Source organism: Parafrigoribacterium humi (assembly GCF_040227205.1).
GTDB classification, from domain to species: domain Bacteria; phylum Actinomycetota; class Actinomycetes; order Actinomycetales; family Microbacteriaceae; genus Parafrigoribacterium_A; species Parafrigoribacterium_A humi.
In genome coordinates this window covers 56389-113188 of record NZ_JBELOA010000004.1, presented here as the reverse complement: position 1 = coordinate 113188, position 56800 = coordinate 56389, and the positions used below count along the sequence as shown (strand labels likewise).

55 protein-coding genes and 1 tRNA gene (2 of these 56 running past the window's edge) are annotated in these 56800 nt (G+C 64.9%); 41 read left to right on the top strand and 15 right to left on the bottom strand.

Annotated features, from left to right (window positions below; all coding sequences use genetic code 11):
• Together ABUA28_RS08845 and ABUA28_RS08840 are read left to right on the top strand one after the other, a co-directional pair.
• Positions 1–130, top strand: partial view of a hypothetical protein gene (locus ABUA28_RS08845; RefSeq protein ID WP_349903679.1) — the 3' portion only. It extends 446 nt beyond the left edge of the window; only the last 130 of its 576 coding nucleotides appear in the window; its start codon lies beyond the left edge, outside the window; its stop codon occupies positions 128–130.
• An 85-nt stretch (positions 131–215) separates the two neighbouring features.
• A complete protein-coding gene (locus tag ABUA28_RS08840) occupies positions 216–1424 on the top strand; it encodes a DNA cytosine methyltransferase (RefSeq protein ID WP_349903678.1) in 1209 nt (402 codons plus the stop codon).
• A 10-nt stretch (positions 1425–1434) separates the two neighbouring features.
• Here the strand turns inward: ABUA28_RS08840 and ABUA28_RS08835 are convergent, their stop codons facing one another.
• The gene (locus ABUA28_RS08835) at positions 1435–2322 is read right to left on the bottom strand and encodes a NotI family restriction endonuclease (RefSeq protein ID WP_349903677.1); all 888 of its coding nucleotides are present in this window, start codon (positions 2320–2322) and stop codon (positions 1435–1437) included.
• Between the two features lie 360 nt (positions 2323–2682).
• A tRNA-Gly gene (locus tag ABUA28_RS08830) sits at positions 2683–2753 on the bottom strand.
• A 91-nt stretch (positions 2754–2844) separates the two neighbouring features.
• On the opposite strand from ABUA28_RS08830, the gene dcd reads away from it, so the two are divergent.
• A complete protein-coding gene (gene dcd / locus ABUA28_RS08825) occupies positions 2845–3444 on the top strand; it encodes a dCTP deaminase (RefSeq protein WP_349903676.1) in 600 nt (199 codons plus the stop codon).
• Positions 3445–3576: 132 nt separating this feature from the next.
• Here the strand turns inward: dcd and idi are convergent, their stop codons facing one another.
• Together idi and ABUA28_RS08815 are read right to left on the bottom strand one after the other, a co-directional pair.
• Entirely contained in the window at positions 3577–4104 is a 528-nt protein-coding gene (gene idi / locus ABUA28_RS08820) for an isopentenyl-diphosphate Delta-isomerase (protein WP_349903675.1), read from the bottom strand.
• A gap of 117 nt (positions 4105–4221) precedes the next feature.
• Positions 4222–5043, bottom strand: coding sequence for an isocitrate lyase/PEP mutase family protein (locus ABUA28_RS08815; RefSeq protein ID WP_349903674.1), 822 nt, complete (start codon positions 5041–5043; stop codon positions 4222–4224).
• A gap of 147 nt (positions 5044–5190) precedes the next feature.
• On the opposite strand from ABUA28_RS08815, the gene ABUA28_RS08810 reads away from it, so the two are divergent.
• Complete coding sequence (locus ABUA28_RS08810; protein WP_349903673.1) at positions 5191–5739, top strand: acyl-CoA thioesterase; 549 nt, start codon at positions 5191–5193, stop codon at positions 5737–5739.
• Positions 5740–5751: 12 nt separating this feature from the next.
• Here ABUA28_RS08810 and ABUA28_RS08805 read toward each other — a convergent pair whose 3' ends face one another.
• The gene (locus tag ABUA28_RS08805) at positions 5752–7113 is read right to left on the bottom strand and encodes an MFS transporter (protein WP_349903672.1); all 1362 of its coding nucleotides are present in this window, start codon (positions 7111–7113) and stop codon (positions 5752–5754) included.
• A 105-nt stretch (positions 7114–7218) separates the two neighbouring features.
• The gene (locus ABUA28_RS08800) at positions 7219–7797 is read right to left on the bottom strand and encodes a hypothetical protein (protein ID WP_349903671.1); all 579 of its coding nucleotides are present in this window, start codon (positions 7795–7797) and stop codon (positions 7219–7221) included.
• A gap of 248 nt (positions 7798–8045) precedes the next feature.
• Between ABUA28_RS08800 and dnaK the strand changes: the two genes are divergently transcribed.
• The 18 genes from dnaK to ABUA28_RS08710 all read left to right on the top strand — a co-directional run bounded on the left by dnaK (position 8046) and on the right by ABUA28_RS08710 (position 27414).
• The gene (dnaK, locus tag ABUA28_RS08795; RefSeq protein ID WP_349903670.1) at positions 8046–9914 is read left to right on the top strand and encodes a molecular chaperone DnaK; all 1869 of its coding nucleotides are present in this window, start codon (positions 8046–8048) and stop codon (positions 9912–9914) included.
• 5 nt (positions 9915–9919) lie between these two features.
• Positions 9920–10507, top strand: a complete 588-nt coding sequence (locus tag ABUA28_RS08790) for a nucleotide exchange factor GrpE (RefSeq protein ID WP_349903669.1) — start codon at positions 9920–9922, stop codon at positions 10505–10507.
• A 6-nt stretch (positions 10508–10513) separates the two neighbouring features.
• A complete protein-coding gene (locus ABUA28_RS08785) occupies positions 10514–11500 on the top strand; it encodes a DnaJ C-terminal domain-containing protein (protein ID WP_349903668.1) in 987 nt (328 codons plus the stop codon).
• Between the two features lie 10 nt (positions 11501–11510).
• Positions 11511–11951, top strand: coding sequence for a heat shock protein transcriptional repressor HspR (locus tag ABUA28_RS08780; RefSeq protein WP_349903667.1), 441 nt, complete (start codon positions 11511–11513; stop codon positions 11949–11951).
• 87 nt (positions 11952–12038) lie between these two features.
• Positions 12039–13418, top strand: a complete 1380-nt coding sequence (locus ABUA28_RS08775) for an LLM class flavin-dependent oxidoreductase (RefSeq protein WP_349903666.1) — start codon at positions 12039–12041, stop codon at positions 13416–13418.
• Positions 13419–13505: 87 nt separating this feature from the next.
• Positions 13506–14717 carry a class I SAM-dependent methyltransferase gene (locus ABUA28_RS08770; protein WP_349903665.1) on the top strand — a complete coding sequence of 404 codons (1212 nt, stop codon included), beginning with the start codon at positions 13506–13508 and terminating at the stop codon, positions 14715–14717.
• 54 nt (positions 14718–14771) lie between these two features.
• Complete coding sequence (locus ABUA28_RS08765) at positions 14772–15800, top strand: LacI family DNA-binding transcriptional regulator (RefSeq protein WP_349903664.1); 1029 nt, start codon at positions 14772–14774, stop codon at positions 15798–15800.
• A gap of 87 nt (positions 15801–15887) precedes the next feature.
• On the top strand, positions 15888–16808 hold the full coding sequence (locus ABUA28_RS08760) for a cupin domain-containing protein (RefSeq protein ID WP_349903663.1): 921 nt from the start codon (positions 15888–15890) through the stop codon (positions 16806–16808).
• Positions 16809–16813: 5 nt separating this feature from the next.
• Positions 16814–17989 (top strand): MFS transporter, encoded by a 1176-nt coding sequence (locus ABUA28_RS08755; protein WP_349903662.1) that lies wholly within the window; start codon positions 16814–16816, stop codon positions 17987–17989.
• A gap of 122 nt (positions 17990–18111) precedes the next feature.
• Positions 18112–18978 carry a branched-chain amino acid ABC transporter permease gene (locus ABUA28_RS08750; RefSeq protein ID WP_349903661.1) on the top strand — a complete coding sequence of 289 codons (867 nt, stop codon included), beginning with the start codon at positions 18112–18114 and terminating at the stop codon, positions 18976–18978.
• Positions 18975–20066 carry a branched-chain amino acid ABC transporter permease gene (locus ABUA28_RS08745; protein ID WP_349903660.1) on the top strand — a complete coding sequence of 364 codons (1092 nt, stop codon included), beginning with the start codon at positions 18975–18977 and terminating at the stop codon, positions 20064–20066. The genes ABUA28_RS08750 and ABUA28_RS08745 overlap by 4 nt, the downstream gene beginning before the upstream one ends.
• 14 nt (positions 20067–20080) lie before the next feature.
• Positions 20081–21394, top strand: coding sequence for an ABC transporter substrate-binding protein (locus ABUA28_RS08740; RefSeq protein WP_349903659.1), 1314 nt, complete (start codon positions 20081–20083; stop codon positions 21392–21394).
• Entirely contained in the window at positions 21394–22200 is an 807-nt protein-coding gene (locus ABUA28_RS08735) for an ABC transporter ATP-binding protein (RefSeq protein WP_349903658.1), read from the top strand. The genes ABUA28_RS08740 and ABUA28_RS08735 overlap by 1 nt, the downstream gene beginning before the upstream one ends.
• Positions 22197–22907: an ABC transporter ATP-binding protein gene (locus ABUA28_RS08730; RefSeq protein ID WP_349903657.1), complete on the top strand. Its 711-nt coding sequence runs from the start codon at positions 22197–22199 to the stop codon at positions 22905–22907. The genes ABUA28_RS08735 and ABUA28_RS08730 overlap by 4 nt, the downstream gene beginning before the upstream one ends.
• 53 nt (positions 22908–22960) lie before the next feature.
• Complete coding sequence (locus ABUA28_RS08725) at positions 22961–24613, top strand: amidohydrolase (protein WP_349903656.1); 1653 nt, start codon at positions 22961–22963, stop codon at positions 24611–24613.
• Entirely contained in the window at positions 24614–25087 is a 474-nt protein-coding gene (locus tag ABUA28_RS08720) for a RidA family protein (protein WP_349903655.1), read from the top strand.
• Positions 25088–25162: 75 nt separating this feature from the next.
• Positions 25163–26104: an NAD(P)-dependent oxidoreductase gene (locus ABUA28_RS08715; protein ID WP_349903654.1), complete on the top strand. Its 942-nt coding sequence runs from the start codon at positions 25163–25165 to the stop codon at positions 26102–26104.
• Positions 26104–27414, top strand: coding sequence for a M24 family metallopeptidase (locus tag ABUA28_RS08710; RefSeq protein WP_349903653.1), 1311 nt, complete (start codon positions 26104–26106; stop codon positions 27412–27414). Before ABUA28_RS08715 ends, ABUA28_RS08710 begins: the two co-directional genes overlap by 1 nt.
• 3 nt (positions 27415–27417) lie before the next feature.
• Here the strand turns inward: ABUA28_RS08710 and ABUA28_RS08705 are convergent, their stop codons facing one another.
• Positions 27418–27936, bottom strand: coding sequence for a hypothetical protein (locus ABUA28_RS08705; RefSeq protein ID WP_349903652.1), 519 nt, complete (start codon positions 27934–27936; stop codon positions 27418–27420).
• A gap of 194 nt (positions 27937–28130) precedes the next feature.
• Between ABUA28_RS08705 and ABUA28_RS08700 the strand changes: the two genes are divergently transcribed.
• A complete protein-coding gene (locus ABUA28_RS08700; protein WP_349903651.1) occupies positions 28131–30284 on the top strand; it encodes an ATP-dependent Clp protease ATP-binding subunit in 2154 nt (717 codons plus the stop codon).
• Between the two features lie 7 nt (positions 30285–30291).
• Here ABUA28_RS08700 and ABUA28_RS08695 read toward each other — a convergent pair whose 3' ends face one another.
• Positions 30292–30714 carry an Lrp/AsnC family transcriptional regulator gene (locus tag ABUA28_RS08695; RefSeq protein WP_349903813.1) on the bottom strand — a complete coding sequence of 141 codons (423 nt, stop codon included), beginning with the start codon at positions 30712–30714 and terminating at the stop codon, positions 30292–30294.
• 135 nt (positions 30715–30849) lie between these two features.
• On the opposite strand from ABUA28_RS08695, the gene ABUA28_RS08690 reads away from it, so the two are divergent.
• The gene (locus tag ABUA28_RS08690) at positions 30850–31884 is read left to right on the top strand and encodes an ornithine cyclodeaminase (RefSeq protein ID WP_349903650.1); all 1035 of its coding nucleotides are present in this window, start codon (positions 30850–30852) and stop codon (positions 31882–31884) included.
• Positions 31885–31906: 22 nt separating this feature from the next.
• Positions 31907–32842, top strand: coding sequence for a citrulline utilization hydrolase CtlX (gene ctlX / locus ABUA28_RS08685; protein WP_349903649.1), 936 nt, complete (start codon positions 31907–31909; stop codon positions 32840–32842).
• 80 nt (positions 32843–32922) lie between these two features.
• Here the strand turns inward: ctlX and ABUA28_RS08680 are convergent, their stop codons facing one another.
• Complete coding sequence (locus tag ABUA28_RS08680; protein ID WP_349903648.1) at positions 32923–33915, bottom strand: LLM class F420-dependent oxidoreductase; 993 nt, start codon at positions 33913–33915, stop codon at positions 32923–32925.
• A 68-nt stretch (positions 33916–33983) separates the two neighbouring features.
• On the opposite strand from ABUA28_RS08680, the gene ABUA28_RS08675 reads away from it, so the two are divergent.
• Entirely contained in the window at positions 33984–36029 is a 2046-nt protein-coding gene (locus ABUA28_RS08675) for an acyltransferase family protein (protein WP_349903647.1), read from the top strand.
• 25 nt (positions 36030–36054) lie between these two features.
• Here ABUA28_RS08675 and ABUA28_RS08670 read toward each other — a convergent pair whose 3' ends face one another.
• From ABUA28_RS08670 to ABUA28_RS08660, 3 genes are all read right to left on the bottom strand, one after another.
• Positions 36055–37131 (bottom strand): threonine aldolase family protein, encoded by a 1077-nt coding sequence (locus ABUA28_RS08670; RefSeq protein ID WP_349903646.1) that lies wholly within the window; start codon positions 37129–37131, stop codon positions 36055–36057.
• A 34-nt stretch (positions 37132–37165) separates the two neighbouring features.
• Positions 37166–37600, bottom strand: coding sequence for an iron chaperone (locus ABUA28_RS08665; RefSeq protein ID WP_349903812.1), 435 nt, complete (start codon positions 37598–37600; stop codon positions 37166–37168).
• A gap of 112 nt (positions 37601–37712) precedes the next feature.
• The gene (locus tag ABUA28_RS08660) at positions 37713–38006 is read right to left on the bottom strand and encodes an antibiotic biosynthesis monooxygenase family protein (RefSeq protein ID WP_349903645.1); all 294 of its coding nucleotides are present in this window, start codon (positions 38004–38006) and stop codon (positions 37713–37715) included.
• A 92-nt stretch (positions 38007–38098) separates the two neighbouring features.
• Here ABUA28_RS08660 and ABUA28_RS08655 point away from each other — a divergent pair, with 92 nt between their 5' ends.
• Genes ABUA28_RS08655 through ABUA28_RS08640 form a run of 4 tightly spaced genes read left to right on the top strand, consistent with a single transcriptional unit; the run spans position 38099 to position 40385 of the window.
• Positions 38099–38524 (top strand): GNAT family N-acetyltransferase, encoded by a 426-nt coding sequence (locus ABUA28_RS08655; RefSeq protein ID WP_349903644.1) that lies wholly within the window; start codon positions 38099–38101, stop codon positions 38522–38524.
• A 49-nt stretch (positions 38525–38573) separates the two neighbouring features.
• Entirely contained in the window at positions 38574–38972 is a 399-nt protein-coding gene (locus ABUA28_RS08650; RefSeq protein ID WP_349903643.1) for a MerR family DNA-binding transcriptional regulator, read from the top strand.
• Positions 38972–39319, top strand: a complete 348-nt coding sequence (locus tag ABUA28_RS08645; protein WP_349903642.1) for a thioredoxin family protein — start codon at positions 38972–38974, stop codon at positions 39317–39319. The genes ABUA28_RS08650 and ABUA28_RS08645 overlap by 1 nt, the downstream gene beginning before the upstream one ends.
• Positions 39320–39335: 16 nt before the next feature.
• Positions 39336–40385: a zinc-dependent alcohol dehydrogenase family protein gene (locus tag ABUA28_RS08640; protein WP_349903641.1), complete on the top strand. Its 1050-nt coding sequence runs from the start codon at positions 39336–39338 to the stop codon at positions 40383–40385.
• Positions 40386–40501: 116 nt separating this feature from the next.
• Here the strand turns inward: ABUA28_RS08640 and ABUA28_RS08635 are convergent, their stop codons facing one another.
• Together ABUA28_RS08635 and ABUA28_RS08630 are read right to left on the bottom strand one after the other, a co-directional pair.
• Positions 40502–41938, bottom strand: coding sequence for a DUF6421 family protein (locus tag ABUA28_RS08635; protein WP_349903640.1), 1437 nt, complete (start codon positions 41936–41938; stop codon positions 40502–40504).
• Positions 41939–42093: 155 nt separating this feature from the next.
• Complete coding sequence (locus ABUA28_RS08630; RefSeq protein WP_349903639.1) at positions 42094–42933, bottom strand: exodeoxyribonuclease III; 840 nt, start codon at positions 42931–42933, stop codon at positions 42094–42096.
• 187 nt (positions 42934–43120) lie between these two features.
• Between ABUA28_RS08630 and pyrE the strand changes: the two genes are divergently transcribed.
• Together pyrE and ABUA28_RS08620 are read left to right on the top strand one after the other, a co-directional pair.
• On the top strand, positions 43121–43678 hold the full coding sequence (gene pyrE, locus ABUA28_RS08625) for an orotate phosphoribosyltransferase (protein ID WP_349903638.1): 558 nt from the start codon (positions 43121–43123) through the stop codon (positions 43676–43678).
• Complete coding sequence (locus ABUA28_RS08620; RefSeq protein ID WP_349903637.1) at positions 43668–45065, top strand: hypothetical protein; 1398 nt, start codon at positions 43668–43670, stop codon at positions 45063–45065. The genes pyrE and ABUA28_RS08620 overlap by 11 nt, the downstream gene beginning before the upstream one ends.
• Positions 45066–45079: 14 nt before the next feature.
• On the opposite strand, the gene ABUA28_RS08615 is transcribed toward ABUA28_RS08620, so the two are convergent.
• Complete coding sequence (locus ABUA28_RS08615) at positions 45080–45853, bottom strand: HAD-IIA family hydrolase (protein ID WP_349903636.1); 774 nt, start codon at positions 45851–45853, stop codon at positions 45080–45082.
• Positions 45854–45918: 65 nt separating this feature from the next.
• Here ABUA28_RS08615 and ABUA28_RS08610 point away from each other — a divergent pair, with 65 nt between their 5' ends.
• The 9 genes from ABUA28_RS08610 to ABUA28_RS08570 all read left to right on the top strand — a co-directional run.
• Positions 45919–46560 carry a TrmH family RNA methyltransferase gene (locus ABUA28_RS08610; protein ID WP_349903635.1) on the top strand — a complete coding sequence of 214 codons (642 nt, stop codon included), beginning with the start codon at positions 45919–45921 and terminating at the stop codon, positions 46558–46560.
• Between the two features lie 196 nt (positions 46561–46756).
• Positions 46757–47425, top strand: coding sequence for an acetate uptake transporter (locus tag ABUA28_RS08605; protein WP_349903634.1), 669 nt, complete (start codon positions 46757–46759; stop codon positions 47423–47425).
• Positions 47426–47431: 6 nt separating this feature from the next.
• Positions 47432–49414: an acetate--CoA ligase gene (gene acs / locus ABUA28_RS08600; RefSeq protein WP_349903633.1), complete on the top strand. Its 1983-nt coding sequence runs from the start codon at positions 47432–47434 to the stop codon at positions 49412–49414.
• Positions 49415–49691: 277 nt separating this feature from the next.
• A complete protein-coding gene (locus ABUA28_RS08595; RefSeq protein WP_349903632.1) occupies positions 49692–51011 on the top strand; it encodes an ABC transporter substrate-binding protein in 1320 nt (439 codons plus the stop codon).
• 9 nt (positions 51012–51020) lie between these two features.
• Entirely contained in the window at positions 51021–51989 is a 969-nt protein-coding gene (locus ABUA28_RS08590; protein ID WP_349903631.1) for a carbohydrate ABC transporter permease, read from the top strand.
• Positions 51989–52918, top strand: coding sequence for a carbohydrate ABC transporter permease (locus ABUA28_RS08585; protein WP_349903630.1), 930 nt, complete (start codon positions 51989–51991; stop codon positions 52916–52918). Before ABUA28_RS08590 ends, ABUA28_RS08585 begins: the two co-directional genes overlap by 1 nt.
• A 3-nt stretch (positions 52919–52921) precedes the next feature.
• Positions 52922–54946 carry a beta-galactosidase gene (locus tag ABUA28_RS08580; protein WP_349903629.1) on the top strand — a complete coding sequence of 675 codons (2025 nt, stop codon included), beginning with the start codon at positions 52922–52924 and terminating at the stop codon, positions 54944–54946.
• 33 nt (positions 54947–54979) lie between these two features.
• The gene (locus ABUA28_RS08575; RefSeq protein ID WP_349903628.1) at positions 54980–55774 is read left to right on the top strand and encodes a DeoR/GlpR family DNA-binding transcription regulator; all 795 of its coding nucleotides are present in this window, start codon (positions 54980–54982) and stop codon (positions 55772–55774) included.
• 18 nt (positions 55775–55792) lie between these two features.
• A protein-coding gene (locus ABUA28_RS08570; protein ID WP_349903627.1) for an alpha-galactosidase crosses the window boundary here: on the top strand, positions 55793–56800 show its 5' portion. Its footprint extends 1095 nt past the window's final position; 1008 of the gene's 2103 nt are visible here — the first part of the coding sequence; the start codon lies at positions 55793–55795; its stop codon lies off the right edge, out of view.

Sequence of the window (56800 nt, the reverse complement as noted above, 5' to 3'; positions counted from 1 at the left end):
GTCGCTTACGATCAACACGATTGGCGTCGGGGCGTTTGGGTTCTTGCTAACCGTGCTCCTGGATCTTGCGACGCCCAAAAGTCGCGCCATAAAGAAAACGAAAATGCCGGTGGCCCGGTCTAAAGTTTGACTGGCCTTGCGACGCGCATGTGGCCGTGTGCTAGTCAAGTTTCTAGTGACAACGTCCTTAAGGTTGAAGGTATGAGGAGGGGTTTATGAAGTCTGAATTGACCGCCATCGATCTTTTTGCCGGTGCGGGAGGGCTATCTGAAGGGCTTCGCCAGGCGGGATTCTCGAGCCTTTACGCGAATGAAATCGTTCCGACTTATGCGCGGACATACGAGGTTAATCACGGGAACACTGTCGTTGACAGCGAGGACATCCGCACAGTGAATGCAGCGGATGTTCGTAAGCGACTTGGGCTGAAGCGGGGTGAGCTGGATCTAGTCGCGGGGGGGCCTCCGTGCCAGGGGTTCTCTATAAATGCGCCGGTGCGTTCAAATGAAGATCACCGTAATCATCTATTTCGTGAATATCTACGCTTCGTTGAAGAGTTCAATCCACGAGCAGTTCTAATCGAAAATGTCCCGGGGCTTGTGTCGTTCGCAAATGGTGGCACGTTAGAGGCAATTATTGCGTCACTCAAGGCGTTGGGCTACTCCGCTGATGTGCAGATCCTTTATGCGCCGCATTATGGCGTACCACAAACACGTTGGCGAACGATCATCATAGGAATGAAGGACGGGTCCGACCCGCTTCGAGCGTTCCCTGTGGCAGAACGCATGGCCCCTATGCGGATCAACTTCACTTCCAAGTTTGGAGGTCGCGCGATCGTTGCAATGCCACGATCCGTTGAACTCCCGCCACACACAACCGTCGCGGACGCGATAGGAGATCTCCCACCGCTTCTGAACGGGCAAGCGGGCCTCGAGGTAAAGGAGTATTTGACTAGCCCACAAAACTCATATCAGCAGGTGTTGCGGGCCGGATCGGACGGGGTTCGGAATCACGAGGCACCGAAACTAAGTAGCATCAATATGGAACGTCTCAAATACATAAGACCAGGGGGAAATTGGACGGATATCCCGTACGAATTGCTCCCCAAGGGCATGCAGGCCGCTCGCCGCTCTGATCACACGAAACGCTACGGGCGGGTCGCAGCGAACGGACTAGCATCAACAATCCTCACGAAATGTGATCCGCACTGGGGCGCCTATTTCCACTACTCCCAAGATCGCGCCTTCACGATTCGCGAAGCCGCACGTATTCAATCATTCCCCGATTCATTTGTGTTTACAGGCTCGAAAGTAGATCAATACGAGCAGGTGGGGAACGCGGTTCCACCGCTACTTGCCGCAGCAGTTGGGCAATCAATTTCGGCTGCTTTGGGCGTAAGGCGCGCGGCGCTAAAGCGAGTGGTTTGACCGCCGAATATCAGGCATCAAATACCTTTTTAGATCGGGTATCTCGGATAGCGTTCTGAAGGCTGGCTTCGAACGTAGCCTTATTGACCGGCTTCGCAGCTTGTAGGGCGCTGATTGACGGAACCAACTCTGCGAAATATGTGGAATTGACCCGGAGCGTCATGTTTTCGTCAAAGCTAACGACTACCCAGACGATCTCGGCGTTGTCGAAGTCTGTCGTCTGGGTGAGGTTGCCCATCTCGGCGAAGAAAGCGGAGTCGACAACCACGACAACTTTGCGTCCCCAGCGATTCATTACGGGGGCTTTTGCATCCAATTGTGGAGCCAGACGCTTCGCCCCCGAGGACCTAAAATCCGGCCGCCGTCGACCCACGGGAAAGCGAAGCGTTTCTGGGTGATCCTTGTAGGCCTGGATATCAGGCCATATTGCGTCTCCAGAGAAATAGACGCCCTGGGTTTCGATTGCAATCCAGGTCATGTCTTTTGCGGTCAGGTCGCTGTCAGGGGTCGGCACAACGATCCAGTCGATTCGTCCCGCTTTCGCTCCACGTTCTTCGCCGTCAAGAGTTTCTTTCTGGAGGAAGGGAATTTCCTTGATGACTTTTGCTCCTTCAGAAACCCCAAAGAACTCGCGGGCGATGTAGCTGAAGAGTGTCTCGTCGTTCCGGAACTCCAGAAAGCGGTTGGGGCACAAAACTGTCGGTTGAGAATCCACAATGGTTGGCGGGGTCCCGCCGTCATACTGACGGATCGAACACACTCCACCCTTCTTTGTGCAGAGCGAACCCGGGCGCAATTCACTTAAAAATGGGCACTCAGGCTGAGGTGCCACCTTCAAACCGAGTTCATGAGCCGCTAGTGCATGAGTTGCTGAGGCAAGCCGCTCTGCCTCAGTCATGAGAGCAACATCCTTGCCAAACCATTCAGCAATGCCCCAACCAGTCACCGAACACCCCTCGCTTCTACCGCGGTCCACACAACAATGGCAACGATAGATCCATATTGGTCGATTTCTCGCAATTCATGAGCATTGCGCCAAAATCCACTCAAGTGAGGATGCCATCTGCGGCGGGCTCATTACACAGGGCTCAGTCATGCTGACCTGCGTTAGATGCACTGAGTCATGACCGTCAGGCAATGGTCTTGGGTCAAGATGGCAGGCTCCCCGGCAGAACGTGGCCACTAGCCCGAAAAGGAAAAGGCCCAACCCGAGAAACCGCGGGTTCAACCGTTCACAATGTCCCGAGACATCACACGGAGCGAGTGACGGGAATCGAACCCGCACTACCAGCTTGGGAAGCTGGAGTTCTGCCATTGAACTACACTCGCGTGGCCGACATCCGCTCGCTTCGACAAGCTCAGCGCACGTGATGACCAGCAATCGCCAATACTAGCAAGCACGCTCGGCTAGTCTCTTGTCATGCTGCTATCGGATCGGGATATCAAGGCTCAGCTCGACTCTGGACGCATCGGGCTCGACCCGTATGAGCCATCCATGATCCAGCCGTCGAGTATCGACGTGCGGCTCGACCGCTTCTTCCGCCTGTTCGACAATCACAAGTATCCGTTCATCGACCCGGCCGAGGATCAGCCAGAACTCACCAGGCTCGTCGAGGTCGAACCCGAGCAGTCGTTCATCCTTCACCCCGGAGAGTTCGTGCTCGGCTCGACCTACGAGGGCGTGACGCTTCCGGATGACGTGGCCGCCCGCCTCGAAGGCAAGAGTTCCCTGGGGCGGCTGGGCCTGCTCACCCACTCCACCGCCGGATTCGTCGACCCGGGTTTCTCGGGCCACGTCACGCTCGAGCTCAGCAACGTCGCGACCCTGCCGATCAAGCTCTGGCCCGGCATGAAGATCGGGCAGCTCTGCTTCTTCCAACTCTCGTCGCCCGCCGAGAAGCCCTACGGCTCTGCCGAGTACAAGTCGCGCTACCAGAACCAGCGCGGGCCGACGGCGTCGCGCTCGTTCATGAACTTCTCCCGCACCGTGCTCAGCCGCGACGAGAGCCAGCTCGACTGAGACACATTCCCCGGTCTCGATACGGCCGCTCCTTCGTCGCGTAAAACCGACTTCGCAGGCTCAGTCGGCGCTGGCGTGGTGGGCCTCTATGGGCGGAGCCTTTGGCGCGATGCCCGACGACCCGCCAAGCCGCTAGTTGCCGAAGACGCCCGAGGCGAGTTGCAGCACGAGCCACGGGCTGAAGGCGTAGGGCGCGGCTGCTGCAGCGGCTCGCAGTGACTCGGGGGCGACCCACCTCCACTCGGCGACCTCCGCGGGGTTCGCGTCCACGGCATCCGTCGTCACCGCACGGTACACCGGGCACACCTCGTTCTCGACGATTCCTGAGGCGTCCACGGCCCGGTAGCGGAAGTCCGGCAGCACGGGCTCTAGCGCGCCGAGCCCGATGCCGAGCTCGAACCGCGCGCGCCTGGCCACGGCATCCGCCATCGCCTCGCCCGGAGCCGGATGTCCGCAGAAGGAGTTCGTCCACACGCCGGGCCAGGTCAGCTTGCCGAGTGCGCGACGCGTCACGAGCACCTGCCCCGCTTCGTTGTAGACGTGGCAGGAGAACGCCAGGTGCAGGGCAGTGTCGGTGTTGTGCACGGCGATCTTGTCTGCCGTGCCGATCTCGTTGCCCCGTTGGTCGACGAGGACGACGAGCTCTGCGCTGCTGGTCATGGCCGTCCGTTGTTCAGGGAGAAGATTTCCGGCGGTCAGGCCGACGCCTCGTGCTGTGGGTGACCGCTCCACCAGCCTAACTTGCGCGGGAGTCTCGCCGCTCGACAGCTCACAACCTCAATAGTCGAAGCCGAGCTCCTGCGGGTAGTCGCCGAGTGCGGTGAGCTGTGCGGCCGTGCGCTGCAGGTGCGCGAGGGTGAGTCCGAGCGGCCTCCCGCCGAAGCTCACCCGTGAGACGCCGAGTTCCGCGAGGCGCTTCAGGGGCACGGATGTCGCCCCGGAGATTACAGACACCTTGCCGTCGATCTCCTCCAGCGCCCGCGTCACCTTCTCCTCCGTGTCGAGCCCGAGCACGAAGATCACGTCCGCGCCGGCACCGAGGTAGGAATTGGCGCGCTGCACCATGTCGTTCCACTCGCCCCCGCGCACGAGGGTGTCCACGCGCGCGTTGATCACGAGCGGAACCCCGACGGTGCGTGCGGTCTCGCGCACGGCGGCGACTCTCGCCGTCGCGATCTCGAGCGGGAACAACTGCCCAGCCGCTGCATCCACCGTGTCCTCGATGTTCAGTCCCGCGGCCCCCGTCGCGATGAGTCTCGCGATGTTGTGTTCGAGGGCCGCGACATCCCTCGCGTAGCCGCGCTCGAAGTCGACGGACACCGGGATGTCCACGGCGTGGGTGATGAGAGAGGCTGCGGCGAGCGCCTGGTCGAGACTGAGTCCCTCGCCGTCGGGCACGTCATGCGCGAACGAGATGGCATGGCTCGCGGTCGCGAGGGCCTTCACTCCGGGGACGGCGGCGACGGTGCGGGCCGTGATGGCATCCCACACGTTCGTCACGATGAGCGGCGTGCCCGGCACGTGAAGCGAGCGAAGCAGCTCGGCCCTGGCGGCGGTCTGCACGAGCTCGGAGGTCGATGAGATGGCTGAAGAGGACATACCTCAAGCATGCGCCGCCGACGTCGTTCGCGCGAGTGCGGGATGCCGTGGCCGACTCGCACAGTCGGCGCCCGCATTCGAGGCAACACCTTGTGCACTCCCCACAGCCGTATCGCTCGCGCGGGAGAGCGAGGTTAGCCTGTGCCGGTGAACATGTTCCTGCGCACCCTGTGGACACTGCTGCGCGCGCGGCGCCGGCCGAGGCTCGCAATGAGCGACGTGGGGCGACTGCCCATGCGCGTGCTCCCCAACGATCTCGACGTGCAGCGGCACGTCAACAACGGCGTGTACCTCTCCCTCATGGATCTCGGCCGGCTCGACCTCCTGGTCCGCACGAGTGCATGGCGGCGGATGCGCGCCCGCGGTGTCTACCCGGTGATCGCGAGCGAGACCATCAGCTTTCGCAAGTCATTGACGCTCTGGCAGCGCTACACGCTTGAAACCCGCATAGTCGGTTACGACGACCGTGCCGTGTACGTCGAGCAGCGCTTCGTCGTCGGTGGGGAGATCTACGCTCGTGCACATCTCCGCGGCCGCTTTCTCAAGGCAGGCGGCGGAGTGGTGAGCATCGCAGAACTCGCCGAGGTGCTCGGGATGCCCGTGACCGAGCTCGCGAGACCGGAGTGGGTCGACCGCTGGGCCCAGGACGTGGCGCTCCCGTCGACGCGCGCCGAAGCTCCCAGCACCTGGGAGTGAGTGCGGCAGGACTCAGGACATGACGTCGGGCCGCGACTTCACCGGCAGCAGCAGAAGCAGGCCCACGAGTAGCACGAGCGCGATGCCGAGAACGCCCCACACCTGCGCACCGAACGCGGTGACGAAGATCGCGAATGCCGTCGGTGCCAGGAACGTTGCCGCCTTCCCAGTCGTCGCGTAGAGCCCGAACATCTCGCCCTGGCGCTCCGCCGGAACGATCCGGGAGAGGAAGCTGCGGCTTGCCGACTGGGCCGGCCCGACGAACAGGCACATGATCAGTCCGAAGATCCAGAAGATGGCCGCCCCGCCGTCGTGGAAGAGGAGGATCGCGATCGCGGCGATCACCGTGCCCGCGAGTGCCGTGACCATCACCGGCTTGGGACCGACCCGATCGTCGAGGCGACCGACGAGGAGGGTGGAGAGTCCGGCCACGATGTTCGCGGCGATCGCGAAGACGATCACGTCACCGCTGGAGAAGCCGAAGGTGCCCGCGGCGAGCACCCCGCCGAAGGTGAACACTCCGGTCAGGCCGTCGCGGAAGATCGCGCTCGCGATGAGGAAGCCGAGCGTCGGCCGGTTGGTGCGCCACAGCTTCGCGATGTCGTGCCCGAGGATGGCGTAGGAGCGGAAGAAGCCCACCCTCAGTTTTTTCTGCGGAGGCACCGAGAACTCCGGCACCTTGAACAGGAGCGGCAGAGCGAAGAGCCCGAACCAGGCCGCGGCGAGCACCATCGACACCCGCACCGAGAGGCCGTTCTCGCTCGTCACGCTGAACAGTCCGACCTCCGGGTGGATGAAGCCGAAGTAGAGGATGAGCAGCAGCACGATGCCACCGAAATAGCCCATGGACCATCCGAAGCCGCTGATCTTGCCGATCGTCTTCGTGCTCGCCACCTGGTGCAGCATCGCGTTGTAGTTGACCCCGGCGAACTCGAAGAACACGGTGCCGGCGGCGATGAGGAACAGCCCGAGCCAGAGCAACTCGGCCCGCGGCTCGACGAAGAACAGCAGCGCGCTGAACAACACGACGATGTAGGTGTTGACGCCGAGCCAGAGCTTGCGCCTGCCCGAGCCATCCGAGCGCTGGCCGGTCACGGGCGCGAAGAGGGCGATGACGAGGCCCGCGCCACCGATCCACCAGCCGAGCTGCGCGGACACGTAGTCCGTACCGCCGAACGCCGGGGTGCTCGTGAGATAGACGGTGAAGACGAAGGTCGTGATGACCGCGTTGAAGGATGCCGAGCCCCAGTCCCACAGGGCCCACGAGAAGATCCGCGAACGGCTGGTCTTCCTGTCGACGAGCCCGCCGCCCGTGGCGACCTGGCCCGTCGTGCCTGCGACCCCGTTGTCGCTCGGCTGAACTGTTTCAGTCATGGACTCAGGCTAGTGGGCTGGCCTGCTTCGACACGCGCAATGAAGGCCGGTCCACAGCGCGGACCGGCCTTCATTGTCGGGTAAATCTAGTGAGATCGCTCCGATCTACAGTGCGAGGTGCGCGCCGAGCGAGATGTTGCAGGCGGTGGCGATCACCAGGTACATGAGCCACAGTCCGGTGAGGATGTGGAACAGCCCGAGGCCACGCTCACCGATCTTCATACCGATCGAGGCAAAGAAGTCGCAGAAGTACACGAGTGCCAGGCCGATGAAGAGGAGCCCGACGGGCCAGTCGCCGACCGCGAAGAACACGACGGCGCCCACGACGGACAGGATGAAGAACGCGACGCACATGCCCGCGTTCGGGCGGCCGTCGTGCTGGTGCAGCCGGTTGTAGCCGATTGCGAACCAGTGGATGCCATACGCGGAGAACGCGAGAGCCGCCATGTACAGCGGGGCATCCTTGAATACCTGGAACCACGTCAGTCCGACGAACAGGATGATGCCTGTGACGAACTGACAGAAGCCGGGCAACCAGATGCCCCAGACTCCCATGGAGCCGTCAACGCGTTGGTCGCGTTTAGGCCAGCCGAACAGTTCCGCCGGGCCGTAGATCAGATAGCCGGTGCCCAGGCCGAAGAACCCGAGCGCGAGTGGAACAAACGGTGAAATTGCGAATGTCATTTTCCATCTCCTAAAGACACGTCGTCGTGTCTTTGTCGCAACTTACTCCGCAGAAATCGAGCGAGGCAAGAGTTTCGGCCGAGTCGTACGCCGTGTCGCAGGTCCGTGTTTGAGACTTGAGTCGCCTAGACTCAAGATTTGCTGAATCAACTTGACATTGACAAGGGCATTCGTAAACTTGAGTAGGTGAGGCTCAAGTCTCGCGTCAGACTTGTCACATTCGCATCGATATAAGGAGAAAAGAGCGCATGGCTCGAGCAGTAGGAATCGACCTCGGAACCACCAACTCCGTGGTCTCGGTACTCGAAGGTGGAGAACCCACCGTAATCGCAAACGCTGAAGGTTTCCGCACCACGCCATCCGTCGTGGCCTTCACCAAGGACAACGACGTGCTGGTGGGCGAGACCGCCAAGCGCCAGGCCGTCACGAACGTCGACCGCACCATCGCATCCGTCAAGCGCCACATGGGCACGGACTGGACGACGACCATCGACGGCAAGAAGTACACGCCGCAGGAGATCTCGGCCCGCATCCTCGCCAAGCTCAAGCGCGATGCGGAGTCCTACCTCGGCGACACCGTGACGGACGCGGTCATCACCGTTCCCGCCTACTTCAACGACTCCGAACGCCAGGCCACCAAGGAGGCCGGCGAGATCGCGGGCCTCAACGTGCTGCGCATCATCAACGAGCCGACCGCCGCAGCTCTCGCCTACGGGCTCGACAAGGGCAAGGAAGACGAGCTCATCCTGGTCTTCGACCTCGGTGGCGGAACCTTCGACGTCTCCCTGCTCGAGGTGGGCAAGGACGACGACTTCTCCACTATCCAGGTGCGCGCGACCGCCGGCGACAACCGGCTCGGTGGCGACGACTGGGACGAGCGCGTGGTCGACTACCTGGTCAAGCGCTTCAAGGATTCCACCGGCGTCGACGTGTCCAAGGACAAGATCGCCAAGCAGCGCCTCAAGGAGGCTGCGGAGCAGGCGAAGAAAGAACTGTCGTCGTCCACCAGCACGAGCATCCAGCTGCCCTACCTCTCGCTCACCGAGAACGGCCCGGCGAACCTCGACGAGACGCTCACCCGCGCCAAGTTCGAAGAGCTCACCGCTGACCTGCTTAAGCGCACCGAGAAGCCGTTCCACGACGTCATCAAGGAGGCCGGAGTCAAGGTCGCCGATGTGGCCCATGTCGTGCTGGTCGGCGGTTCGACCCGCATGCCGGCCGTCGTCGAACTGGTCAAGAAGCTCACGGGCGGCAAGGACCCGAACAAGGGCGTGAACCCGGATGAGGTCGTCGCCGTCGGCGCTGCCCTCCAGGCCGGCGTGCTGAAGGGCGAGCGCAAGGACGTTCTGCTCATCGACGTGACCCCGCTCTCCCTCGGCATCGAGACCAAGGGTGGCATCATGACCAAGCTCATCGAGCGCAACACCGCCATCCCGACCAAGCGCAGCGAGACGTTCACCACCGCGGACGACAACCAGCCGTCCGTGGCGATCCAGGTGTTCCAGGGCGAGCGCGAGTTCACCCGCGATAACAAGCCGCTCGGCACCTTCGAGCTCACCGGCATCGCGCCGGCGCCCCGCGGCATCCCGCAGGTCGAGGTCACCTTCGACATCGACGCGAACGGCATCGTGCACGTCTCGGCGAAGGACAAGGGCACCGGCAAGGAGCAGTCGATGACGATCACCGGCGGCTCGTCGCTGCCGAAGGAAGACATCGAGCGCATGGTGCGCGAGGGCGAGGAGCACGCCGCGGAGGACAAGAAGCGCCGCGAGGAGGCCGAGACCCGCAACACCGCGGAGCAGCTCGCCTACCAGACCGAGAAGCTCATCAAGGACAACGAAGACAAGCTGCCGGACGACGTGAAGAGCGACGTGCAGGCGGATGTCGACGCCCTGAAGAGCGCGCTCGCGGGCGAGGACGCGGATGCCGTGAAGACGGCCTTCGAGAAGCTCAGCGAAAGCCAGCAGAAGCTCGGCGAAGCGATCTACGCTAACCAGGGCGGCGAGGATGCGGGCGCGGAGGCACCCGCGGACGAAACCGCAGAGGAAGCATCGACCGACGACGAGGACATCGTCGACGCCGAAGTGGTGGACGACGAGCCAGACGACAAGAAATAAGGGCAATGACTGACAAGAAGAAGCCGGAAGACTTCGACCCCGAGTCGGGAGCGGACGCTCCCGGCTCGGGGAGCCCCGTCGAGGGCGAGGAGATCATCGAGGCCGAGGGACCGGATATCGAGACCTCGCTCACGGATGCCGACCTCGAGTTCCTGAAGAACGGAGTGGAGCCCGACCTCGCCGCGGAGCGGCTGGCCGATCTCCAGCGTCTCCAGGCGGAGTATGTCAACTATCGCAAACGCGTCGAGCGCGACCGCGAGGCCAATCGCGAGTTCGTGGTCGCCGAGGTGATCGGCGGCCTGTTCCCGGCGCTCGACGACCTCAGGCTCGCCGAGATCCATGGTGATCTCGAGGAGGGGCCGATGTCGATCATCGCGCAGAAGCTGCGCGCGGGGCTTGAGAAGTTCGGCCTCACCGTCGTGGGCGAGAAGGGCGAAGAGTTCGACCCGCACATCCACGAGGCGCTCATGCAGCTGCCGAGCCCGGACGTCACGACCCAGGTCGTGGCGGACGTGATCCAGCCCGGATACAAGCTGGGCGACCGACTTCTGCGCGCGGCGAAGGTCGCTGTGTCCGTGCCCGCGGAGAAGTAGCCGCTCGTGGCAAGCCAGGATTGGTTCGACAAGGACTTCTACAAGGTGCTGGGCGTGCCGAAAGACATTTCGGCTGCCGACCTGAAGAAGAGTTACCGCAAGCTCGCGCGCAAGTACCACCCGGACTCCAATCCGGGGGATGCGGCTGCGGAGGCGAAGTTCAAGGAGATCAGCGAAGCACACGCGGTGCTCTCCGACCCCGAACAGCGCAAAGAGTACGACCAGATGCGTGCCATGGGCGCAGGGGCACCGCGCTTCACCGCGGGCGGCGGCGGCCAGGCCGGCGGCTTCGAAGACATCTTCGGCGGCATGTTCGGCCAGGGCAACCAGCGCACGACGCGCTCGGCGGGCGGCTTCGAGGACATCTTCGGCGGCATGTTCGGCGGGGGCAACTTCGGGCAGCCGGGCGGAGGTTTCCGTGGGCAGGGCGGGCCGACCAAGGGCCGCGACATCACGGCGACGACCTCGCTCGATTTCATCACGGCCATCCGCGGCGAGACCGTGAAGCTGCAGGCCGCCGGCGGAAAGCCGATCAGCGTGAAGATCCCGGCCGGTGTGAGCGACGGGCAGAAGATCCGGCTGCGGGGCAAGGGCGAGGCGAGTATCGATGGTGGCCCCGCGGGCGACCTGACGCTCACGGTGTCCGTGCACAAGCATCCGGTGTTCGAGCGCGACGGACTGAACCTGCGGGTGGATGTTCCGGTCACCTTCGTCGAGGCGACGCTCGGAGCGACGATCGAGGTTCCGACCCTCGGCGGTGACCCCGTGAAACTACGCGTGACCCCGGGGACCCCGAGCGGCCGCGTGCTGCGGGTCAAGGGTCGTGGCGTCACGACGAGCAAGGCGACGGGTGACCTGCTCGCGACCGTGCAGGTCGCGGTGCCGGGGCACCTCACGGCGGATGCGAAAAAGCACCTGGAGGCATTCGCGAAAGCAATGCCGACGGAGAACCCGCGCACCGAACTGCTGGCAAAGGCCCGCGGCCAGGGATGAACGGCGAGCCATGAACGACGAGCTGAGTGCGGATGCGCCCCTGTTTGCGATCGCGGTCGCCGCAGATCTCGCCGCCATGCACCCGCAGACCCTGAGGCAGTACGACCGGCTCGGCCTGGTGTCCCCGAAGCGCACGGCGGGACAGTCGCGCCGGTATTCGATGCGCGACGTGCTGCAACTGCGGGAGGTCGCTCGGCTGAGCGCGGAGGGCGTGAGCCTCGAGGGCATCCGTCGCATCCTGCAACTCGAGAATCGCGTGAGCGAACTGACCGATCGCGTGCATGAACTCGAGGCGGCCCTCGCGGACGAGCTCCTGCAGCGCCCGGGATCCCGGGTGTTCGCGGCAGGCTCTGCGGGCGACGTGATCTCGCTCAGGGCCGGAACGAGAGCACAGCGCTCCAACCAGCTCGTGGTGTGGCGCCCGCGCGGCTGGCCCTGGCACCAGGGCTGAGCTCGCCCGAGCCGCGGCACACGTCTTATGTGACCTCGTGTTTCGTGCCGAGATGACGTCTCGGCGGCGCCGAGGCACCATTGCACCATGCCCAGACAGATTCGCTTCAACGCCTTCGACATGAACTGCGTCGCCCACCAGTCCGCCGGAATGTGGCGTCATCCCGACGACCAGGCGTGGCGCTACAAAGACCTCAGCTACTGGACCGAGCTCGCCAAGCTGCTCGAGCGCGGCAAGTTCGACGGCATCTTCATTGCGGATGTGCTCGGCACCTATGACGTGTACGGCGGCAACAACGAGGCCGCGATACGTCACGGTGCGCAGGTTCCCGTCGGAGACCCGCTCCTTGTGATCCCCGCCATGGCCTACGTCACCGAGAACCTCGGCTTCGGCGTGACAGCGGGAACGGCGTACGAACACCCGTATCCCTTCGCACGTCGCATGTCGACGCTCGACCACCTCACGAACGGCCGCATCGGCTGGAACGTCGTCACCGGCTACCTGCCGTCTGCCGCGCGCAACATGGGTCACGACGACCAGATGGAGCACGACGACCGCTACGACTACGCCGACGAGTACCTCGAGGTGCTCTACAAGCTGTGGGAGGGGTCCTGGGAAGACGACGCTGTCGAGCGCAACCGCGAGACCGGCGTCTTCACCGACCCGAAGAAGGTGCACGAGATCGGGCACAAGGGCAAGAACTTCACCGTGCCCGGCATCCACATCTCCGAGCCGTCGCCGCAGCGTTCTCCCGTGATCTACCAGGCCGGGGCGTCACCCCGCGGCATCGAGTTCGCGGCGGGCAACGCCGAGGCGATCTTCGTGGCCAACTCCACCAAGTCCGGGCTCAAGGCCACGGTCAAGAAGATCCGGGATGCCCTCGAGGCCGCCGGGCGCGACCGCTATTCCGCGAAGATCTACACCCTGCTCACGATCATCACCGACTCCACCGAGGAGAAGGCGCGCGCCAAGTACGAGGACTACCTCAAGTACGCGAGCCCCGAGGGTGCGCTCGTGTTCATGTCGGGCTGGATGGGCGTCGACCTGTCGACCTATGACCTCGACGAGCCGATCGGCAACGTCAAGAGCAACGCCATCCAGTCCGCTGTCGCGAACGTGCAGAGGGGTGGCGAAGACGGCAAGCAGTGGACGGTGCGCGACATCGCCATCCAGGGTGCCATCGGCGGCCTCGGCCCGTTCATCATCGGCAGCGGCGAGCAGATCGCCGACCAGCTGCAGGAGTGGGTGGAGGAGACGGATGTCGACGGCTTCAACCTCGCATACGCCATCACCCCCGGTACCTTCGAGGACATCGTCGAGTTCGTGATCCCCGTGCTGCAGGCGCGCGGCGCGTACCAGACCGAGTACACCGAGGGCACGCTGCGCAACAAGCTGCACGGCAAGGGGGACCGCCTGCCCGAGGAGCACAAGGGTGCCCAGTACCGCGTGGGCGCGCTGGAGCTATAAGGATCGCGCCAGCGATCCTGCGACGCCAGCGCCGAGCGAGCCTGCGAGCGAGGTAGCACTTGTCAGGCACCCACTACCGTTGCTTGGGTGACCTCCTTTTCGTTCGACGCGCTTGGGCGCTGGCCGGATGTCGAGGCCGACAACCTGTTCGCCGCGGATGCCGCGGATCGGTTGATCCTGGATGAGGCCGCCGCGGCGGTGAAGGCGAGCGCGCCCGGCGAGGTCGCGGTGGTCGGCGACAGTTACGGTGCACTCACGCTCGGTGCGGCCGCCCTGCACGGTGCCGCGGACATTCGGGTGCACCAGGACGCCCTCTCGGGAGAGCTGGCCCTCGCGCACAATGCCGAAGGGTTCGGGCTCGGCGAGAGCTTCCAGACGATGCCGCTGGGCGCGGAGCTGCTGGGGGGTGCGCATGTGGTTCTGCTGCGCCTGCCGCGCAGCCTCGATGCGCTCGACGAGATCGCCGGACTCATTGCCGAGCACGCCGCCGCCGATGTAACCATCTATGCCGGTGGCATGATCAAGCATCTCGCACTCGCCATGAACGAGGTGCTCGCGCGGTACTTCGTTGAGGTGCACCCGGGCCTCGCTCGGCAGAAGGCGCGGGTGTTGACGGTGCGCGATACGACGGCTCCTTCAACCGACTTCGCAGGCCCAGTCGGCGCTGGCGTCGCGGGATCGCTGGCGCGGTCCTCACAGCTCCAGCGCACTACTCGACCCGCCCAGGTGTGGCCACAGCGGGAGTTCCACGCGGATCTCGGCCTGTGGGTGTGCGCCCACGGCGGTGCCTTCGCCGGGACGCGCGTCGACATCGGCACCCGTTTTCTGCTCGGTGTTCTGCACGAGGCGAAGCCGGATGCCGCATCCGCCATCGACCTCGGCTGCGGTACAGGGGTGCTCGCCTCCGCGCTCGCGATGGCGCGGCCGGGCATCTCGGTGACCGCAACAGACCAGTCGGCCGCGGCGGTGGCATCCGCCCGGGCGACGACGGAGGCCAACGGCGTCGCCGACCGGGTGCGCGTCGTGCGCGATGACGGGCTTGCCAGTCAGCCGGATGCCTCCGCGGAGCTGATCCTGCTCAACCCGCCATTTCACGTCGGCAGCACGGTCCACGCCGGGATTGCACCCAGGCTCTTCACCGACGCGGCCAGGGTGCTGGCCCCGGGCGGCGAGCTCTGGACGGTGTTCAACTCGCACCTCGGCTATCGGCCGGCGCTCACCCGCATCGTCGGACCAACCCGCCAGGTCGCGCGCAATGCGAAGTTCACGATCACGGTCTCCACTCGAAACCAGCGATGATCGATCGACTTCGACCGTATCCTTGGTGTGCTGTCCGTCGAGAAGGAGCGCCCGGTGATTGATCCTCTGCATCGCGTGACGATCGACGATGTCGCGAGCCGCGCGGGAGTGCACAAGGCGACCGTATCCCGCGCGCTCAACGCTCGCACCCGTCACCAGGTGAACGCGGAGACCGCCGCCCGCGTCGCGGAGGCCGCGGCGGCGCTCGGCTACGTGCCGAACGCGATGGCGCGGGGCCTGCGCACGAGCAATTCGATGACGATCGGCGTCATCATCCCGGATCTCACGAACCCGTTCTTTCCGCCCATCGTGAGGGGAATCGAGAACTTCCTCCAACCGCGCGGCTACACGGCCCTGCTCGCGAACACCGATGACTCGGAGGTGATCGAGCGGGCCTCCCTCGACTCCCTGCTGGGCCGTCGGGTCGACGGGTTGGTCGTCGCGTCGGGGTCGCTGTACAGCTCTGCGTTGACCGACGCGCACGAGGCGGGCGTCTTTGCCGTCATGCTCAACCGGGATGCCGGTGGCCTTCCTTACCCCCTCGTCACCGGCAACGACGCCACGGGCATCGCGGCCGCGGTCACGCACCTCGCGGAGCTCGGTCATCGACGGATCCTGCACATCGCGGGCCCCGCGGACTTCTCCACCAGTGGCACTCGCGCCGATGCGTTCAGGGCGGCGTGCAGTTCCACCAAGGGTGTCTCGGGAACGGTCGTCGAAGCAGCGGCGCTCTCGGTCGAGGCGGGCAACCAGACGATGGACAGGGTGCTCACCGAGAGACGCGCTCGCCCAACGGCGGTCATTGCCGGCAACGACCTCGTCGCGCTCGGAGTGCTGAGAAGCCTGCGCTCGCACGGCCTGAGCTGCCCGAATGATGTGTCGGTCGTCGGATTCAATGACATCGAATTCGCCCAGGACTCGAACCCGCCGCTGACGACCGTGCACGTGCCGATGCTGGAGATGGGAACCGAGGCCGCGCGCATCCTGCTCGAGGCGATCGAGAACAGGGTGCAGGAACCGGTCACGGTTCGCCTGCCTGTTTCGCTCATCGTGCGCGGCTCGACGGGGCCAGCGCCAGCCTGAGCGCACGCGCACCAAATAGAAGAATTTGTACATCTAGACTGAACGGTTCGACTAGCATGAGGCAATCGTTTGCAAGGAGGCAGCCTCATGTCCGGATTCGTCGTTCGTCGTGCCGCCGACGCGGAGTACCGTGCCCCCGGGCCGCTCATCCCGGGCGCGGTCGGAATCACCCGCTGGCGATGCGTCGGTGAAGACGACGGGGCCGCGCACTCGGACTTCGGCGTCCTGAGAATCGAGCCGGATGGTCGCAGTGCGACTCACGTGCACTCGTTCGAGTACAGCTTCCACGTGCTGCGGGGAGAGGTCGTGCTCGCGACCCCCGAGGCGACGGTGCGACTCGTCGCGGGCGACTACGGCATCATCCCGATCGCCGTTCCGCATCGCTGGAGGGGATCGGGAAGCGAGGTCGCGGAGATCGCCGACCTCATCACGCCGCCCGCCCGCGCCCGGCACGACAGCGACACCTTCCAGGTCGCCGAACTTCCCCACCTCGACCCCGTGACGGTCGACACCCGCGACCCGCGCACGAGATCCTTCGGCACCGTCACGGCGGAGCAGATGAACCCGGGGCGCCAATCCCAGGAGCTCCTCGCGGTGTCGGCGAGCATGCGCACGGCCCTGCTCGTGTACAGCGGAATCTCGCTCAAGATGATGGTCGACTCGGATCTCGGTGCGTCGCTGTCCACGATGTTCATGGTGCAGTACGAGCCGGACGGCAAAGCCGGTGCGCACGATCATCCGCTCGAAGAGGCCTACCTGGTTCTCGACGGCGAGGTCCTCGCGACCTTCGACGGCGAGGAAGTGCTGCTCGGCCCCGGAGACTTCGCGTGGGCGGGCGTCGGATGCGTTCATTCCTTCGCTGCAACGGGCAGCCAGGTGCGCTGGCTCGAGACGCAGGCGCCGCAGATGCCTCCGCGTCATGCCTACCGTTTCGCGCGCGATTGGGACTACCTGGACGACAAACTCCAGACGCAGACCGCGCCGCTGCCACAGAATCACCTGGGCTGACCCGGATGCCGCTGACGCCGGTGAAAGCGCGCTGGCTCGGTCCGGCGATCGTGCTTCCCTTCGCGATCTTCTGGTCGACGATCGACCGGGCGCTCGCCCTCCCCATGATCGCAACGCTCGCATCCGACTTTCAGGCAGAAGCGGCCGTCACCGGCTGGTCGATAACCGGCTACGCACTTGCATACTCGGTGCTCCAGCTCGTCTGGGGGCCGCTACAGATGCGATGGGGTCGCGTCAAGGTCCTGTGGGTATCCGCCGCGATCGGCACCCTGGCCGCGGTGGCGAGCGCGGCGGCACCCACTCTCCCGCTCTTCATCACGGCGCGCATCGTGTCTGGTGGTGCTTGGGCGGCCACCTTCTCCGCCGTGCTCGTGTACTTCGGAGACACGCTCCCGGCCGCACGTCGCCCGGCCGCGATGTCGAACCTCGCGACGGCAGCGGCCCTCGGCCTGGGCCTCGGCAGCCTCGTCGCTGGGGCCATCACAGAGTGGGCATCCTGGCGCTGGGTCTTTGCCGGGTTCGCCGTCGTCAGCGCTGTGTTGACCGTCATCCTCGCCCAGCTTCCCGAGCCGGACCACAGCGGCGACGAGCGCATCATCCCGCAGCTCGGGCGGATCGTGCGGAGCCCGTGGATGCTCGGCCTGTACGCATTCACGATCCTCGAGGGCACGCTGCTCATCGGCATCTACAACTTCCTGCCCCAGGCGCTGCAGCAGACCGGTGAGGGTGTCTTCGTCTCTGGGCTGGTGACTGCGGGCTTCGGTGTCGCCGTGGTCGTGGTGAGCCAGGGAATGAAACCCCTCGTACCTCGGCTGAAGCCCTGGGTGTTCATGTTCTCGGGCGGTGCCTTCGCGGTTGGCGCATTCACCGTCATCGCACTCTGGATCACGCCGATCTCCGTTCTCGTCGGAGCGTCGATGATGGGCATCGCCTGGGCGCTCGCCCACACGACACTCCAGACCTGGATCACGGATGCCGCAACACCGGCGCGCTCTATGGGCCTCACCTTCTTCTCGATCTCGCTCATGCTGGGCGGCTCGATCGGCGCGGCTCTCGGGCAGGCAGCGGTGGATCACAACAATTTCCCCGCGCTGTTCGCGGTCGCCGTTCTGGCATCCGTCGTGTTCGCGATCAGCGGTGCCATCGGCCGGGCGCGATACAGTGTCGTTGAGCAGAACTGAACTGTTGCCGTATTGTGATCAATCAGACTGCACAGCGATTGACATTCGTACAACCGATTGCAAAGCTGTAACTCGTATCTCACAAGCTCGTCCCCAACGTTGCGGAAGGCTCAGAAACCACAGTGCTAGATCCGGTGTTCATAGCGCAGCAGGCGCTGAACGGTCTCAGTGAGGCTGCGGTCTTCTTCTTGCTGGCCAGCGGGTTGACGCTCGTCTTCGGGCTCATGCGCATCGTCAACATGGCGCACGGCGCGTTCTACATCATCGGCGCCTACGTCGGCATCGCGATCTCGGCGCTCACGGGAAACCTCTTCCTCGCGCTTCTCTCGGCGGTCGTCGTGGTCGCCGTCATCGCGCTCATCACGGAGTTCGGCCTGCTTCGCGCTGTGCGCGGGCAGGAATTGCCCGAGGTGCTTCTGACGCTGGGCATCGCGTTCGTCGTCGGCGATGTGTGCCTCTGGATCTTTGGGGGCAACCCGGAGAACCTCTCGGCCAGGGCGATGCCTGAGGGCGGCTTCGCTATCGGGTCAGCATCGTTCCCCTGGTACAAGGTGCTCGTCATGGCGATCGCGCTCGTGATCGGCATCGCGCTGGCCATCGTGCAGAACAAGACTCGCGTCGGCGCGATCGTGCGTGCCGGCGTCGACGATCGCGAGATCATCTCCGCGATGGGGATCAACATCCGCTGGGTGTTCACGGGCATGTTCATCGTCGGCGCGGCACTCGCGGCCATCGGCGGCGTCCTGGATTCGGGGATCACGAGCATCCTGCCGTCCGGAGGCAACGAGGTGCTGCTCAAGGCACTCGTCGTGATCATCGTCGGCGGACTCGGCAGCGTGTCGGGCGCGGCGGTCGGCGCGATCCTCATCGGACTCATCGATGTCTTCGCCAAGGTGTGGATTCCCGAGCTGTCGTACTTCACGATCTTCCTCCCGATGGCGCTCGTCCTCGTCATCAAGCCCACCGGACTGTTCGGGAAGAAATCATGAGCAACCCACTGACTCGCACCACCCCCGTCGTCCGCGCGGCGACCGGGCTGATTCCGACGATCTCCGGCCGCGGTGGCGGGCGCGGCACACGTCTCGCCCAGGGTGTGGCGCTCGTGGTCGTCGTGGCCCTGTTCATCGCACTGCCGTATCTCGGCCTGACCAAGTTCCAGATCGGCCAGACGACAACCATCCTCATCGCCGCGATGGCCGCGGCCAGTGTCAGCTTTCTCGTGGGTGAAGCGGGGCTCGCCTCGCTTGGCCATGGCGCCATCGCAGGCACGGCCAGCTATGGCATCGCGTGGGCATACCACCAGGGATGGGACACCGGGCTGTCGATCGTGCTCGCCATCGTGCTCACGCTCGCGGTCTCGTTCATCTACGGAGTGCTGACGATGCGCACCTCCGGGATCTACTTCCTGATGGTGACGCTCGCGATCGGCATGCTCATCTACGGGCTCGCCTTCCGCATGTCGAGCGTCACCGGCGGTGACAACGGCCTGCTGCTGCAGCGCCCCGAGTGGATCAACGCGAGAGATAACTGGTGGATCTTCTACTACCTGGTTCTTGCGCTCCTGATCATCACGACACTCGTGCTCTGGGTTGTCGCGCGCTCGCCATTCGGCGCGAGCCTGCGCGGTGTGCGTGACAACGAGGACCGGATGCGTAGCCTCGGCTACTCCGTTTCTGGATACAAGGTCGCCGCCTTCATGATCTCCGGATTCGTCGCGGGCATCTCGGGAGTGCTCGGAGCCTGGAACACGCAATCGGTGAGTCCGGACAGCGTGAACGTCGAGACCTCGATCCTGCTCATCGTGATGGTGATTCTCGGTGGTGTCGGCACTCTGCTCGGGCCGCTCGTCGGTGCCGCGATCGTCATCCTCGTGAAGTTCACGGTCTCCAGCTACGTCGACCGGTGGCAGACGCTGCTCGGCATCGTCTTCATCGTCGTCATCCTGCTGGCCAGGGAAGGCCTGGTCGGCAGCATCGCAAAGCTCAGCAATCGAATCCGCCGGAGGCGCGCTCGTCGCGACGCCGACCGGGGTACCCCAGAGGCAGGCGCATCCGCGTCGAATGTCAGTCACACCTGATGAAAGGAAACAGCATGATGTCAAGGAAGATGTCAGTTCGCGGTCGCTCGTTCGCGGTCGCAGGGCTCGCCATCGCCGCAGCACTCACACTCGCGGCATGCGCCCCTCCCGGAGGTGGTGGGTCCAAGTCGGACTCCGGAACTCCGGCGAAGTCTGGAACGTTGAAGGTCGGATTCATCTCCCCGACGAGCGGTGTGTTCGCCGTCGCCGGCCAGCAGATGGAAGACGGCTGGAAGTTCTTCTGGGACCAGGCCAAGAACAAGGCAGGCAACATCACGGTCGAGACCACCTATGAGGACGACACCGGAGATGTGAACCAGTCACTGTCGAAGGCGAAGCAGCTCGTCGAACAGGATGGTGTCGACATCGTCGTCGGTCCGCTGATCGCAAACACCGCATCCGCGGTTGCCGCGTACACCTTCAGCCAGGGCATTCCGAACCTCGAGCCCGTCGCCGCATCGAACAACCTGACGCTCAGCGGTGCGAACGACCTCACCGTGCGCACGAGCTCGATGGGTGGCACGCAGGCGAACTACCCCGGTGGGGAGTGGGCTGCGACTGCGGGCGACGCGAAGACCGCGGTCACCCTCTGCTCCGACTACTCGTTCGGCTGGGAGTCGTGCGCTGGCTTCAAGCAGGGTTTTGAGGCCGAGGGCGGCAAGATCGTCAAGCAGCTCTGGGCTCCCAACGGCACCACGGACTTCTCGTCCTACGTGTCGCAGCTGCAGGCACTGAACGCCGACATGATCTACGTCGCGACCGCGGGCGGGGCTCCTGGCCCGGCCTTCCTGAACGCGTACTCCAGCGCCGGCGGTGACATGAGCAAACTGCTGCTCAACTGCTGCGCACTGGACCAGGGCACCCTGGTGTCGCTGGACAAGGCGGGCAACGGCGACAAGATTCTCGGAGTCAAGTCGGTCAGCTACTGGGCCGAGGGTGCGGAACACCCCGCCACCCAGGCCTTCGTCAAGAAGTACACCGAGGCGACAGGCGTCATCCCCGGCGCGTACATCGCCGGTGGCTACATGACGGCAGACCTGGTCTCGCAGGTGCTCAAGGAAAAGGGCCTGCAGGTTGGGGCCGACCTTGTTTCGAGTATCACGAAGTTCAAGTTCGACGACAGCATCTTCGGCAAGGTCTCGTGGGAGAAGGGCAACAACATGCTCGGACCGGTCTACATCCGCGAGGTCAAGCGTCACGCTGACGGCAAGCTCTACAACGACGTCATCAAGGAATACGACAACGTGTCGCAGTACCTGGGCAAGGATGAGCAGTCGATCATCACCCGGGACAAGGATCAGCCGTACACGAACTCGTTCCAAGGCTGATGACGAACACCACGGAAACGGCGAAGGCTCCGGACCCACGCGGGTCCGGGGCCGGAGCCCCCGTGCTCACAATCGACGGTGTCGGCAAGCAGTACGGCGGCATCCAGGCGGTCGACAACATCTCGCTCACGCTCCACGCCGGGGAGCGGATCGGTGTCATCGGCCCGAACGGTGCAGGCAAGACAACACTGTTCAAGATGATCGCCGGCGACGTACTGCCGACCTCTGGCACGATCGAACTCTTCGATCGGGATGTCACGAGGTTAGGAGCCGCCCGGAGAGCGCGGATGGGCGTTGGCCGCACCTTCCAGATCTCCAATCTCTTCCGCGACATGACCGTGCTCGACAACGTGCGGGTCGCCGGTCGCGGCGGTGCGAGCAGTGCTCGCGTGTTCTGGTGGCCGCAGCGCTCGCAGGACGAGGTGACCGCCCGCGCATTCGACGCGCTCGCCAGGGTCGGTCTCGAGACCCGTGCGATCGACGTCGTCTCCGACCTCTCGCACGGCGAGCAGCGCCAGCTCGAAATCGCCATGGCGCTTGTGGGCGAGCCCAACATCCTTCTTCTCGATGAGCCCGCGGCAGGCCTCTCGCCGGCAGAGCGGGCCACTCTCAAGCAGCTGATCACCGATCTTCCCCGCACCATGCCCATCCTCCTGATCGAGCACGACATGTCGCTCGCGCTCGGGCTCACCGATCGCGTGATGTGCATGGAGAACGGCAGGCACGTCATCACCGGAACGCCGGATGAGGTCCGAAGCAACGAGACGGTGCGCGAGATCTATCTCGGAAGGCGGGACAAACAGTGACTCTTGAAGTGACCGGACTGCACGTCGGCTACGCGGGGGCCCAGGTTCTGCGTGGAATCGACCTGACGGTCTCTGCGGATGAGACGGTCGCCCTGCTCGGGCGCAACGGCATGGGTAAGACCACGCTCGTGCGCTCGATCTGCGGCCTGCACCCGCCGGTGACGACCGCGGGGACCATCTCCTACGACGGCGTTGACATCACGAAGCGCTCGAGCTTCCAGATCAACCGGGCGGGAATCGCGATCATTCCACAGGGGCGCCGTATCTTCGGTTCGCTCACGGTGCTTGAGCATCTCTCCGCGGTGCGCAAGCGCAAGCCGACCACGGGAGAGCCGTGGACGGTCGAGCGACTCTTCGACTTCTTTCCGCGACTGGCCGAGCGCCAGAAATCGTTCGCGAAATCGCTCTCGGGTGGAGAGCAGCAGATGCTCGCAATCGGTCGCGCACTGATGACCAACCCGTCCCTGCTGGTCATGGACGAGCCGAGCGAAGGTCTTGCGCCGACCGTGCTCGATGTCATTCAGGATCGGATCGCCGGCCTTCGCGGAACGGGCCTCTCCGTGCTCATCGCGGAGCAGAACGTCGACCTCGCCCTCGACATGGCCGATCGCATCGTGATCATCGACGGCGGCGAGATTCCCTGGACCGGCACCCCGGCCGAGCTTCGGGGCGATCCGACGACACTCGAACGCTACCTGGGCGTCTAGGCCCGCCCCATCCACAGACCAACCCACAATCGACTAAGGAACGGAGCAACAGCATGACCTCCCAGCACACGCCTGCCGCGGTCGACCTGCTGTTGACCGGTGGTCGGATCACGACGCTCGCCTCGCCGGGCGAGGGCAGTGCAGAGGTGCAGAGCCTCGCAGTCGTGGGCGGTCGGGTGCTCGCCATCGGATCGGATGACGAGCTAGCGCGTTACGCCTCCCAGGCGGCCCGAGTCATCGACCTGGGCGGGCGCAGGGTCATCCCCGGCCTCATCGACTCTCACATCCACGCGGTGCGCGGTGGTGTCAGCTGGCTCGTCTCCGTGCACTGGGATGGTGTTCGTACCCTGCCGGAGGCGCTCGCGATGATCCGCGCGCGGGCGGCCGAGATTCCCGAGGGGAAATGGATTCCGGTCATCGGGGGATGGCACCGGCGGCAGTTTGCCGAGGGGCGCATTCCGACAGCGGCGGAGCTCACCGCCGCAGCGCCTCGGCACCCCGTCTACGTTCAGGAGACCTACGACGTCGGCGTGCTCAACGCGACCGGTCTCGAGGCCTGCGGCTGGACGGGTGCGACGGCACAGGACCCGGCGCGAGGCTCGCTCGAGCGCGACGCCGATGGCGTGCCGTCCGGAGTGATCTTCGGCATGGGTGCGTTCACGGTCCCGACGCTGCTCGCGCTCGCCGTGGACGGCGAGCAGGCGAAGCGTGGAACGGCCGCGATGGCAAGGGAATTCGCCTCTCACGGACTCACCGGTGTCAATGACGGCGGTGGCCTGCTCTTCCAGCCGTCGGACTACACCCCGCTCTTCGATCTCTGGCGTGAGAATGCGCTCGCGCTGCGCTTCCGACTCTTCATCTCCGCCTGGGAACGCGGCGACGAGATCAACAACTACGCCACATACACCGAGTACCAGCAGCACGACTTCGGGGACGACATCGTCACGGTCTCCGGTGTCGGCGAAGTCATTCACCTCGGTTGTCACGACCTCGAGGGAATGGACGAATTCCACGCGGGCGACGACTCCGTTGCCGAACTCATCGAGATCAGCCGGATGTGCGCGCAGCGCGGCTGGCGCATGTCGATGCACGCTGTGCTCGATGACACCGTCGGTCGCGTGCTCGACGCCTGGGAGCAGGTCGAGGCCGAGACCGGAGGCGTGAAGGGCCACCGCTGGTCCATTGTGCACGCGGATGCCGCGAGCACCGCCAACCTCGACCGGATCGCGGCGCTCGAGCTCGGCGTTCTCGTGCAGAACCGCCACGTGCTCAAGGGCGGCGACTACGTCGAGCGGTGGGGTCGAAGCGAGGCCGCCTCCGCACAGCCGATCGCGGAACTGCGGGCCAGGGGCATCCGCGTTGCTGCGGGAACGGACGCGACACGGGCCAACTGGTTCTCACCGTGGTCGTCGATCGCCTGGTTCGTCACCGGGGAGTCCGTCGATGGCACGGGGGTTCGGGCCCCCGAGCACCTCATGAGCCGCGAGGAGGCGCTCCGCGCGTACTCGGCAGACGGCGCGTGGTTCACGGGCGAGGACGATCACCGCGGCAAGTTGCTGCCGGGATACGACGCTGACCTCATGGTGCCGACCCTCGATCCGTTCGCCTGCACGGACGACGAGCTGGCGGGCATCCGCAGCAGCCTCACGATCATGGGAGGTCGTCTCACCTGGGCGGTCTCCCCCTTCAGCGAAGGAGTTTCGTAAATGACCTCAGCCGTACCGCAGCCGCAGAGCGTGCCCAGCGGCGCCTCAGAAGTGATCCACCACGAGGGTTACGACGAGGCCATTCGCAGCCCGTTCGTCCCGGTGATCCGCTCGGTCTCCGGCGCGCGGCTCGTCTTCATCAGCGGGGTGACCGGTGCCCCCGTCTATCACGATCATCCGCACGTCGCCGAGGTCTTCGACGCCGTGCCGAGAGACATCGACGGCCAGGTGCATAACCTGTTCGAGCACCTCGACCAGGCACTGCGTGCCGCCGGCGCGGAGCGCTCGGATGTCGTGAGCCTCACGCGCTTCTTCACGAACGTCGAGGATGACCAGGACGTCGTGAACCGCGTGCAAGGCGAGTGGTTCGGCGGCCACATTCCCACGAGCGCCACGGTCGAGGTCACGCGCCTCGCGACCGACGCCAGACTGCGCCTGGAGATCCAGGCGATCGCAGCAGTACCAGCAGACTAATTACCCAAACGGTGGTCGGAACCTCGGCACGCTGTAGACTACAACCGATTGCATTGTGCTTGAAAGGATGACAGCATGACCGACAATTCTCTCCCCACCGTTGGCTGGATCGGCACCGGACGGATGGGTTTTCAACTCGCGAAGCGCCTGCTTCGTGCCGGCTACGACGTCGCCGTCTACAACCGGACGAAGGCAAAAGCGGAACCGCTGGCCGAGTTCGGCGCGACGATCGTTGACTCACCGATCGAGCTCGCTGGCCGCGACATCGTGTTCAGCATGGTGTCCACTGGCAAGGACCTCGAGCACGTCATGCTGGGCGACGGCGGCCTGCTCACCGACCCGTCGACCGCACCGAAGGTCATCGGAGACTCCTCGACCGTCGACAGCCAGGCGAGCGAGCAGATCCGTGCGGCTGCGACCGAGCGCGGCGTCGGCTTTCTCGCCACGCCGGTGTCCGGCAACCCCAAGGTCATTGCCGCGGGCAAGCTCACCGTTGCAGTTTCCGGACCTCGGGAAGTCTACGACACGGCCCTGCCACTCCTGCAGACCTGGGGCCGGGGGGTCACCTACGTTGGAGACGGCGAACTCGCCCGCATCGTGAAGATCGCGCACAACGTGTTCCTCGGGGTCGTCATCCAGTCTGTCGTCGAGATCACCCTGCTCGCCGAGAAATCCGGCGTGAAGCGTAGCGACTTCCTCGCCTTCCTCAACGACTCGGTGATGGGCTCCCCGTACACGAAGTACAAGTCGCCCGCCCTCGTGAACCTGGACTTCAAGCCCACCTTCACGCCGGTGCTCCTGCAGAAGGATCTCGATCTCGGGCTCCAGGCCGCGCACGAACTCGGCGTCGTCATGCCGATCGCCGGACTGACCCGGATGATCGTGGCGAGCGAGGTGGGCGACGGCAACACCGAGCAGGACTTCGCCTCGCTCATCATGAGCTGGGCGAAGCACTCAGGCATGGCGATCGAACCCGAGAATGTGCCGTTCGACGATGGACTCGACCCGGAGGAATGATGAGTCACAATCACCAGGAGTACAAGCCGAGCAGGATGTTCGAGCGGCCGTCGCAGCGCCCGCTCGGCGTCCGCCCGCTCGGCGTACCCGGCCAGGTCGCTGTCGATTACGAGCATCGCGTCGATTTCGAGCGGCTCAGACAGTACCGGCTCGGTCGCGCGAAGGCGGCGCTCGAGGCGAGTGAGTGCGGCGCGTTCCTGCTCTTCGACTTCTACAACATCCGCTACACGACCCAGACCTGGATCGGTGGCGCGCTCGGCGACAAGATGATCCGCTACGCACTGATCATGCGCGGGCAGGAGCCGATCCTGTGGGACTTCGGCTCCGCCGTGAAGCACCACAAGCTCTATTCCGACTGGGTGCCGGACGAGAACTATCGTGCGGGCTTCCTCGGATTCAGGGGTGCGGTCGACCCCTCCGGCGGCGCGGGCCTCATGGTCGATGCGGTCGCGGAGATCAGGTCACTGCTCGTGGAGAACGGCCTCGCGGACGCGCCGGTGGGCCTGGACATCGTGGAACCGACCTTCCTGTTCGAGATGCAACGGCAGGGACTCGCGGTCGCGGATGCACAGCAGGCGATGCTGGACGCCCGGGTGATCAAGAACCAGGACGAGATCATGCTGCTGGGCCAGGCGGCGGCGATGGTCGATGGCGTCTATCAGGACATCGTCGATGCGCTCAAGCCCGGGGTGCGGGAGAACGAGATCGTCGCGCTCGCGAACGCCCGGTTGTACGAGTACGGAAGCGACCAGGTCGAGGCGATCAACGCGATCTCCGGCGAGCGCTGCAACCCGCATCCGCACAATTTCACCGACCGGATCATCCGGCCGGGAGACCAGGCGTTCTTCGACATCATCCACTCCTTCAATGGCTATCGCACCTGCTACTACCGAACCTTCGGGGTCGGCTGGGCCACGGAGTCGCAGCGCGACGCCTACAAGCAGGCGAGGGAGTGGATGGACTCCGCGCTCGACGTGATCAAGCCCGGCGTGGGCTCGGACCAGGTCGCTGCCGTGTTGCCCAGGGCACAGGACTTCGGCTTCGACAACGAGCTCGCGGCCTTCGGCCTGCAGTTTGCGCACGGGCTCGGGCTCGGCCTGCACGAACGGCCGATCATCTCGCGGCTGAACTCCATGAAGGATCCGGTGGAGATCAAGCCGGGCATGGTGTTCGCGATGGAGACCTACTGCCCCGCCTCCGACGGGATCTCGGCGGCGCGAATCGAGGAAGAGGTCGTGGTGACGGAGTACGGCACCGAGATCCTCACCCGCTTCCCCGCGCAGGAGTTGTTCATTGCGAACGAGTACTGACGCTCAGGCGCCCTCGGGCGGATGTACGAGGAGTTCCACCCTGTCGCGGAGATAGTCCTCAAGCGGCATGGCGGAGGCGTCGCCAGAGGTGTGGCTCCAGCGCACGAGGGGCAGGTCGTCGCGCAGAAAAAGCGGGCCATCTGTCTGGCCAAGTGCAGCAGCATCCAGCTCAATGGGCGGGGCATCGAAGTTCACTGTCTCGCCCATCGGTAACCCGCTCCTGACGGCCGTCGCTCGGTATTCGCGCCGTTCCTCGACCGATGCCGACTGGTAGGTGGGCCTGCCGGTGTCGGTCGCGCGCGTGATCGTGCCGGTGGCGTACATCGCCTGGTCGTGGCTCAGCAAGAGCACTCCAAGCCGCCAGACGCGACCACGTAGAACGAAGATCGGCGGCCGGGCGAGGCCGAGAAGACGTCTCCGTTGGGTGAGATCGGCGAGCAACTCGTCCTTCGCTCCCGCGTCTTCGAGCTGTCGCGCCGCATCCGCCATCGCCCTCCGGATAACGGCAACCCCATCGCTCACCACCCGAGCCTACGACTTCGGCAACCCCTGCCGCTGAGGTCTGGCGATCTGCTCTTCCGGAGCGGCGGGAAGAGCAGATCGCCAGACCTCAGCGGGGTGCGACAGGGCGTTCGTTGTGGGCGAAACTAGTGACATCAGGTGAGGTGTGCCTATAAACTTGAGCCACCAAGACTCAGGTTTCAGGAGCGTACTAGATGGCAAACATGCAGGGTGCCCCTGCCAGCGACGAAAAGCAGAAGACTGCCCTCGAAAGCTACGGGGTCGATCTCACCGAGATCGCCCGCACGGGCAAGCTCGACCCGGTCATCGGGCGGGATGCCGAGATCCGCCGCGTGAGCCAGGTGCTCACCCGCCGCACCAAGAACAACCCCGTGCTCATCGGCGAGCCCGGCGTCGGCAAGACGGCCGTCGTCGAGGGTCTCGCCCAGCGCATCGTCGCGGGGGATGTCGCGGACTCGCTCAAGGGCAAGCGCCTCGTGAGCCTCGACCTCGCGGCGCTCGTCGCCGGTGCCAAGTATCGCGGTGAGTTCGAGGAACGCCTCAAGGCGGTGCTCAAGGAGATCAATGACGCCGACGGCGAGATCATCACCTTCGTGGACGAGCTGCACACCCTCATGGGTGCGGGTGCAGGCGAAGGTTCCGTCGCGGCATCCAACATGCTCAAGCCGATGCTCGCACGAGGCGAGCTGCGCCTGATCGGTGCGACCACCCTCGACGAATACCGCCAGTACATCGAGAAGGATGCCGCGCTCGAGCGCCGCTTCCAGCAGGTGTTCGTGGGTGAGCCGAGCGTCGAAGACACCATTGCCATCCTGCGCGGGCTCAAGGAGCGTTACGAAGCCCACCACAAGGTGACGATCGCCGACTCCGCGCTCGTGGCCGCCGCATCCCTCAGCAATCGCTACATCACCGGCCGCCAACTGCCGGACAAGGCCATCGACCTCGTCGACGAGGCCGCCAGTCGCCTGAAGATGGAGATCGATTCCTCTCCCGTGGAGATCGATGAGCTCAAGCGCGCCGTCGATCGGTTGAAGATCGAGGAGCTCGCCCTCAAGAAGGAGAAGGACGACGCCTCCAAGGTGCGGCTCGAGAAGCTGCGCGAAGACCTGGCCGAGAGGCAGGAGGCGCTCGACGAACTGGAGAAGCGCTGGAAGGCCGAGAAGTCATCCCTCACCGGCGTCGGCGAGCTGAAGACCCGGCTGAATGCCGCGCGCATCGATCTCGACAAGGCAATGCGCGAGGGCGACTACCAGGCCGCATCCAAGGTCAACTACGAGACGATCCCCGCCATCGAGAAGGCCATCGCCGAGGCCGAATCGATGGAGCAGAACGGCCCGCGGATGGTCAACGACCAGGTCACAGAAGACGACATCGCCGCGGTCGTGGCGATGTGGACGGGCATCCCTGTCGATCGCCTCACCCAGGGCGAGACCGAGAAGCTGCTGAACCTCGAGGGCGAACTGGGCAAGCGCCTGGTCGGTCAGAAGCGCGCGGTCGCGGCTGTCGCGGATGCCGTGCGACGCTCGCGCGCGGGCGTCTCCGACCCCGATCGCCCCACGGGCTCGTTCCTCTTCCTCGGCCCCACCGGCGTCGGCAAGACCGAGCTCGCGAAGGCGCTCGCCGAGTTCCTCTTCGACGACGAGCGGGCGATGATCCGCATCGACATGAGCGAGTACGGCGAGAAGCACTCCGTCGCGCGACTGCTCGGCGCCCCTCCCGGCTACATCGGCTACGAGCAGGGTGGCCAACTCACCGAGGCCGTGCGCCGTCGGCCGTACTCCGTCGTGCTCATGGACGAGGTGGAGAAGGCGCACCCCGAGGTCTTCGACGTGCTGCTGCAGGTGCTCGACGACGGCAGGCTCACGGATGGCCAGGGCCGCACCGTGGACTTCCGCAACGTCATCCTCGTGCTCACCTCGAACCTCGGCAGCCAGTTCCTGGTGGATGCCTCCCTCGACCAGAACGAGAAGGAGGCGGCGGTGGGCGCGCTCGTGCGCCAGACCTTCAAGCCCGAGTTCGTGAACCGGCTCGACGACATCGTGATCTTCTCGCCGCTCTCCGTCGAAGACCTGAGCCAGATCGTGGAGCTCTACATCGACCGGCTGTCGCTGCGCCTCGAGAGTCGCAGGCTCGACCTCGCGGTGACCCCGGATGCCCGCACTTGGCTCGCCGAACGCGGTTACGACCCGATCTATGGCGCGCGGCCGCTGCGGCGCCTCATGCAGACCGAGATCGACGACAAGCTCGCGCGCGCCCTGCTCGCCGGAGACGTTGTCGATGGGGACACCGTGCTCGTCGGGCTGCAGGACGACGGCAACGGACTCCGGGTGAGTAAGTCAGAGCTCTGAGACAGATCTAACGCAGCACGGAGCTCAGCAGCAGGCTCGTCTCGCTGTTGACAACTCCGTCGATCGAGCGGATGCGCCCCAGCAGTCGGTCGAAACTGGGCAGCGACTCCGTGCGCAGTTCGGCCACGAGGTCCCAGCCACCGTTGGTCGTGTGCAGCGAGTGCACCTCCGGGAAGCCGCGGAGCTTGCGGATGACCTCGTTGGTGGAGCGCCCCTCGACCTCGATGAACGCGACCGCGCGCACGGCATCCGTCTCGATCTCGTCGCGGACCCGCACCGTGAAGCCGAGCACGACCCCGTCGGCGACGAGCCGGCGGAGCCTGCTGTTGATCGTCGCCCTCGTGACGCCGAGGCGGTGGGCGAGGCTCGCGATGGGCTCGCGCCCGTCCACCCGAAGTTCGGCGATCAACCGTCGATCCAGGTCATCCATGTCAGCCACGGTACACAGTGTAAATAGTGCATGCGCGTAATGTGCAACTTTGGCGATAATCGCGTCGATCTCGCGCATTGTCGTTGCACTTCGCACAGTCATATCGTTGATTGGAGTGAAAGTAGAGGCGTTTCCATGGTGCAGTTCGTCGGTGTGAGCAATGTCGTTCGTTGGGTCAAGGCGCGCGGGATCCAGACGATTCTGGGCGAACTGCGCGGGTACGTCGAAGACGACTATCGAAACTGGCCGAGCTTCGAGGCGGCGCCCCGCGTCGCGAGCCACTCGGCCGTCGGCGTGATCGAACTCATGCCGACGAGCAACGGTGAGCTCTACGGATTCAAGTACGTCAACGGGCATCCGTCGAACCCCGCCAAGGGCCTGCAGACCGTGACCGCGTTCGGCGTGCTGGCGGATGTCGCCACCGGCTACCCGCTGCTCGTCGCGGAGATGACGGTGCTCACGGCGTTGCGCACGGCGGCGACCTCGGCGATGGCCGCGTCCCACCTCGCCCGCAAGGACTCGAAGGTCATGGCCATGATCGGCGCTGGGAGCCAGTCCGAGTTCCAGGCGCTCGCCTTCCGCGACGCCCTCGGCATTCAGAGCCTGCGCGTGTTCGACACCGATCCGGATGCCGTGGCCAAGCTCGTGCGCAACCTCGCGCCCCTGGGCTTCGATGTCTACATCGCGCACGACGCGGCGGACGCGGTGAACACCGCTGACATCATCACGACCTGCACGGCAGACAAGGTCAACGCCACCGTCCTGAGCAACGACATGATCGTCCCGGGCGTGCACCTCAACGCCATCGGCGGCGACTGCCCCGGCAAGACCGAGCTCGACGTCGAGATCCTGAAGCGAGCGGATGTCTTCGTCGAGTTCCCGGAGCAGACCCGCATTGAGGGCGAGATCCAGAAGCTCCCCGCCGACTTCCCGGTCACGGAGTTGTGGGAGGTCGTCGCCGGAGCCAGGACGGGGCGCGAGAGTGACGAGCAGGTCACGGTGTTCGACTCCGTGGGCTTCGCTATCGAGGACTTCTCCGTGCTGCGGTTCCTGCGCGACAGTGTGCAGGGCACCACCTTCTTCACCGACATTGACCTCATTGCTGACCCCGACGATCCGAAGAACCTGTTCGGTCTGCTCGAAGACAGCAACGCGCCTGTGCCCGCCTGAGCCCTGACCGAAAGTCGTGCGCATGTCCACGCAAGCTCCGCGGGCCGTTGTGCTCGTCAGGCCACACCACTTCTTCCCCAATCCCGCGACCGAGGCCGACAACACCTTCCAGTCGTCTGCGGGCGATCGCGACCGAAGTGAGCTCGCGGCGCTGGCCCACGACGAGGTGACGGTGGCGGCCGAACGGCTCAGCGAGCTCGGTGTGACGGTGCACCTGTTCGAGGATGAGTCGGCCGACCACCCCGACAGCGTCTTTCCCAACAACTGGTTCTCCACGCACTCCGGCGGCCATATCGCGATCTATCCGATGCACTCGCCGAGCCGCCGCGGGGAACGGCGGGCAGACATCATCGAGCTGCTCAAACGGCAGTACCGGGTGCAGGATGTCGTGGACTACTCCGGGCTCGAATACGACGGCGTATTCCTCGAGGGCACCGGCGCGATGGTGCTCGACCACGCCAGCAGAGTGGCCTACACAGCGCGCTCCAACCGGGCGAACCCGGTGGCGCTCGAACGCTTCTGCACGAACTTCGGCTACGAGCCGATGGCCTTCGACGCGACGGATGCCGTGGGCACGCCGATCTACCACACGAACGTCCTGATGGGCATCGCCACCGACTTCGCGATGATCGGGCTCGCCACAGTCGTCGACGAGCGCAGGCGCGGCGAGATCGTCGATCGGCTGTCCGGCGACGGCAGGCCGGTCATCGACCTTACTCCGGCACAGGTGGCGAACTTCGCCGGGAACGCGATGGAACTGCAGGGGCGGGACGGGCGCATCCTCGCCATCTCAACCCGGGGACTCGAGAGTCTCGATGAGTCCCAGGTGGCGGTCATCGAGCGGAGTTGCACCATCGTGCCGCTGTCGGTGCCGACCATCGAACTGGCCGGCGGCTCCGTGCGCTGCATGCTGGCGGGCATCCACCTCGACCAGAGGCCCGCGTTTCCGGTGGGTTGAGTAGGCCGTCCGCGGCCGTATCGAAACCTCGTGCGCGTTCCTGGGTTTCGATACGCTCGTCCCTCGTTACTCAACCGCCACTATTGCAGGGCGGGGATGACCTCGCGCTCGAAGAGCTCCATGCCTGAGCGGTCATACGCCGCCTCCGGGAAGTAGTGGATGAAGTAGCCGACACCGCGCTCCTTCATGTCCTTCAGGCGCGCAATGATCTGCTCCGGGGTGCCGACGGCCAGCGCGTTCTCGCCGTGGTACTCGGCGATGAAGGACGCCGCCTTCTCCTTGCCGAGGTACGGCAGCACTCGCGCCTCGATGGCATCCAGGCGCTCCTGCACCTCGGCATCCGTGTCGGCGATGACGACGTTGTAGTTCGCACTGCGGGTGATGTCGTTGAAGTCGCGACCGATCGCATCCGTGTGGCCGCGGAGCACCTCGCTCTTGTGGCTGAACTCGTCGGGGCTTCCGGCGAAGTTCGTATATTGCGCGTACTGCGCGGCGATGCGCAGGGTGACCTTCTCGCCGCCGCCGGCGATCCAGAGCGGGATGCCCGCCGGCTGCAGGGGCTTCGGGTAGAAGAGTGCGCCATCCACCTGGTAGTGCTTGCCGTTCAGGGTGGCGGTGCCGGTCTCCCACGCCTGCTTCATGATCTGCACGCCCTCGTCCAGCCGCCCGAGTCGTTCGCCCGCACCCGGAAATCCGTAGCCATAGGCGCGCCATTCGTGCTCGTACCAGCCGCCGCCGATGCCCATCTGGGCACGACCTCCGGAGATGATGTCGACGGTCGTGGCAACCTTCGCGAGGTAAGCCGGATTGCGGTAGCTCATGCAGCTGCACATCTGGCCGAGGAGCACGCGATTCGTCGTCGCCGCGAATGCAGACATGAGACTCCACGCCTCGTGGGTCGCCTGGTCGGAGGGCACGGGCACCGTGTGGAAGTGGTCATAGACCCAGACGGAGTCCCATGGCCCGGCGTCGGCGTGTGCCGCGAGACTGTTCATCGCCTCCCAGTGTTTCGAGGGGTCGATATCGACCAGATCGTGCCGCCAGCCCTGGGGTATAAACATTCCGAATCGCATGAGTTCAGCCTATTGGGGTGCCACGTCCTCGGCTTCATGCCATGCTGGCGCTGCTACTCTGACACTCGATGACTGAGCCCACCACCCGCAAACGTCCGGTCAGGGCATCTCATTTTCAACCGCACATCCAGGGGCTGCGGGCGATCGCTGTCATCCTCGTGGTGCTCTACCATTTCTGGCCGGGCCGACTCTCCGGCGGCTACATCGGCGTCGACATCTTCTTCGTCATCTCCGGCTACCTCATCACCGGACAGCTCGCTCGTGAACTCGAGCGCACGGGGCGGATCGGACTGCCGTCCTTCTGGGCGAAACGTGTGCGCAGACTGCTGCCGGCATCCATCACCGTGCTCGTGTTCTGCACGCTCGCAACCCTGTTCGTCCTGCCGCTCTCGGGCCTGGTCGACTCGCTCAAGGAGATCCTCGCCAGCACCTTCTACTTCGAGAACTGGTCGCTCGCGCTCGGCTCGGTCGACTACCTCGCCTCGCACGACGCGAGCATGGTGCAGCACTACTGGTCGCTCTCGCTCGAAGAGCAGTTCTACGTGTTCTGGCCGCTGCTGCTCCTCGCCGCCACCTGGCTCGGCGTGCGGTTCTTCAACCGTCGTCGCTGGCTGCCGATGGTCGGCCTCGTCGTGGTCGCAAGCATCCTCTCGCTCATCGTCTCTGTGCTGTACACCCACACCAATCCGGCCGAGGCCTTCTTCGTCACCTACACCAGAGTGTGGGAGTTCGGCGCGGGTGCAGTGCTCGCTCTCCTGCCCAAGTGGCGGCCTCGAGGTGCATGGTGGCCGAATATTCTCGGCTATGGCGGCGTGCTCGTCATCCTCATCACGGCGTACAAGTACAACGCGCAGACGCCGTTCCCCGGCTACACGGCGATCCTCCCGGTGCTCGGTGCCGCGGCTATCATCGCCTCGGATCGTGCCAAGAACTGGTGGGACATCGGCAGCGTGCTCGGCGGTCGCCCGCAGCGTTTCATCGGGGACATCTCGTACTCCGTGTATCTCTGGCACTGGCCGCTCATCATCATCGCGCCGTTCGTACCGGGCTGGGGGCTGGAGGGGTGGAACCGTGTTGTGCTGTTCATCGTCTCCTTCGTGCTCGGATGGCTGACCAAGAAGTTCATCGAAGACCCGACGAGGAACTGGAACTTTCTCACCAGGCGCAGACCGCGGGCGAGCTACGTCTTCATGGTCGCGCTCATGGCCGTGTCGAGCATCTTCGTCGTGTCCGCGTTCGCGATCAACAATCCCAAGTACCAGGCTGCGGCCAGCGAGCTGCAGCACATCAACGCGAATCCACCGGCCTGTTTCGGGGCCCTCGCCTCCCCCGACTGTCAGAATCCCGATTTGAATGGCAAGGTCATCCCGAGCCCCGGTTTCGGCAACGCGGACGAGCCTGGTCATGTCGACTGCTTCGTGCAGCTCAACGAGTCGGATGTGAAGGCCTGCCACTTCGGTTCGAAGAAGGCAGATGCCCCGCGCGTCGCCCTCGTCGGCGACAGTCACGCCTATCAGTACCTCAACGTCATGATCGCGCTCGCGGACGAGAACGGCTGGTCGCTGACGACGTATCTCAAGGGAGCGTGCCCCTGGAACACTGCCTTCGCCGGCGGCCCGAGTGTCGCGTTCACGAACTCGTGTGCCCAGTGGAAGAAGAACTTCAAGTCCGAGCTCGAGAAACAGCCGAAGTACGACGCCATCTTCGTCGGCTCACTCGCGGACACACCGTATCCGAACTCGACCGCCGCAGAGGTGTCGCAGGGATACATCGCGGCCTGGAAGGAGGCGAAGGGCGCGCCGATCGTCACCCTCGTCGACAACCCAGACTTTGCCGTTGACCCAAACAAGTGCCTTCGGCTGAGATCACCCGCGGAGTGCACAGAGCGCCGGGCGGATGTGCTGAAGAAGGTCGATCCGATCGAAGCAGCCGCCGAGTCTGCCGGCGCGATCCTGCTCGATTTCACCGACAAATACTGTGATGCCACGAAGTGCTTCAGCGTGGTCGGCGGCGCGAATGTCTACCGTGACCAGGATCACCTCACGGTCACCTGGACGCTCACGCTGAAGCCCGCAATCGGCGACGCCATCACGAGGGCGCTCGCGCAGCGCTAGTGCTGGCGCTCCCGAAGGTAGCGCGTTACGCGGCGAGCTCGCGTGTGATCGCAGCAACGAAGGCGTCGACGTCGGCCTCGGTCGTGTCGAAGGCGCACATCCAGCGCACCTCGCCGGCTGCGGCGTTCCAGTCGTAGAAGCGGAACTGCTCTCGGACGCGGTTCGCGGCATCCGTGGGCAGGATCGCGAACACGGCGTTCGCCTGCGTCTTCTGCGTGAATGTGAGGCCCGTGATGGCTCCCGTCTCGATGCCGTGCTCGAGGGAGCGGCGGAGGTGGGCAGCCATGTCGTTCGCGTGCCCGGCCGAGTCGATCCACAGTGTGCCGTCAAGCAGGGCGATCAGCTGTGCGCTCACGAAACGCATCTTGCTCGCGAGCTGCATGTTGAGCTTGCGCAGGAAGTGCAGTCCCGCGGATGCCTCGGGATTCAGCACGACGACCGCTTCGCCGTAGAGCAGGCCGTTCTTGGTACCGCCGAAGCTCAGGATGTCGACCCCGGCATCCGTCGTGAAGTCGCGAAGATCGGCGTGCAGGCTTGCCGCCGCGTTGGCGAGCCGCGAGCCGTCCATGTGCAGCGTCATGCCCTTCGAGTGCACGTGATCGGCGATCGCCTTGACCTCGTCGACGCTGTACGCGGTGCCGAGTTCGGTGGTCTGCGTGATGCTCACCGCGAGCGGCTGGGCGCGGTGCTCGTCGCCCCAGCCCCAGGCCTCGGTGTCGATGAGCTCCGGGGTGAGCTTGCCGTCGGGGGTCTGCACCGTGAGGAGCTTGAGGCCGGCCACGCGCTCGGGGGCCGCGTTCTCATCCGTGTGGATGTGGGCGGTGGCGCTGCAGATCACGGCACCCCAGCGCGGAAGGATCGACTGCAGGCTCAGCACGTTTGCTCCCGTGCCGTTGAACACGGGGAACGCCTCGGCCCGCTCGCCGAAGTGCCGCTTCATGATCTCCTGCAGCTTCGCCGTGTAGACGTCTTCGCCGTACGCGATCTGGTGCCCGCCGTTCGCCGCCGCTATCGCCTCGAGCACCGCGGGGTGCGCACCCGCGTAGTTGTCGCTCGCGAAACCGCGGTAGGTGATGTCATGGAGGCGCTCGAAGTCGGTCACACCCAATTCTCTCGCATCCGACCGGATGCGCGACTCAGGAGACCGCGGCCTTCATGAGTTCTGCGATCTGCTTCTCCGCCTCAGGGCTCCACTCGTTCAGTGCGAACGACACCGGCCAGATCTTGCCGCTGTCGAGGTGGGCGGCATCCTGGAACTCCAGGGTGGAGTACCGCAGGCTGAACTTACCTGCGTTCTTGAATGCGACGATGACCTTGCCGTCCTCATTCGTGTAGGCGGGCATCCCGTACCAGGTCTTCGGCAGGAGCTCTGGGGCGTTTGCCGTGACCGTCAGGTGCACGTGTTCGGCCAGGACCCGGTCATCCGGATTCATCTTCTCGATGGCCTCGAGAAGCGCCTGCAATCCATCCGCCTGCTTGGCACCCTTTTTACCCTCCGCGCGCAGTTCTGCGGCGCGCGCTTTCATCGCCGCTCGTTCCTCCGCACTGAAGCCGCCTGCGGCATTTCCCATCGACACGGATGTTCTCCTTCACCTCGCCGGGCGCGGTGTCGCCCTCGAAGAAAAGGCTAGGCGCGATCGCACCGCAATACTTCTCGATTCCTGCTCGGATGGCTGACCTCTTCTATAGGGGGGCCTCGGCGAAATGCTCGACCAAGGGGAACGGCTCGTAGAAGTGGTGCAAGAGTGTCTTCCATTCCTCGTACTCGGGTGAGGTGCGGAATCCCTCGGTGTGCGCTTCGACCGATTCCCACTCAACGAGCAGGAGATACAGGTTGGGAGATTCGATCGAGCGCGAGAGCGACAGGCTCCGAAAGCCGGGCTGTCGATTGATGAGCGCCCGCGCAGTCGAGAATGCGCGCTCGAATTCGTCCTCGACGCCAGGTCGAACGGGCAGGATCGCGTGTTCCCTGATCATCGTGCTCCTCCTCTTCAATCTGCGTGGCATTGTGTCGTCAGCTTAGAGAGGCCGGACGGGTCTCCGGCATGACACCCTATTATCGTTGGAACATGGCAGCCCGGTTCTCTTTCTCCCGTGACGCCGCGAAGATCGATCGCGAGCGAGTTCACCGCTGGCTCAGCGAGGAGTCGTACTGGGCGGGCGGTCGCGAGCGCTCGACCCAGGATGCGGCCATAGACGCATCCCGAAACTATGGCGTGTACGACGACGACTCAGGTGAGCAGCTGGCCTACGCGCGCGTCGTCACCGACGGAGTGACATTCGCCTGGCTGTGCGATGTCTTCGTTGCACCCGAGGCTCGCGGCCGGGGCATCGGGAAGGTGCTCATCGCCGGAGTGATCGCGGATCTCGAACCGCTCGGCCTGAAGCGCACTCTGCTCGCGACCGGCGACGCGCACGGCCTGTATGCACAATACGGTTTCACGCCGCTCCCGGACCCGTCGAAGATGATGGAGAGGCTGTCCGGCAACGCTTGACCTTGACCCAGGGGGCAAGGTTTAGCGTTGCCGTCAGGGAGGTGATCCGATGCGAATTGGTGAGGTTGCGGCCCGCGCGGGAGTGTCGACGAAAACAGTACGGCACTACGAGTCGCGAGGCATCATCTCGTCATCGCGCTTGCCGAACGGCTATCGCGACTACGACGAGAATGCCGTGCGGCTGGTGTCGGAGGCGCGTGTGCTCGGTACCCTGGGCATCCGCCTCGGCGAGACGCGTCCGTTTCTCGATTGCCTTTCCGCGGGCAATGAGCGGGTCGACGACTGCGCTGATTCGCTCGCCGCATACCGACGCGCGATCTCCGAGGTCACCGACAGGATCGATGAACTCACGGTGCGTCGCGACGCGCTGAACGCACTGCTCCGCGCTGCGGAAAGTCGCGGCGTCACCCCGCTGTGCGAATTCACCGAACTGCCCGAGGAGAGATGATGTCAGCCACACACACCCACACCGGAGCCGTGATTCACGCCGACGACGACACCTTTGCCGACGCGCTGGATGACACCCGGGCCGTCGTGGCGTACTTCTGGGCGGAATGGTGCCCGCCGTGCCGCGCGATCGGACCGGTTCTCGAGGAGTTGGCCGCCGAGCATCCCGACACCCTCGCGGTGGTCAAGATCAACTCGGACCTGAGCCCGCGCACGGCAGCAGAGCATCGCATTCTCGCCGTTCCGACGCTCAAGGTGTTCGTCGACGGTGCGGTCGTGCGCACCATCGTGGGAGCGAAGCCCAAGGCCGCCCTTGAGTTCGAGTTGGGATCGTACCTGGCGCGTTGACGCTTAAGCTGAGCAGATGCGCGCAACAGTTATCCACGGAATCCGTGACATCCGCTTCGATGAGGTACCGGACCCGGTGCTCAGCACGGGAGGCGACGCCATCGTCCGCGTCGTTGCGGCCTGCGTCTGCGGCTCGGACCTGTGGCCCTACCGCGGCGCGGTTCCCACCGACCAACCCCATCGCATCGGCCACGAATTCATCGGTGTCGTCGAAGCGGTCGGCGACGACGTCGAGCGCATCACCGTGGGCGACTTCGTGATCGCTCCGTTCTACGACTGCGACATGACCTGCGTCAACTGTCTCAACGGCGTCAGTACCTCGTGCCTGAACGGTGGATGGTGGGGTGCGGATGACCGCAGTGGCCACTTCGCGGACGGCGCCCAGGGAGAGCTCGTGCGGGTTCCCCACGCTGACGGTTCCCTCTTCGCGACCCCGTCGCATCCGGACCACTCGCTCGTCCCGAGCCTGCTCACCCTCGCCGATGTCATGGGCACAGGCCACCACGCGGCGGTCTCGGCCGGCGTGACTTCAGGCAGCACCGTAGTTGTGGTGGGCGACGGAGCCGTGGGGCTGTGTGCCGTGCTCGCCTCGCGGCGGCTCGGGGCATCCAGGATCGTCGCCATGTCGCGGCACGCGGACCGTCAGGCGATCGCCCGCGAGTTCGGTGCGACCGACATCGTCGAGGAGCGTGGAGACGAGGGCGTCACCCGCATTCGCGAGCTGTTCGACGGCATCGGCGCGGACTGCGTGCTCGAGTGCGTTGGCACCAAGGAGTCGATGGACCAGGCAATCCGCTCCGCGCGCCCGGGCGGCATGGTCGGCTACGTTGGCTCGCCGAACGGCGGCTCCGAGTTGCCGGTGCGCCCACTGTTCGGTCGCAACGTCGGCGTGAACGGCGGCGTCGCCCCCGTGCGCAACTACATCGAGGAGCTGTTGCCCGAGGTGTGGTCTGGCGACCTCAACCCGGGCCGCGTCTTCGACCTCGAGCTGCCGATGGAGGATGTGGCATCGGCTTATGCGGCAATGGACGAGCGCCGTGCCACCAAGGTGCTGCTGCGCCCGTAAGGTCAGTCGGCTCCGCGTTCGCTGTCGCTAATGACGGAGATTTGGAGACACGCCGCGGAATCTGGCCGATTCGCGCGGCGTGTCGCAATCCATCCGTCTTTAGCGTTGTCCTGCTGCTACTCGACCGGCGAGGTCGCCGTAATGCCGGCGGTTGACTCGATCACCGTCTTCATCTTCTTCGAGAGCGCCTCGTAGAACATCGACAGCGGGAACTCGTCGTTCAGCACCGCATCCGTGTATCCCTTGGGGGCGCCGCCGAGGATCTCGTCCGACAGACCGCGAGCCCAGGCGGATGCCGGGTTCGGTGTGAGCGTGGACGACACCAGCTGGTAGGCGGCAAGCCAGTGTGCCGTCTTCGGGCGGTCGATGCTGGCCCAGTAGAGGTCGTTGATCGCGTCGGAAAGCTTGATCACGACATCCGGAACCTCGGCCCAGTCGATCGCGAGCTTCGTGTCGGTCCAGTGCAGCACGTCGTGCTGGTGCAACCAGGCGAAGAGCAGCTGCCCGCCGAGTCCGTCGTAGTTGCGCACGCGGCTGCCGGTGATCGCAAAACGGAAGATGCGGTCGAAGATCACCGCGTACTGCACGAGCTTGGCGTGCTCGAGCGTGACGGACTGGATCGGCGTGCGCTCCGCGTCCGACAACAGCGAGAGCGAGCGCTCGATGCGCACGGACTCGCGGAAGGCGGTGAGGTCGCAGCGCAGTTCCTCGAGCGAGTAGAGGAAGAACGGCATCCGCTGCTTGATCATGAACGGATCGAACGGCAGGTCACCCCGCATGTGAGTGCGGTCGTGGATGAGGTCCCACATCACGAAGGTCTCCTCCGTGAGGTGCTGGTCATCCAGCAGGCGCGCCGCGTCGTCGGGTAGGTCGAGCTTCGTGATCTCGGATGCCGCTCGCACCACGCGCCGGAACCGTGCGGCCTCGCGGTCGGCGAAGATCGCGCCCCAGGTGAAGGTGGGGATCTCGCGCATCGCGACCGTCTCGGGGAACAGCACCGCGGAGTTGGTGTCGTAGCCGTCGGTGAAGTCGAGGAAGCGGATGGGTACGAACAGCTTGTTCGAGTAGTCGCCGGCCTCCAGCTCGCCCACGAATTCCGGCCAGATGACCTCGATCAGCACGGCCTCGGTGAGCCGGTCGGTCGAGCCGTTCTGGGTGTACATCGGAAAGACGACGACGTGCTGCAGGCCGTCGATGCGGTTCCGCTCCGGGTGGAAGGCCATGAGCGAGTCGAAGAAGTCCGGCACGCCGAAGCCCTCGTGGGCCCAGCGCTCGAAGTCTGCGACGGATGCCTCGAGGTACTCGGCGTCGTGCGGGAACAGCTTTCGGAAATTCAGGAGTTCGGTCGTGATGGTCTCGACGTGACCCCGTGCTGCCCCGTGCTGCGATGCGTCAGGGATGCTGCCGTCCTGAGTTTCCAACGGGCGAAGCGCGCTCGCGGCCTCTTTCAGCGCCAGCCAGGACGGGTGGGTGGCGATGTCTTCGACAACCTCGGGTTCTCCAACGATGGCCTGCGCTCCGGCAAAGGAGTGGTTCGACGTGATCTGTGACATGGTTCAACCTCCGATCCTGGGATAAATAGCGGTATTTAAAGGGTAGTCGCGGGGCCACGATCTTTGGTTGTGGGAATCGGCGGATAGTTGCGCGAGAGCGCCAGGCGACGCTGGTTTGTGCAGGGAACGCGCGGAAAAGTGGGGATTCCAGTCCGTCAGAAGATCATCGGACGGTCGTCGTCATCCTCGGTCTCGAGGTCGAGCTCGACCACGACCGGAACGTGGTCGCTCGGGGCATCGCCCTTGCGCTCGTTGCGGTGGATGCTCGCGGCGGTCACAAGGTCGGCGAACGGCTTCGAGCCCATGATGAAGTCGATGCGCATGCCCTCGTTGCGCGGGAAGCGAAGCTGCTTGTAGTCCCAGTAGGTGAAGCCCTCCGGCACGAGCGGGCGCACGACATCCGCGAGCCCCGCCTGCTCGAACGCGGCGAAGGCCGAGCGCTCGGGCGGCGAGACGTGGGTTGATATGCCCGGCACGATGGTCGGATCCGCGACGTCTGAGTCGAGCGGGGCGATGTTCCAGTCGCCCATGAGCGCGAGCGGGGTGTGCGGGTGCGCGGCGAGCCAACTCTCGGTGTCGGCGCGGAGGGCGGCGAGCCACTCGAGTTTGTAGGCGTAGTGCGGGTCGTCGAGCGCGCGGCCGTTCGGAACGTAGAGGCTCCACAGTCGCACGTCGTTCACGGTGACGCCCATCGCGCGGGCTTCGAGCGGCAGGTCTGGCCCCTCCTGGCCTTTCAGGAAGCCGGGCATGCCTGCGAAGCTCGTGACGACATCCGTCATCGGCAGGCGGCTGGCGAAGGCGACGCCGTTCCACTGGTTGAGGCCGTGGATCTCGAGCTCGTAGCCCGCCTCTTCGAACGCCTCGCGCGGAAATTGCTCCGGCTTGCACTTGATCTCCTGCATGCCGAGCACATCCACGTCTTCGCGCACGAGCCAGTCGACGACGCGGCCGACGCGGGTGCGGATCGAGTTCACATTCCAGGTGGCAACGCGCATGCCCCAACGCTACCCCGGCGCCGCCGCGAGTCCGGCTGCCGGTGTCTCTCCCAAATGAAGGCATCGCCGGATGCTGCTCCCGTGCTTTCGGGGTAGCTCCCAGCATTCGTGCTGGAATGCCTTCATTCGGGATGGGGGGGTGGCACCAGCGGGGGCGTTGCAGCCGCAGGCCGGTAGAATCTCCGCTGTGACGGATGCGCGACAGCAACTCATTGCCCACATCTCGGCCGAGGCCGTGTTCCACGGAGATTTCACGCTCACGAGCGGTAAGAAGGCGACGTATTACGTCGACCTGCGCAAGGTGAGCCTCGACCATCGGGTCGCTCCGCTCATCGGCCAGGTCATGCTCGACCTGATAAAGGACGTTCCCGAGGTGAGCGCCGTCGGCGGGATGACCATGGGCGCAGACCCGATCGCCGCAGCAGTGCTGCACCAGGGCGCCGCTCGCGGCCTGGACTACGACGCCTTCGTCGTGCGCAAGGAGCCCAAGGATCACGGGCGCGGCCGCCAGGTCGAGGGCCCGGATCTCGCGGGCAAGCGCGTCATCGTGCTCGAAGACACGTCGACCACGGGCGGTTCTCCGCTCGCCGCCATCGAGGCGCTCCTCAAGGTCGGAGCCGAGGTCGCGGCGGTCGCCGTCGTGGTCGACCGCGACACCGGCGCCCGCGAGAAGATCGAGGCGGCCGGCTACCCCTACTACGCCGCCATCGGCCTCAGCGACCTGGGACTCAGTCATGACGGATGACCGCGAGGGCGACGATGCAGCCGACTGGCTCTCCGCCCAGTTCGATCCTCACGAACCGGACGAGCCGAAGGCGACCGATCCGGATGCGGCGGAGAACCCCGCGGCCCCACTGCCGGACGACGCGGCACCGGATGACGCAGCAGCGAACAGGAGCGCCTCCGACGCGACCCCGAGCTGGATGTCCGCGGCACCGGCCGTGCCAGCCAAGCCCGCGACTCCCCCGGCACCGACCACTCCGGCGGCACCGGCGTCCGGCGGTTTTTCCTGGGGTCTGGCCCCGCGGGGCGCGTCCACGGCGGAGCCAGCGCCCGCAGAGTCGCCAGTCTCTTCCCCGCCTGCGCAGCCGACGGAGTCACCTGCGCCGCCGGTGGAGCCGCATACGCCACCGGTGGATCCCCCGCTCGCCTCGCCTCCGCCGTTCACCCCCGTGGCTGCGGCCGAGCCGTTCGACGCCTCGCTGGGCGGCCCGCCGTCGTCCGAGGCCGAGCCTCCCACCATGGCGCTGCCGTGGGAGAGCGCGGGAACGGAACTCTTCACGCCGGTCGCGGCGAGCGACGCGGTAGCGGAGCCCGCGACGGAGCTGCTCAGCGGCTTCGACACCGTGCCTGCGGATGCCGCGGCAGGGTCATCCATCGACTCCCTGTTCGGCGAGAGCCAGTTTCGTGACTACGACGCGGGGCATGCCGCGCCGCCGAACCCACTCACGCCTACCACCCCGGCGGCCGCCGCATCGAAGCCGGAGCGCCTCCCGATTCCGCGCTCGCAGAAGGCCCTGCTGTGGATCGCCGGAGTGCTGGCGGCGCTCCTTGTCCTGATCGCACTGTTCTACCTCGGCACCAAGATCCCACAATCTGCCGCGGCGCCCGCGCCGACACCGACCGTGACGAAGTCGCCCACTCCGAGCCCGACACCGACGAAGGCCGCAGTCGGCCCGCTCGCCCCCGGTACCTATAAATGGGATCGCCTTCTCGGCGGCGAGTGCATCGCTCCCTTCGACTCTCCCTGGGCCGAGACGTTCACGGTCGTGGACTGCACCGCTCCGCACCCCGCGCAGGTGGTCGCGCACGGAGTCTTCACGGAGCCGACCGCGGCGGCGACCGACTCGGAGGCTCCGGCCACTCCGTCCGTCGGCGGAGAGCCGTCTGGCTCGAGCTATCCGGGAGTCCCAGCGCTGCAGGCGCAGATCAACCTGCTGTGCAGCACCCCCGCCGTGATCGATTTCGCGGCGGCAGGCGCCTACACCGACATCCAGTTCACTGCCAGCTATCCCGCGACCGAGAAGCAGTGGGCGGATGGCGACCACAGCTACTACTGTTTCGTCACCCGGTCCTCAGGAGAGTCGCTCACCATGAGCGTGGCGGTGCCGCGGGCCGCACCCGCGTCGTGACCTGACGTGCGCCGTCAGTCGACGAGCTCCGCAACCCCACTGAGCACCTCGTCTGGGCGGAACGGGTAGCGCTCGATCTCGGCCTGGTCGCTGATGCCCGTGAGCACGAGGATGGTGTGCAGCCCAGCCTCGATGCCTGCGACGATGTCGGTGTCCATGCGGTCGCCGATCATGGCCGTGGTCTCCGAGTGGGCGCCGATCTTGTTGAGCGCTGAGCGGAACATCATCGGGTTCGGCTTGCCCACCACGTACGGCTCCTTGCCGGTGGCCTTGGTGATGAGCGCGGCGACCGCGCCGGTTGCCGGCATAGGGCCGTCCGCGCTCGGGCCGGTGGCATCCGGGTTGGTGATGATGAAGCGGGCGCCCTCGCCGATCAGCCTGATCGCTGTGGTGATGGCCTCGAAGGAGTAGTTGCGTGTCTCCCCGACCACGACGTAGTCGGGGTTCGTGTCGGTCATGATGAAGCCGGCCTCGTGCAGCGCGGTGGTGGTGCCGGCCTCGCCGATCACGAAGGCGCTGCCGCCGGGAATCTGCGAGGCGAGGAAGTCCGCGGTGGCCAACGCGGAGGTCCAGATGGCCTCTTCGGGAACCTCGAGACCGGATGCCGCCAGCCGCGCGCTCAGGTCCCGCGGCGTGTAGATGGAGTTGTTGGTCAGCACGAGGTAGCGCCTGCCCTCGTCCCGCCATTGCTGCAACAGGGCTGCCGCACCGGGGAGCGGCTTGTTCTCGTGCACGAGCACGCCATCCATGTCGGTCAGCCAGCATTCGATCTCCGGGCGATCACTCATGTCGCCATCGTAGTGGTGGCCGGTAACGCGAAATCCAGCCCCGGCTGCGGCGGTAACCTCAATGGGTGACCCCGCACGAGCAGAACCCCTCCGTCGAACTGACGACGCACGGCGTCGGCCCGTGGCGGGGAGATCTGCCGGAGGGCGATTGGTGGGATCCTGAACTGCTTGCGCGCGGGGATTCCCGCAACGTCATAGACCGCTACCGCTACTGGCGCATGGACGCGATCATTGCTGATATCGACCAGCATCGGCATCCGTTCCACGTCGCCATCGAGAACTGGCAGCACGACATGAACATCGGCTCGATCGTGCGCAGCGCCAACGCCTTCGCAGCGGACACCGTGCACATTGTCGGTCGCAGGCGGTGGAACAAGCGCGGCGCGATGGTGACCGACCGATACCAGCACGTGGTGCATCACGACACCGTGGCGGAGCTCGTGGCCTGGGCGCGCGGCGAGGGCATCCCGATCATCGCCATCGACAATGTGCCCGGCAGCGTCATCATCGAGACCTTCGAGTTCCCGAAGGCGTGCGTGCTGTTATTCGGCCAGGAGGGGCCGGGCATTTCCGCCGAGGCGATCGAAGCGGCGGATGCCGTGGTCGAGATCAGCCAGTTCGGCAGCACCCGCAGCATCAACGCCTCCGCTGCCGCCGCCGTGGCCATGCACGTCTGGATTACGCAGCACGCGTCATTCGGCAACTGAGCTCGTCATTGCCGCGCGAGTGACGGGCTCGCGATTGCGGGACTGTGGAGCGTAGATCATAGGCTTATTTCCCTGTGCTTTCCAGTGCATAACCGGCTCAAACGCCTGAGAAATTTCACAGATAACTGAGGGAGTTTCGGGTGTACTTTCAGAGAATCGTCGACGAAGACGCCGGCGCGAACTGGAGGTAAATGCAATGAGCAACCCCGTTTCTTCACCCGGTTCTGCAGGGGCAACCCAGGCCCAGCACACAACGGCCGCCCCTCGAGAAATGCCTTCGCCGCCGTTGACTTCGGCACCCGCAGTTGCTGTAAACCCTGCCGCTCTTGGTCTCGCGGCCTTCGCAATGACCACGTTTGTTCTCAGCTTTGCCAACGCAGGAATCATTTCTGCTGGCGCGACCCCCGTCGTGTTCTCGCTGGCTCTGTTCTACGGCGGCGTCGCACAGATCCTCGCCGGGCTGTGGGAATTCGCCCAGAAGAACACCTTCGGAGCGACAGCGTTCTGTTCATACGGCGCGTTCTGGATGGCGTTCTGGTATCTGGAGACGGCAACCGATCTCGGCAAGGCGGGCAGCGGTCTCGCCGTCGGACTCGGCACCTGGCTGTTGGCCTGGGCCATCTTCACCCTGTATATGACGTTTGCGTCCTGGCGCACGAACATCGCAACCTTCCTGGTTTTCGTGTTCCTGACGCTTACCTACTTTGCGCTGGCCTTTGGCGCATACTCCGGATCCGATGGCCTGAACAAGCTCGGAGGCTGGCTCGGGATCATCACCGCGCTGCTCGCCTGGTACGCCTCGTTCGGAATCGTGATCAATTCCACCTTCAAGCGGACTGTTCTTCCGCTGGGTGCGAGAGCGTGACGCCCTATGAGTGACGAATACGAAACCGACAACCAGACCATTTCGAACCTGCTCGCGGAGGATCGTACCTTCGCGCCACCCGCCGACCTGGCAGCGAACGCCAATGTCACGGCGCAGGCCTATGCCGACGCCGATCGCGATCGACTCGCCTTCTGGGCGGCACAGGCCGAGCGCCTCGACTGGGGCACACACTGGGATGAGGTGCTCGACTGGAGCAATCCGCCCTTCGCCAAGTGGTTCGTCGGCGGCAAGATCAATGTCGCGTACAACTGCCTCGATCGGCACGTCAAGGCGGGCCTTGGTGACAGGGTGGCCTACTACTTCGAGGGCGAGCCGGGAGACACGAGAGAGATCACGTACTCCCAGTTGACCGACCTGGTCTGCCAGGCCGCCAACACGCTCATCGACCTCGGAGTGAAGACCGGCGACCGCGTCGCGATCTACATGCCGATGATTCCGGAGACGGTTGTGGCGATGCTCGCCTGCGCGCGCATCGGCGCCCCACATACCGTGGTCTTTGGCGGGTTCTCCGCCGACTCCCTGAGCAGCCGAATCATCGACTGTGATGCGCGGGTGGTGATTACCGCCGACGGCGGCTTCCGCAAGGGCAAGCCCTCGGGGCTCAAGTCGATCGTCGACGAGGCACTGCAGTCGTGCCCAGATGTGCGTACCGTGCTCGTCGTGCGCCGCACCGGCCAGGACGTCGACTGGACCGATGATCGCGATCTCTGGTGGCACGACACGGTGGAGAAGGCAAGCTCGGTGCACGAGCCCGAGTTCTTCGACGCCGAGCATCCGCTCTATGTCATGTACACGTCCGGAACGACGGGCAAGCCGAAGGGCATCCTGCACACCTCCGGCGGCTATCTCACCGAGTGTGCGTACAGCCAGTGGGCGGTCTTCGACCTCAAGTCGGAGACGGATGTCTACTGGACGGCCGCGGACATCGGCTGGGTCACCGGCCACAGCTACATCGTCTACGGGCCGCTGGCGAACGCGACGACGTCGGTGTTCTACGAGGGCACGCCCGACAGTCCGCACCAGGGGCGTTGGTGGGAGATCATCGACAAGTACAAGGTGTCGATTCTCTACTGCGCGCCCACGGCCATCCGCACGCTGATGAAGTGGGGCGCCGATATTCCGGCGCGCTACGACCTCTCCTCGCTGCGCATACTGGGTTCGGTGGGAGAACCGATCAACCCGGAGGCCTACGTCTGGTACCGCCATCACATCGGTCACGATCGCACGCCGGTCGTGGACACCTGGTGGCAGACGGAGACCGGCGCGATCATGGTCAGCCCGCTTCCCGGCGTCACCGCGGGCAAGCCCGGCGCGGCCATGAAGGCCCTGCCGGGCATCTCGGTGGACATCGTGGATGAGTCCGGTGTCTCGGTGCCGGATGGCTCAGGTGGGTACCTGGTGCTGACCGAGCCGTGGCCGAGCATGCTCCGCACGATCTGGGGCAATGACCAGCGATACATCGACACGTATTGGTCCAGGTTCCCCGGCAGGTACTTCGCCGGCGATGGTGCCAAGCGAGACACGGATGGCGACATCTGGCTCCTCGGGCGGGTCGACGACGTGATGAACATCTCCGGTCACCGCCTGTCCACGACGGAGATCGAGTCGGCCCTTGTGTCGCATCCGAAGGTTGCCGAAGCCGCGGTCGTTGGAGCGGCGGACGAGACGACCCACCAGGCGATCGCTGCCTTCGTCATCCTGAGAAGTGAAGCAGGCGACGGCGGGCCGGAGGTCGTGCAGGAGCTGCGAGACCACGTCGTGAAGGTGATCGGGCGCATCGCGCGGCCGAGGAACATCCTCGTCGTGGCCGAGTTGCCGAAGACGCGCTCGGGCAAGATCATGCGACGCTTGCTGAGGGATGTCGCAGAGAAACGCCCGATCGGCGACGTAACCACCCTCGCGGACTCGACCGTGATGGATGCCATCAAGGAAGGACTGTCCGGCGCGGCCGCAGCCAGTAGCGACTGATTCCGGACACCTGATTCGGACACGGGCGATGCGTTTTTCATCGCTCGTGTCCGGATCTGTTGCATTAACGGGGCTTAACGCGGTGCTGCCACGGCCGTGATAAACCGCACAGATATCAACTTTTTGGGCGAGCGCCCGGCAATTATTACGATTTGGCCGCGAGTCGGACCGCAAATAATGTTAGGTCTTGACAAACTACGTTCGAAAATGAACGATATTGGTAACTATCCCGCGGTGAAGATGTGTCCCCGTTCACGGCCCGTACAAAGGAGTAATGATGGCATTTGACAGTGCAAGCCCCCTGGCGCGAATCTCGGAGAAGCCCGTTGATCGTCGCTTTCTACTCAAGACGGTTGGGGCTGGCGCCCTTGCCACAGCGGCCATCCCGGTGCTCGCGGCATGCACCGGATCCGGTGCGGGTGGCGGAGCAGCAGCGTCGAAGACTGTGACCTTCGGCTCAGGGGCATCGGATGACGTGCCGAAGCGTGCATACGCTGCCTTCACTTCAGCCTTCACCAAGAAGTCCGGAGACAAGGTCAAGACCAACACGGTCTCGCACAACGACTTCCAGAACAACATCAACACCTACCTGCAGGGCAGCCCGGATGATGCGTTCACCTGGTTCGCCGGCTACCGCACCCAGTACTACGCGGGCAAGGGCCTCCTGGCTCCGATCGACGACGTCTGGGACAAGATCGGCGGCAACTTCTCCGAGGGTCTCGCAAAGGCATCCACCGGTCCGGATGGCAAGAAGTACTTCGTGCCGAACTACAACTACCCCTGGGGCTTCTTCTACCGCAAGAGCGTGTGGGCTGCCAAGGGTTACACGGCGCCGAAGACCTTCGACGATCTCATCGCGCTCTGCAAGCAGATGCAGTCCGACGGCCTCATGCCGATCGCCTTCGGCGACAAGGACGGCTGGCCGGCAATGGGCACCTTCGACTACATCAACATGCGCACCAACGGCTACCAGTTCCACATGGACCTGTGTGCGCACAAGGAGTCGTGGGACCAGAAGAAGGTCCAGGACGTGTTCGACAACTGGAAGCAGCTCCTGCCGTTCCAGGACCCGAACTCGCTCGGAATGACCTGGCAGGAGGCCGCTCAGACCCTGGGCAACTCGAAGTCCGGTATGTACCTCCTCGGTTCCTTCGTCACCCAGCAGTTCACCGACGCCACCGTGCTCGATGACATCGACTTCTTCCCGTTCCCCGAGATCGCGGTCGAGGGTCAGGATGCTGTGGAGGCTCCGATCGACGGCCTGCTGCTGTCGAAGAAGGGCGGCCAGAACCAGGCGGCCAAGGACATGCTTGCGTTCATGGGCACCCCTGCCGGCCAGGAGGCCTACTTCTCCGTCGACAAGTCGAACCTGATGACGGCGAAGGGGTCAGATACCTCGAGCTACAGCACGCTGAACAAGAAGTGCGCCCAGATCATCGGTGACGCCAAGTCGATCAGCCAGTTCTTCGACCGCGATGCGCTGCCCGCCATGGCAAACAACGTCATGATTCCGGCGCTTCAGTCCTTCATCAAGGACGGCACGGTCGACACCAAGAACCTGGAAGCTCAGGCAAAGACGCTGTACGCAGCGCAGTAGCGTTCAGCTATGTCGATTTCTACACGCACGACGACGAGCGGGTCCGGGCAGGAAGCATCCCTTCCTGCCCGGCCCGCTCGCCGGCGCAGACGAGGTCTGCACCTGTCCCGGCGGGACCGCTGGGTACTCGGCATCATGGTCGCCGTCCCCACTCTGATCCAGTTGATCTTCATCTGGGCGCCGATGGTGCTGTCGGTGTTGCTCTCGTTCGTTCGCTGGAACGGTCTCACCTTCGACAACATCCGGGCGGCCGGACTCACGAACTACAACTACGTGCTGGGTGAATACCCTCCCTTTTGGCCCGCAATCCAACACAACATCCTGTGGCTTGCCTTCCTCGGTCTCATCGCCACGCCTCTCGGCCTCCTGCTTGCCGTGTTGCTCGACCAGAAGATCCGCGGCAGTCGCATCTACCAGAGCATCTTCTTCGCGCCGGTCATGCTGTCGCTCGTGCTTGTCGGTGTGATCTGGCAGCTCTTCTACTCGCGGGACAACGGCCTACTCAACTATCTGCTCGGAACGAGTGGCACGCCGAACGCGGTCGACTGGTTCGGCGATCCGAACATCAACATCTGGGCTGCCCTGATTGCTGCCACCTGGCGACACGCCGGTTATGTCATGATCCTCTACCTGGCAGGACTCAAGGGAGTCGACCCCAGCCTGAAAGAGGCGGCGGCAATCGACGGTGCGAACGCGGCACAGATCTTCTTCCGTGTCGTCTTTCCCGTGATGAAGCCCATCAATATCGTCATCGTCGTCATCACACTCATCGAGTCCCTGCGAGCGTTCGACATCGTGTACATCATCAACGGCGGTAGAAACGGGCTCGAACTCATCAGCGCCCTGATCATCCAGAACCTCGTGGGAGAGGGCCAGGTGATCGGCGTCGGCTCTGCGCTCGCGACGATCCTGCTCGTCATCTCGCTCGTGCCGATCATCATCTACCTCGCCCGTACCTTTAAAAAGGAGGAGGACTGATGAGCGCCATCACGCCCGTGGGCTTGCCCTCGAAGACCACCCTTTCCGGATCGCCCAAGGGCCACGGTCGCGCCACCAAGACCCGGCCTCACTTCGGCACGCACATCTTCCTGATTGTGATGTCGGTCGTCTGGCTGGTTCCGCTCGGCTGGGCGCTGTTCACCGCGCTTCGACCGCGCACAGACACCAACAAATATGGGTACTTCAGCTTCGGAGGTGCCTTCAACTTCGACAACTTCATCCAGGCCTGGAACCAGGGCGGCTTTTCAAAGCTCCTGATGAACTCGGCGATCATCACGATTCCCACAGTGATCCTCACCCTGTTCTTCGCCTCGATGATGGCCTTCGCGGTGAGTCGGTTCTCGTGGCGGTTCAACATCACGTTGCTCATCATGTTCACTGCGGGCAATCTCCTGCCACCGCAGTCGCTCGCGGCACCGCTGTTCCAGATGTTCAAGCACGTCGACCTGCCGTATTGGATCAGCGACTCGGGCACACTGCTCAATACCTATACGAGCGTGATCGCGGTCGACACTGCGTTCCAGATCGGGTTCTGCACCTTCGTGCTCTCGAACTACATGAAGGCGCTGCCGACGGAGCTCTCCGAAGCGGCGGTCGTCGACGGTGCGAGCGTGTGGCGCCAGTACTACGGCATCATCATGCCGCTCACCAGGCCAGCATTCGCCGCGCTCGGAACGCTCGAGGTGATCTGGATCTACAACGACTTCTTCTGGCCGTTGCTGTTCATCCAGACCGGAGATCGACTGCCGCTGACCACGGGGCTCAACAACCTGAAGGGGCAGTTCCTTTCGGACTACAACCTCATGGCGGCGGGGGCCATCATCACGGTCATCCCCACCCTGATCATCTACCTCGTGCTCCAGCGACAGTTCGTCGCGGGGCTCACTCTCGGCGCAAACAAGGGTTAAACAGTGCACTACATCACTTCTCGGCTTGGGGCCGAAGGCGCGTCAGCGCTCGGGTTCGGCGGCGACTACAACCCGGAACAGTGGGACAGGGACGTCTGGATCGAGGACATCCGGCTGATGCAGGAGGCCGGGGTCAATCTCGTCAGCCTCGGCATCTTCAGCTGGGCGCTGCTCGAGCCCTCGGAAGGCGTGTACGAGTTCGGCTGGCTCGACGAGGTGCTCGACCTGCTGCACGCGGGGGGCATCCGGGTCGACCTGGCCAACGCGAGTGCGTCTCCCCCGCCGTGGTTCTCGCACAAGTATCCGCAGTCGCTTCCCGTGACGGTAGATGGCGTGCGCCTCGGCTACGGATCCCGCCAGGCGTTCTGCGCGTCGAGCGTCGACTACCGCAGGGCCGCCGCCGCGCTCACGACGACAATCGCCGAGCGCTACGCAAAGCACCCTGCCGTCGTGATGTGGCACGTGCACAACGAGTACGGCTGCCACAACCAGCCCTGCTTCTGCGATGCATCCGGTGCCGCCTTCCAGCGCTGGCTGAAGAAGAAGTATGGCGACATCGACGTGCTCAACGAGGCCTGGGGCACGGCCTTCTGGTCGCAGCACTACTACCACTTCGAGGAGATCACGCCGCCTCGTCGCTCCGGTGCCTTCGTGAATCCGACGCAGCAGCTCGACTTCGCGCGATTCTCGAGCGACGAGCTGCTGGACTGCTTCGAGGCGGAGGCGGCGATCCTGCGAGCGCACTCCGGGCATCCGGTCACCACCAACTTCATGGGTTTCAAGATGGGTCTCTCCCAGCCGATCGACTACTGGAAGTGGGCGAAGCGGATGGACGTGGTCTCCAACGACCACTACCTGATCGCCGAAGACAGGAACCACCATCGCGAACTCGCGATGGTCGCCGACCTCACCCGCGGCTGGGCGGCCGGGGCACCGTGGCTGCTCATGGAGCATTCGACGTCCGCGGTCAACTGGCAGCAGCGCAACATCGCGAAGGCTCCGGGCGAGCTCGTGCGCAATTCCCTGCAGCACATTGCGCGAGGCGCGGATGCCGCACTGTTCTTCCAGTGGCGCGCGGCGAAGGCGGGCGCGGAGAAGTTCCACTCCGCGCTGCTGCCGCACGCGGGCACCGACACGAAGATCTGGCGCGAGACTCTGGAGCTCGGGTCCATCCTGAAGTCGATCGCGGAAATCGCGGACTCGCGGGTCTCCGGGGTCGACGTGGCGATCATCCACGACACCGACGCCCGCTGGGCGAGCGAGTTGGACTCGCATCCGTCCGTCGACGTGAGCTGCCTCGCAGAGACGCGCCACTGGTACGAGGCCGCGTACCGTGCAGGCTACACCACGGACTTCCGTCGGTCGACCGACGACCTGAGCGGCTACAAGCTCGTCATCGTTCCGGTGCAGTACCTGATGACGGATGCCGGGGCGGCGAACATCGCGTCCTTCGCGGAGGCGGGTGGTCGCGTGCTCGTCACCTACTTCTCCGGCGTCGTCGACGAGAATGACCACATCCGCCTCGGTGGATACCCCGGTGCGTTCCGCGAGATGCTCGGTGTTCGCATCGAGGAGTTCTTCCCGCTGCACGAGGGCGAGAGCATTGCCCTCGACGCGTTCGGCTCCGGCAGCATCTTCAGCGAGCTCGGTGCGGCTGATGGCGCGGAGGCGCTCGCGCACTTTGCTGACGGTCCGGTCGCGGGTTCTGTCGCGATCTCCCGCAATCCCGTCGGCACGGGCGCTGCCTACTACGTGGCCACCCGTCTCAGTGACGAGGGCACCGACGAGCTGCTCGGCTGGATCGCGAACGACGCAGGCCTTGCGGCTCCGTTCGAGCTTCAGGACGACGTCGAGGTGGTTCGTCGAAGCAACGGCGAGGCGAGCTGGCTGTTCGTGATCAACCATTCCTCCGCCGAGGCGACGCTGGCCACCACGGGTGTCGAGCTCATCTCGGGCGACCCCGCCCGCGGTACGCTCGTCGTGCCCGCAGGCAAGGTCGCGGTGGTTCGGCAGACAGACGCGCAATGACGCGATTCACGGGCGCGGAGAGAGAGGTGCGGCATGCTTGCAGCGGCTAGACAATCCGAGATCATGACGAAGGTGCACCAGCACGGAATCGTGCGCATCTCGGACCTCTCCGCAATGCTCGGTGTGTCGGACATGACCGTGCGCCGCGACATCGACACGCTCGCGGCATCCGGCCTGCTCCAGAAGGTGCACGGCGGGGCGAAGGTGCCGGGGTCGCTGCGCACCGACGAGCCGGGCTTCGAGAAGAAGTCCATGCGCGAAGAGGCCGAGAAGGGTGCAATCGCGCGCGAGGCGCTCTCGTTCGTGACCCCCGGGTCCGCGATCGGGCTGAGTGCAGGCACCACGACGTGGACCCTGGCCAAGCAACTCCGCTCGATCGAGGGCCTCACGATCGTGACCAATTCGATCCAGATCGCGGATGTCTTCTACCGCGCCGTCGCGCGCAAGGAGGGCAATCGCACGAGCGTCATCCTCACCGGCGGTGAGCGCACGCCATCGGATGCCCTGGTCGGCCCGATCGCGATCAGCGCGCTCGGACAGCTGCACCTCGACACCCTCTTCCTCGGCGTTCACGGTGTTGAAGCCAAGGCGGGCTTCACCACTCCGAACCTGCTCGAGGCCGAGACGAACCGTGCCTTCGCGGCGACGGCGCGCAATGTCGTCGTGCTTGCGGACCACACCAAGTGGGGCACCGTCGGCATGAGCACGATCGCGAAACTCGGCGAGGTCGACGCGTTCGTGACCGACGATGCGATGCCGAGAGAGGCCCGAGAGACCCTTGACAGCCTGATCCCCGACGTGCGCTACGTGCCATTGACGAACGACTGAAGAACGCGGCGGTACGGAATGAGTGAGCTGGTCCATCTTCGCGGTGGAGGAACGTCCCTTGCGATCGAGCTGTCCGGCTCCGCGCCCGAGGTCATCCATTGGGGTGCAGATCTGGGTTCCGATGCCGGGGTGCCGACCGGGCTCAGCGCTGCTGTGCCGCACTCCTCGTATGACGTGCCGGAGGGCATCCCGCTTTTCCCGCAGGCCTCGAGCGGATGGCGTGGTCGCCCCGCTCTGCTCGGCCACCGCTCGGGCCGCGATTTCTCGCCCAGGCTGGTGACCACCGGGCATCGCTCGCTGGGCGTCGGCGCCCACGAGATCACCCTCGCGGATGCTGCGGCCGGCCTCAGCGTGACGATCGAGCTGCACCTCGGCGAGGAGGGCATGCTCCGCACGCGAACCACCCTGAGCAACGACGGTGTCGGCGTGTATTCGCTGCAGCAGCTCAGCTCGGTCCTGCCGCTCGGGCCCGAGGCGGAGGAGATCCTCGACCTGACCGGTCGATGGTGCCGCGAGCAGCATCCGCAGCGCAGAAAGATCACGCAGGGAACCTGGCAGCGGGCATCCCGCCACGGCCGCACGGGGCACGACAACTCGCTGCTCATGGCGGCGGGCACCGCGTCGTTCTCCAACCGCTCGGGCACGCTGTGGGCCGTGCATCTCGGCTTCAGCGGCAACCACGAGGTCTACCTCGAGAAGAGCGCGAGCAACGTTGCCATGCTCGGGATGGCCGAGCTGCTTGCGCCGGGCGAGGTCACCCTCGCCACGGGTGAGAGCTACACCACCCCCTGGACCTACGCGGCATACTCCGAGCACGGGATCGACGGCATCACCGAGCGCTTCCACCGGTGGATGCGGGCTCGGCCCGGGCATCCGTCGTCGCCTCGCCCGGTCGTGCTGAACACCTGGGAGGCCGTGTACTTCAACCACGACCTCGCCACCCTGACCGAGCTGGCGGAGCGCGCGCAGGAGGTGGGCGTCGAACGCTTCGTGCTCGACGACGGCTGGTTCCTGCACCGCCGGGGC

Bases quoted from the DNA above. Each gene is read 5' to 3' on its own strand.
- ABUA28_RS08720 (WP_349903655.1), top strand. From the start codon at position 24,614: ATGACCTCAGCCGTACCGCAGCCGCAGAGCGTGCCCAGCGGCGCCTCA.
- ABUA28_RS08740 (WP_349903659.1), top strand. From the start codon at position 20,081: ATGATGTCAAGGAAGATGTCAGTTCGCGGTCGCTCGTTCGCGGTCGCA.
- ABUA28_RS08605 (WP_349903634.1), top strand. From the start codon at position 46,757: ATGAGCAACCCCGTTTCTTCACCCGGTTCTGCAGGGGCAACCCAGGCC.
- ABUA28_RS08655 (WP_349903644.1), top strand. From the start codon at position 38,099: ATGGCAGCCCGGTTCTCTTTCTCCCGTGACGCCGCGAAGATCGATCGC.
- ABUA28_RS08590 (WP_349903631.1), top strand. From the start codon at position 51,021: ATGTCGATTTCTACACGCACGACGACGAGCGGGTCCGGGCAGGAAGCA.
- ABUA28_RS08640 (WP_349903641.1), top strand. From the start codon at position 39,336: ATGCGCGCAACAGTTATCCACGGAATCCGTGACATCCGCTTCGATGAG.
- ABUA28_RS08815 (WP_349903674.1), bottom strand. From the start codon at position 5,043: ATGTCCTCTTCAGCCATCTCATCGACCTCCGAGCTCGTGCAGACCGCC.
- acs (WP_349903633.1), top strand. From the start codon at position 47,432: ATGAGTGACGAATACGAAACCGACAACCAGACCATTTCGAACCTGCTC.
- ctlX (WP_349903649.1), top strand. From the start codon at position 31,907: ATGTCCACGCAAGCTCCGCGGGCCGTTGTGCTCGTCAGGCCACACCAC.
- ABUA28_RS08840 (WP_349903678.1), top strand. From the start codon at position 216: ATGAAGTCTGAATTGACCGCCATCGATCTTTTTGCCGGTGCGGGAGGG.
- ABUA28_RS08760 (WP_349903663.1), top strand. From the start codon at position 15,888: ATGTCCGGATTCGTCGTTCGTCGTGCCGCCGACGCGGAGTACCGTGCC.
- ABUA28_RS08725 (WP_349903656.1), top strand. From the start codon at position 22,961: ATGACCTCCCAGCACACGCCTGCCGCGGTCGACCTGCTGTTGACCGGT.
- ABUA28_RS08630 (WP_349903639.1), bottom strand. From the start codon at position 42,933: ATGCGCGTTGCCACCTGGAATGTGAACTCGATCCGCACCCGCGTCGGC.
- ABUA28_RS08755 (WP_349903662.1), top strand. From the start codon at position 16,814: ATGCCGCTGACGCCGGTGAAAGCGCGCTGGCTCGGTCCGGCGATCGTG.
- dnaK (WP_349903670.1), top strand. From the start codon at position 8,046: ATGGCTCGAGCAGTAGGAATCGACCTCGGAACCACCAACTCCGTGGTC.
- ABUA28_RS08665 (WP_349903812.1), bottom strand. From the start codon at position 37,600: ATGGGAAATGCCGCAGGCGGCTTCAGTGCGGAGGAACGAGCGGCGATG.
- ABUA28_RS08790 (WP_349903669.1), top strand. From the start codon at position 9,920: ATGACTGACAAGAAGAAGCCGGAAGACTTCGACCCCGAGTCGGGAGCG.
- ABUA28_RS08615 (WP_349903636.1), bottom strand. From the start codon at position 45,853: ATGAGTGATCGCCCGGAGATCGAATGCTGGCTGACCGACATGGATGGC.
- ABUA28_RS08620 (WP_349903637.1), top strand. From the start codon at position 43,668: ATGACGGATGACCGCGAGGGCGACGATGCAGCCGACTGGCTCTCCGCC.
- ABUA28_RS08650 (WP_349903643.1), top strand. From the start codon at position 38,574: ATGCGAATTGGTGAGGTTGCGGCCCGCGCGGGAGTGTCGACGAAAACA.
- ABUA28_RS08635 (WP_349903640.1), bottom strand. From the start codon at position 41,938: ATGTCACAGATCACGTCGAACCACTCCTTTGCCGGAGCGCAGGCCATC.
- ABUA28_RS08680 (WP_349903648.1), bottom strand. From the start codon at position 33,915: ATGCGATTCGGAATGTTTATACCCCAGGGCTGGCGGCACGATCTGGTC.
- dcd (WP_349903676.1), top strand. From the start codon at position 2,845: ATGCTGCTATCGGATCGGGATATCAAGGCTCAGCTCGACTCTGGACGC.
- ABUA28_RS08575 (WP_349903628.1), top strand. From the start codon at position 54,980: ATGCTTGCAGCGGCTAGACAATCCGAGATCATGACGAAGGTGCACCAG.
- idi (WP_349903675.1), bottom strand. From the start codon at position 4,104: ATGACCAGCAGCGCAGAGCTCGTCGTCCTCGTCGACCAACGGGGCAAC.
- ABUA28_RS08585 (WP_349903630.1), top strand. From the start codon at position 51,989: ATGAGCGCCATCACGCCCGTGGGCTTGCCCTCGAAGACCACCCTTTCC.
- ABUA28_RS08805 (WP_349903672.1), bottom strand. From the start codon at position 7,113: ATGACTGAAACAGTTCAGCCGAGCGACAACGGGGTCGCAGGCACGACG.
- ABUA28_RS08780 (WP_349903667.1), top strand. From the start codon at position 11,511: ATGAACGACGAGCTGAGTGCGGATGCGCCCCTGTTTGCGATCGCGGTC.
- ABUA28_RS08775 (WP_349903666.1), top strand. From the start codon at position 12,039: ATGCCCAGACAGATTCGCTTCAACGCCTTCGACATGAACTGCGTCGCC.
- ABUA28_RS08710 (WP_349903653.1), top strand. From the start codon at position 26,104: ATGAGTCACAATCACCAGGAGTACAAGCCGAGCAGGATGTTCGAGCGG.
- ABUA28_RS08715 (WP_349903654.1), top strand. From the start codon at position 25,163: ATGACCGACAATTCTCTCCCCACCGTTGGCTGGATCGGCACCGGACGG.
- ABUA28_RS08645 (WP_349903642.1), top strand. From the start codon at position 38,972: ATGTCAGCCACACACACCCACACCGGAGCCGTGATTCACGCCGACGAC.
- ABUA28_RS08735 (WP_349903658.1), top strand. From the start codon at position 21,394: ATGACGAACACCACGGAAACGGCGAAGGCTCCGGACCCACGCGGGTCC.
- ABUA28_RS08675 (WP_349903647.1), top strand. From the start codon at position 33,984: ATGACTGAGCCCACCACCCGCAAACGTCCGGTCAGGGCATCTCATTTT.
- ABUA28_RS08595 (WP_349903632.1), top strand. From the start codon at position 49,692: ATGGCATTTGACAGTGCAAGCCCCCTGGCGCGAATCTCGGAGAAGCCC.
- ABUA28_RS08700 (WP_349903651.1), top strand. From the start codon at position 28,131: ATGGCAAACATGCAGGGTGCCCCTGCCAGCGACGAAAAGCAGAAGACT.
- ABUA28_RS08800 (WP_349903671.1), bottom strand. From the start codon at position 7,797: ATGACATTCGCAATTTCACCGTTTGTTCCACTCGCGCTCGGGTTCTTC.
- ABUA28_RS08660 (WP_349903645.1), bottom strand. From the start codon at position 38,006: ATGATCAGGGAACACGCGATCCTGCCCGTTCGACCTGGCGTCGAGGAC.
- ABUA28_RS08695 (WP_349903813.1), bottom strand. From the start codon at position 30,714: ATGGATGACCTGGATCGACGGTTGATCGCCGAACTTCGGGTGGACGGG.
- ABUA28_RS08690 (WP_349903650.1), top strand. From the start codon at position 30,850: ATGGTGCAGTTCGTCGGTGTGAGCAATGTCGTTCGTTGGGTCAAGGCG.
- ABUA28_RS08835 (WP_349903677.1), bottom strand. From the start codon at position 2,322: ATGACTGAGGCAGAGCGGCTTGCCTCAGCAACTCATGCACTAGCGGCT.
- ABUA28_RS08745 (WP_349903660.1), top strand. From the start codon at position 18,975: ATGAGCAACCCACTGACTCGCACCACCCCCGTCGTCCGCGCGGCGACC.